Raw genomic sequence first — 57671 nt, forward strand, 5'->3', positions numbered from 1 at the left:
CTTTGTCAGAGTAATTAATTTTTTTTGCTTGTACTGTATTTTGCACTAGTGGTGTAGTTTCATATGCTTGGTGTTTTCCGTATTCGTATCCAGCAAATGCAGATAGTCCGATTACTAATGAACCACAGGCACCAGTAATAATCATTTTTTTCTTGTTCATATCTATTTTCTCCTTAATAATTCAATTCAAAACAATTCCGATTTATTATATCATGATTATTCAATGTTGTAAATAGTTATGTTTACGATTTGTTTAAAAATATCATTTGTTAAATTTGTATATACTTAGGTGTGTATATACTTAGTTATTTTAAAAATGTAATAATTTTATGATATTTAGAATGCGAAATTATATTTTTAAATTAAAAGCTATGTTATAATGAATAATAATATAGTTAGAAAGGAGAAAAAGTTATGACACAATTTGATTTTAAAAAGTTGGTTGATGCTGAGTATTTATTAAATAATAGAACAAATAATAATATTGTTGTGATAGATGCACGTGGGGGAATGCTTGAAGAGGGTTCTTTAATGTATGATAAAGCAATAGTTGTTGATTGGACTGATATAAGTTTACTTGGAGAATTTGGTGGAGAAGAACTTGGGAAATTATTATCTAAAGAGAATTATCAACAAATTTTTTCTAAAGTAGGAATTACTGATGAATCTGAAGTACTAGTATATGGTTTTACTATGCCTGAACAAGGATTTGGAGATGAAGCAAGAGTTCTATATACATTTAGTTATGCAGGATTTGATAATGTTAAGTTCATTGATGGCGGTTTTAAACAAGTTGAGAAACTAGGGTTTAATAAGAAATATGTACCAACTACTGACAGAATTGATGTTAGCGATGTAGTTCGTAGCGAAGCAACTCAAAATAAAAAAGCTATTTATACAGACGAATTATTATCAAAAATAGGTAATACAGATATTCAAATTATAGATACTAGATTAGAAGTTGAATATAATGGTCGTGTAATTTATGGAGAGAATAAAGCAGGTCATATTCCTGGTGCAATTTCTCTACCGTTTAATTCGTTAGTTGATAGTAATGGATTTTTAAAATCTAGATCAGTATTAGAAAAATATGTAACTGGCAAAGGACTAGATAAAAATAAACTACAGGTTACTTATTGTACTACTGGAGTTCGTGCTTCGTACGTTGCGGTAATATTAGAAGAGTTAGGTTTTACAGTGCGAAACTATGAACCATCATTTGCAAGATACGCTAATGTTGGTGAAGTAGTATTAGATTAAAATAATAAGGAGTATTTATATAGAAAATGACTGATATGACGGGATATCTATTTTGGGGATTTTTAATAGTTTATGGAGTGGTAATGTTTTTATTATCACCAAAGAAGGTAACAGAAGCTGGATTCTTTAGAGGTGATGGCAACAGAGGTGAAAAACCTACTGAGATGATGCTTATGTTAAGTATTTTTATAAGTTGGATCTTTGCTAAATCTGTAACTAACGCTGCAAATTTAGGAGCCCAATATGGCTTTGTTGGTGGATTAGCTTATGCAACATATTGGCTTTGTATTCCTATTTGTGGTTTAGCAATTTATAGATTAAGAACAAAGTACCAAGCAAAAGGATTAGTAAGTTTCTTAACTTCTAATTATGGAAAAGCAGCTTCTGTTGCATTTTCAGCTGCGATACTTATTCGTTTATTTAATGAAGTATGGAGTAATACTTCTGTTGTAGGTGGATATTATGGAAAAGCAGGTAGTAAAGAGTTTATTATCTCTGCAATTCTATTTACTGCTATTACTTTAGGGTATACTGTACTAGGTGGGTTAAGAAGTTCAATCGTAACCGATGTTATCCAAGCCGTTATTTTTATATTTTTTGTTGGTTGGGTAGTTACTTTAATTTTACCGCAACATAACATTAGTGATTTTGTAACATCAGGAAATTGGGCGATGAACGCAGGTGTAGATATGTTACTTGTAACAATTCTACAATTATTTAGTTATCCATTCCACGATCCAGTACTTACAGATAGAGGATTTATAGCTAGTGAAAAGACTATGCTACGTGCATTTTTCGTATCTGGTATACTAGGATTCTTCTCTATTCTAATCTTTAGTTTTATTGGAATTCATGCGAAATTAATTGGAATGGAAGTAAGTAGCAACGTTCCAGCAGCTTTAGGTAAAACTTTAGGTGTCGTAGGGTATTTTGCTATGATAGTAGTAATGGTGTCGGCAGCAGGTTCTACACTTGACTCTACATTTGCAAGTTTAGGGAAGTTAACTGCTAAGGATTTACCAGAAATGTCTAATAGAGGATTAAAAAATCCTAAGAAAGTAGCTATTTTATTTATGATCGCATTTGCTATTATAGGTAATCTTCCAATGATTATGGGAACAGATATTCTTAAAGCTACAACGATTAGTGGAACAATGGTAATTGGACTAGCTCCGATTTTCTTACTACACGGTTTTGTTAAACCAACAAAATTAGGATTCCACTTGAGTTTTTGGATTGGAATTATTTTAGGAATACTATTAACTATTAATTTAATTCCTACAAGTTGGGCTATTGGTACAGGTAAGAATGCATTACTACTAGGAGTTAATTTATACGGATTAATTTTATGTATTATTGGTTATGTAGTACCAGGAATGTTCGCAAAAAACAAATAAATATAATATAATAAAAGTAAAGATGGTAAGTCTTTACTTTTATTTTTAATTTGGAGAGAGTTGTATGGAAAAAGGTAGAAATTGTTCATTAGAGTATATTCTTAGGAAGGATTGGACAAAGAAAAGTAAAAAATTAGAAGAGGAAGTAATCTATATAGTTGGAGGATTATATGGAAATAGATATGCTTTAGAAATTATCAATAAGATGGCACATGATGAAAATGCGAAGATAGTTTTTAATGGTGATATGCATTGGTTTGATATTGAAAAGGAAGATTTTTTAAAGATTGAAGAGTTATCTAAAGATAGTATAAAACTTTTAGGAAATGTTGAATTTGAATTATTAAATAATACATTATCTTTAGGGTGTGGATGCAATTATCCTGAGGACGTTAGTGATGGGGTAGTAGAACGATCAAACATTATTCACAATATGATGAAAGAAAATATTAAAGGTGATCAAATACTTAATGATATAAAAGAACGTTCAAAAACCTTAGTTTTAGATTTTTTTGGTAAAAAGATTGCAATTACTCATGGCGATGAGAAAAGTATGTCGGGTTGGGAATGTTCAAATGATAATTTAAAATTAGAATCTAGAAAGAAAGAGTTAGATAGTTGGTTTGAAGAAAACAATATTGATATACTAGCAACAACACACACATGCTTACCAGCAGTCTATGATAATGGTAGAAATATTGTTATTAATAATGGGGCAGCTGGAATGGCGAATGTTGAGGGACAAACATATGGCTTAATTACTAGAATAGCTAAAAGTAGCAATAAAAAAGCGATATATTCAGAATTTAGAAATGGACTATATGTTGAATTGGTTAAAGTTAATTTTGATATTGAGAAATTTAAGTTATGGTTTGAAGAAATATGGCCAGATGATTCTCCAGCGAGTATTTCTTATAAAAGTCGTATAATTAATGGAACGTCACTAGAAATAGAAGATATTAATGTATAGGAGGAAAAATGATTAGAAAAGCAACGAAAGAAGATAACAAAGTAGTAGAAGGATTATTTGATTTTATTAAATCATTAGAGATAGATATCTTAAAAGATTATTCAGAAGAGAAGGTTTTAAAGATTTTAGAATATGTATTCTCATCTGAATATGATAGATTTAGTTATAAAAATTGTACAGTATATGAAACTGACGGTGTGATTAAAGGATTTTCTTTTACATATCATTATGATGAAGTCAATAAAATGAAGGATTTTTGGTATGGGGAAGCTGTAAGTAATTTTGATCTAAAGAAAGATTCTATAATTTTTGATTATGATGAAGTACTGATTGGAGAATTCTATTTAGACACATTATTTGTATTTTCTGATGCCAGAGGAGAAGGTATTGGCAATAAACTATTAACAGAATTTGTTAATAGTGAAGAAGCTAAGTTAAGTTTGAATGTTGCACAATCAAATAATAGAGCGAGAAAGTTATACGAAAGTTATGGATTTAAAAAAGAAGGTGAAATTTTTATAGGACATGAAAATTATAATCATTTAATAAAAAGAAAATAAGTTGCTCAAATCGTATTTTCAGAAAATTTATTTTAATTTTAAAAATATAAATTACCAAATTATTAAAATATGTGATATAATTGAGAATATGTATAAATATAAGGAGAAAAAATATGGTTGAATTACTAAGAAAAGATCAAAAAGTTGAAAATACTTGGGACTTAGAATCAATGTTTAAGACAAATGATGATTTTTGGAACCAATTTAAAGAAGTAGAAAAACTTATTCCAGAAATAAAAAACTATAGAGGAAAAGTTAAAGAAGGCGCAAAAGGACTATTAGAAGTATTTAAAGCCGAAGAAGATATGTCTTTAAAAATGGAGCAATTAACTATTTATGCTTTTCTAAGAAAAGATCAGGATAGTACTGATGCTGAATACGGTGAATTATATGCTAAAACAATGAATTTAAGTTCTAAGTTTTATGCGGAATGGTCATTTTTAAAACCGGAACTACTTTCTATTGAAGAAGATGTATTATTGGGATATGTAGAAGAACTAGATGAACTGAAAGTTTATAAGTTTGAGTTAGAAAAACTAAATAAAAAACGTCCTCACACATTAGATGCAGAACAAGAAAAGATTATTGCGATGGCTGGTGAGGCACTAAATGCAAGTGATGAAACTTTTTCAGCGTTAAATAATGCTGATGTTGAATTTGAACAAGTAGAAGATAAAGATGGAAATAAACATACTCTAACTCATGGAACGTATGGTACTTATATGGAGAGCACAGATAGAGTACTTAGAAAAAATACATTTCATGCCTTATATGATTATTTCAAAAAACATAATAATACGTTAGCATCTACATTAGGTGGAAATTTAAAACGAAAAAAATATTATGCAGATGTGTATAAGTATTCATCAACAAGAAATAATGCATTATCTAATAACTTAATTCCAGAAGAAGTCTATGATAATTTAGTATCAGTAGTAAATGAAAAAATTCCTGCACTACAAAAATATTATAGTCTACATAAAAGAGCAAAAGGATTTGAAGATTTTAGATTATACGATAGATCAGTATCAATGGTAAAAGGCGAACCATTAAAATTTACATTTGAAGAGGCTCGTGATATTGTGCTTGAAGCGGTAAAACCAATGGGTGAAGAATATGTGAATGATATGAGAAAAGCATTCACGGAACGTTGGATTGATGTTTATCCTAATAAAGGGAAACGATCTGGTGCGTATTCATGGGGTGGTTATACTACAAAACCATTTGTTCTATTAAATTTTGATGGGACATTGAATGATGTATATACTTTGATTCATGAACTTGGTCACTCTATGCACTCTTACTATACTAGAAAACATCAGCCATATGTATATGGAGATTATTCAATCTTTGTTGCAGAGGTAGCATCGACTTGTAACGAAGCATTATTAACTGAGTACCTTTATAATAAATTCGAAAAAGAAGGTAACAAAAATGGTATGTTGCGTGTTCTAAATGAAGCGTTAAGTGGTTTTGTAGCAACAGTATATCGCCAAACTCAATTTGCAGAATTTGAGCATAAAATTAACCAACATCTTCAAAGTGGGGGAGCAATTACAGCTGATTATTTAAATACTGAGTACTTTAACTTGGTTAAGAAATACTACGGGGATGTCTTCACTTATGATGAAGATATAAAATATGAATGGTCTAGAGTACCGCACTTCTATTACAATTATTATGTTTATCAATATGCAACAGGATATTCAGCTGCCCAAGCTTTATCTAAATTAATCTTAGAAGATAGTAAAAATGCTAAAATTTATATTGATGAATTTCTTTCAAAAGGATGCTCTAATTATCCAATAGAAGTTCTAAAGAATGCTGGAGTAGATATGTCTAAACCGGCTGCTATAGAATTAGCACTTCAAGGTTTCGAAGAAAAAATAGAAAAATTTGAAAAATTATATTTTTAATAATTATTTAATAATTATATAGAAACTCAAAAATCGGATTTAAATAAATCATGATTTTTGAGTTTCTTTTTTCAATATTGCTAAAACTAACTCTATTCTATTATTAATCCTAATAGGAAATGAACTGTTACCAAGACCTTGAGAAACAATTAAAGTTGAATTTTTTAGAACATAGTTTCCATTAGTATATTTTGGGAAGAAACCTTGACTAGGAGAGAAAATGCCACCTATAAATGGAATTCTCCATTGACCACCATGAGCATGACCTGAAAAAATAAGATCATATTTTATATCTGCGTAAATTGGAAATTTCTCAGGTCTATGTGATAAAAGTATATTAAAGTGATTTGGAGAGTAAAGTTCTTCTAGAGTTTTTATGAAGTTTGCTCTATGATTTAGCTTATCTTCATTTTTAAAGAAATTATAATCCTCAACTCCAACCAAATTAATACTTTCATTATTTTTTGTGATTAATAGATTGCTATTGTGCATATACGTAATATTAAGTTTTTTCATTCTATTTATAAGCTGCTCGTATTCTTTAGGAAGCCTTAATTCATGATTTCCAGAGACGAAATAACATGGAGCTATTATTGCTAATTGACTTAGAATGTTATAAGCAATATCCATGTCGTTATTATAGCTATCTAAAATATCTCCCGTAATAACAATCATATCCGGATTAAAATCCTTAATTTTTTTTATGAATGATAGATCACTATATCCAATCCTATCACAATGAACATCACTGACTTGTGCGATTTTAAAATTGTCAAAATTCTGAGGTAGTTTATCAAACTTAAGAGTAGTTTTTCTTACTTTTAAGTTTTTACTTTGTCTTATTATTGAACTAGCTGCAATAATCGGAGCTAGCGCTAAAATTTTTCGATTCATTACATCTCACCTTTAAAATATTTTAGTAATAAACATAATAGTATTTTAAAATATTATACCATAAAGCTTAAAGTATGTTAAAATATATAATGATAATTAATGCGAAATTAGAGGATAAATATATGATAAAAATTGAGAAGATTGATAAAATAGCCGCTTCTAGAAAGCATTCTTATTCAGCCCCGCAATGGCAAGCAATAGCCATTACCGGTGCTGATGTTCTTGTTGCGGCAGCTGCTGGAAGTGGTAAAACTGAAGTGCTTTCTGAGAGAATTGCAAGGAAGGTAGCTTCTAATAGATGGGATATAGATCGTTTACTAGTACTGACATTCACGACAGCTGCGGCAAAGAATATGATTGTAAGAATTGAGAATAAAATCAGTGAACGATTACTATCTACTAATAAGGAAGAAGACTTAATCTATTTAAGAAAACAAAGAATGTTAATGAATGATGCTTATATTAGTACTATTGATAGCTTTTGTTTAAATGTATTAAAGAAATTTTATTATCTTGTTGAAGAAAAGATTGATAATGAAATTAAATATTTATCACCTAATTTTAGTATTCTTTCGAATAGTAGAGGATTATTAAATGAAACAGTAGGAAATGTTCTTGAACAATTAGTACAGGAAGACTCTAATACGACTGACCTATTATTTACAGTATTTGGCTCTAAACAGAATATTAGCTCTTATATTATTGATTTATACTATAAATTATTAAATATTCCAAATTTCCAAAATTATCTAGATGAAGATTTTACAAAACTAAACGATTTAGTAACTAACAATTTTGAAATTGAAGATAATAGTATAATAGATAAGTTTAATAAAGTTAGTGAGTTAACACAAAAAGAAAGTATAGATATTGCGATAGATTTCTGCAAGTATGTACAACAGTATTTAATAGATAGTAAGAAGGAAAGCTCACTAGATATATTGTCTCTTGTAAATTTAGATGAAACAAAAAAAGAAAAGCTTGCAAGGTATGTAGATGAAGTTTCTATAAAGAGTAATCAAGAACAACTTGAAGAGATAAAAGAGCTTATAAGTAAGCTTAATACACAGTTTGAGATTGAAGATAATATTTATGATACTGGGCTATTAAGTGGAGTCCATGAGGTTCTTGTTGATTATTTAAATTATTTTAAAGTTTTAGAAAAAATGAATTTATTGGCTAAGTCGATTACAAGTTTATTGAAGAAACTGCACAATGATTTCATTAAAATAAAACGTGAGAATAACTTTTTAGACTTTTCTGATTTAAATCATCTTGCTATAAAGGCTTTAACTAGAGAAGAGAATGGGGAAATTGTTCCTAGTGAAGCGGCTCAGTATTATAAAAATTATTTCTTAGAAATATATGTTGATGAGTATCAAGATAATAATAACCTTCAAGAGTATATCTTAAATCTTATTAAAGGAGAAGGAGTGCATTTCTTTAGGGTAGGTGATGTGAAACAAGCAATCTACGGCTTTAGAGGATCAAATCCTGATTTATTCGAACAGAAATATAATAGTTATAGAAAACTAGAAATTGATAATTATTCAGAAAAACAAGAATATTCTTTTGAAGATGAATCTGAAGGAATCTGTATAGTTTTAAAAGAAAACTTTAGAAGTGATGTTAATATATTAAAATCTAGTAATTATATTTTTAATAGACTTATGGGGAATAAAAATGCTGGGGTAAGTTATGGAGAAGATAGTGCATTATATTATCCAAAAGCAAAAGAAAAGAATAGTTCTGAAATTATTCCAACTAGGTTAATTAATGGTAAGATGAATTATTTTACAGGTGAACTTTTAGAAGATAAAAAATCTTATAGAGAACAATCTATAGAAAATATTGCCTACGAAATATTATTAGGTATAAAAAATGGTAAAAAGTATAGTGACTATGCTATTTTAGTTAGAAATAGTACAAAAATGTCTAGTTTTAAAGAAGTTTTTGCTAAATACAATATACCGTTATTCTTTAAAGAAAAGGTTGGATTTACTGAATCTAATGCATTTAATATTTTGTATAATATACTTAGATTTTTAGATAATACGAATAGAGATGCTAGTTTACTTGCAATTTTACATACTGAGGTATTTGATTACAGTAATGATGAATTATTAAAATTATCCATAACAAAAGGAAAAAATCTTTTTGAAAAATTACAAAATAGTGAAAAGGAAAAAGATTATAATACTGTAAATTTATTAAAAAAATGGTTGAATTTTAGTTTGAACAATTCACTTCCAAATCTATTAGAATGTATAGCTATTGATACAGATTTTAAAAATTATTTAGTAACAATTGATACAAATGATGAAGAATTGGATTATTATGAAAACTTTATAGATATCGTTAATGATTATCAAAATATAGATAATAAATTAAGTGGCTTGGCAAATCAATTAAAAATTATAAAAAATGATGAGGTATTTGAAACAAAAAAACGCACACCAAATGATAGTGTAACTTTATCTACAATTCATATTTCAAAAGGATTAGAATATAAGATAGTTTTTGTGGCCGATTTAGATACTTCATTTAGTAAAAGAGGTTATACAGGTGAAGTATTATTCACAGAAATCTTTGGTTTAACTATCAATGCAGAAGAGTTAGGTCAAAAGTTTGGATTAACTTCTAGTAATATAGAAAAATTAGATCAGTTGTATAAATTTAATAGTATTTTAATAAAATTGCGTGAAAGAGAAGAAGAAGTACGTAATTTATATGTAGCGTTAACTCGTGCTGAAAATTCGCTACACCTTGTAAGTCCAAATGGAATACAATTAAATAACGAGAATGCTAAAGATAAACCGTTATACCAAGCTCTAATAGAGGACGATAATTTTGAGAAAATCTTAAGTAATCTACTGAGTGATTATGGAGAAGAGTTTATTTTTGAAAATGAAAAGGATGCTTTGTTTAAAGATTACGAAAGTGAGCCTCTTGTAAAAGATGTAGAAGATAGTTCGGGATTTGATTTGCAAGAATTTTATAAGCAATTTGAAAGTATGCAACAGGATGAATCAAGCAAACAAAGTGATAATCACACGATCGAAGTAGAAAATAAAGTATTTCCTGCTAAAACATCATATAGTGCCTTGAAAAAAATTAATACTAAAGATTACGAGTGGAATCATAAAAAAGAAAAACGAGGATACTTAGAATTAACCACATTAAAAAAATCAACATCTACTAGTAAGGCGATCTTAAGGGGGAATATCATTCATAAACTTTTTGAAAAGATAGTTAATGATACTAGAGCAGGAGTAGAGATTTCGGATGTAGTGAGTTACATCGATAGCTTAAAGAAAACAGATAATTTACTACAGAATATAAAAGAACATAGAATACTATCTCAAGAAGAATTTGATAATATAAATAATAAAGATGATATAGAAAAGATTACTAATTTTATTAATAGTGAGTTAATAAAAGTAGTAGCTAAAAGTGAATTTTGCCAAACGGAGATAGCATTCACAACTGCTAAGAAGGCAAAAGAATTATATGATGATAGTGAAAGTGATATAGATGTTATACTGCAAGGGGTTGTCGATTTATTTATTAAAATTTCTGATGAGGAAGCAATTATCGTAGATTATAAAACGGATCACGTAACTAGTAGGAATGGAGAAGAAATTTTACGAGATAGACACAGGGAACAACTTAGAATTTATAAAGAAGCGGTAGCGGAATATTATAAATTAAATAATATTAGAACTTTTGTATATTCTTATGTTCTTTCAAGTTTAATTGAAATAGAGTAACTTAAAACAATAGTACAATTATGAAATTTTATCACGTTGTTAGTAGAGTCTAATTGTGGTATAATAAAAAATGATTTATTAAACTATGGAGGTGAAATTGTGAAATATATAGTTTGTAATAGTGAAACAGCTGTTTTAAATAGAATGTATGATGAATTTGAAAAAAATTTAGAAGATGGTGCAGTTATCTGCTTACCAGAAAATATTATTAATACTCAATTTACAAATAGAATGATAGATGATAATAAAATGGGGAAATATCGTTATAAACATGTAATAATGTTAGGTCAACGTGAGTTTGCTGATATTGATATTGAAGAAAAATTTGGACTATATAGATATGCTAGATATGAGCTATTTAAGAAATTAGATGTCGAAACTAAGAATATCTATTATCCTCAAACATTGAATAGCAATGATTGTGAAGAGGACTTAAATACGTATAAAGAAGTATTATCTGACAATCCGATAGATGTTGCAGTAGTTTTCCTAGGATCTGATGGAGGAATACTTGACTATCGTTTTGCAGATGAAGTAAACAAAAATCTTCACATTGTGGAATTTTCGAATGAGGAAAAATCACAACTTCAGGATGCTGGAATGGAAATTGATGGCAATAAATTAATTAGTATTGGTTATGAAAATCTAATGGCAGCTAGAAATTTATTTGTAGTTGTATTAGGAAGTGATAAGAGAAAATATATTGAGGAATTATTCGAAAATGAAGATTCTGATAAAAAAACTATTTTATCGATATTAAATGACCATAAGAATTTATTTATTTTTACTGATAAAGAAGCTAGTTATAAGTCTGAAGAAGAGGTAAATAGACTTATTAAACAAAGACAAAAAAGATTAGAAATTAAAGAACGTGAAGAAAAATTACAAAATGAGGAGAAAAAAAAGGATAGGTAACAAGTATGAATGATTATCAGAAAATTATAGATTATGATTTTAGTGATACAGTTCTTGATGATAAGCTTGTTGTAAAATTCAAATTGAAGAAAACTTTTACTGAAGCTCAATTTATCAGTCTTTTCACTCCAAAAAAAGGTGAGAGATTTATTATAAGAACCCCTGATACTAAATCTTCTATAATTGGAATAGGTTATGAAGCAACATGGTTATTAGACTCTAATGATTTTTTAACAAGTTTTGATAATAGTAGTGTTCTATCTGGGTTTGAAGAGTTAAGAGCACAGGTAAGTGTTTTAGAGATAGATGAACATGATTGTGAATACTTTGGTATTTACGGTGGAATTTCTGACGGTAATAATAAAAATAGCCAAGAGTGGGTAGACTTTAGTGATACTTCTTTTGTTGTACCAGGTATACTCGCAGTTTTTAAAGGTGATGATGTTTATATTACATTGTTCTTTAATATGAAAGAGGAAAAAGAGTTTTCTGAGTTATGGGCGGAGAGAATTTCATTTTTAAACAAACTTGATGATGAAAATGAAATATCTAGTGAGCCACAGATTAATGTCGTTAGAGAAATTTATCCAGAGCTTTGGCAAGAAAATATTAGGAAAGCTCTTCTTCAAATAGAAAAAGAAGAATTAAAACGAATAGTTTTATCAAGAAAAAATTTAATATTATTAGAAAATAATACTTCATTAGGGGCAATAACTAAATATCTTTTGAGCAAAAATAGATATTTTATTGCGTTTGAATCGAAGAAAAGTTTATTTATAACAACTAATCCACTTATTTCCTTAGATTATACTGAAAATGATTTGAAAGCACATCTTTATTTGAAGAAAGAAAATTTATTTAATAATGATTATTCAATTATGTTTGATGAAAAAGAAATAATTCAAGAATATAAAGAGGATTTTGAAACACATTATGAGACTGAGTTTAATGTATATGATGATAAAACACTAATGGGGAAAAAATTAGATGTATTCTCTGTTTTAAATTCTAAAGTTGAGGATTCTCAAAAGGCGATAAAAGCTCTTAGTCTTTTATATCCTATGCCAATAATAAAAGGATATCCAGAAAGTGTAGCGAAGAAGTTTTTTGATGAAAATTATAATGTGGGTTATGGTTTTTGGTATTCTCCTTTCGGGTATATTACTAGTGATTTAGATGCTAAGTTCTATACATGCGGTAATATGATGGTAGCTCAAAATAATATGATTACATTATTTACAAGTATATTATTATCAAAAGATGAGAAATACGATGAGGTAATAGAAAAATCTAATAAGATAGTGAGTTCTAGCCTAAAACTATTTGATCATTAGGAGAGTAATTATGGGACAAAGTACGATGAAAAAAGGTATAGTCTTTACTTTACTTGGGGCTACATGTTGGGGATTATCAGGAGTATTAGGGGAATATTTACTAAATATATCAAAAATAGACCCTGTTTGGATAATAGCCAATAGATTATTTTTCTCTGGAATCGTAATGGTAGCTATGTTATTCCTTAAAGATAAAAATAACTTAGTAAGAGTATTTTCAGATAAGAAAGATATTTTAAAACTACTAAATTTCTCATTTTTTGGTCTGTTAATCTGTCAGGGGACATTTTTCTTAACAATTAAGTATACTAATGCTGGCATGGCAACGGTTATACAGTATATTGGTCCAGTAATAATAATGTTATATTATTGTGTCATAGGTAGAAGATGGCCCCTTCCAAGAGAAGTTATTGCAATAGTAGTTTCACTATTTGGAACGGTGTTAATAGCAACCCATTTTGATTTTAGTAAACTGAATATTTCTACATTAGGATTATTCTGGGGAGTACTTTCTGCATTTGGTCTTGCTAGTTATAATATTTTTTCAATAAGTTTAACTACAAAATACGGTGTAATGCCTATAATGGCTTGGGGATTATTATTTTCTGGTATCATAGTATACTTCTTAACAGGTAGTTATTATATTCCGGATAATTTTAAATTGATTGATTTAATATGTATGTCAGGAGTAATTTTAGTTGGTACAATTTTATCATTTTCTACATATCTAGAAGGTGTTAGGTTAATCGGTGCAGTCACGGGAAGTATTATCGGATGCTTTGAACCGATTGCTGCCATAATGTTCTCGTTTCTGTTGCTAGGGACAACATTTGGAACGATAGATTTAATTGGTGCAGGTTTTATCCTATCAGCGGTAATTGTACTAAGTAAGAGATAAATAAAAAATAAGAGTTTAAGATATTTGATGAACCGAACGGGGGTAACTTTTAAAATCGATTTTGAAAATAATGATTTTAAGTTACTCTCGTTTAAAGTTGTATGTTTAGATAAAAAATTATGATAATAATATACCTAAGGACAGTTTCAATTAGATAATTTTTTGTTTAAATATTTTAAGAGGATTTCGGTATCTGCAGAGAAAGGATAAAAATGAGTAACGTAAAATTTGATGAAATGTATAAAAGCATGAATACTAAAGAACTTACTGCTTTAGCAAAAGAACTTAGTGTTCCAAGGTATTATACATTAAATAAAAAAGAATTAGTTTTAGCAATATTAGAAAAACAATCTTTAAGTGAAGAACATTATTATGCTTCTGGAATTTTAGATGATATTCATCCAGAAAATGGTTTTGGCTTTTTAAGAACGGTTGATTATAAAAAAGGTGAGACGGATATTTATATTTCTGCTTCTCAAATTCGCCGTTTCGAGTTAAAAAAAGGTGACGAAGTCTTTGGGAAGGTTCGTAAACCTCGTGAAGGTGAAAGATTTGCAGGTATTCTTCAAGTTGATAAAGTTAATGATGTTGATGCAGAAGTTGCAAAAGGTAGAGCGCATTTCCAAGCTTTAACACCGATTTATCCGAATCAAAAAATTGTTTTAGAGACTACTAAGGAAAAACTTTCTACAAGATTTGTTGATTTGGTAGCACCGATTGGATTTGGTCAACGTGGATTAATAGTAGCGCCACCTAAAGTTGGGAAAACAACATTGTTAAAAGATATAGCAAATTCCATCAGAAAAAATTATCCTGATAAGAAGTTAATTATTCTTTTAATTGATGAAAGACCTGAGGAGGTTACTGATATGGAAAGATCAGTAAAAGGAGCGGATGTTGTAAGCTCAACATTTGATGAGACTTCTGAAAATCATATTAAAGTAGCTGAATTGGTAATTGAGCACGCTAAACGTCGTGTAGAACTTGGTCAAGATGTAATTATACTTATGGATAGTATAACGAGACTGGCACGTGCATATAATATTGTAGAACCAAGTAGTGGAAAAGTTTTAAGTGGAGGAGTAGATCCATCGAGCCTTCACAAGCCAAAAGCATTCTTTGGAGCAGCGAGAAATGTTGAAGGTGGAGGGAGTTTAACTATAATCGCAACTGCCTTGATTAATACTGGTTCGAGAATGGATGATCTAATATTCGAAGAGTTTAAAGGAACTGGGAATATGGAAATTGTCTTATCACCGGAATTAGCTTCAAGAAGAGTTTATCCAGCTATTGATTTCTTGAAGAGTTCTACAAGAAAAGAAGATTTAATACTAACAGAAGATGAAGTGAAAATCTTATGGCAAACACGTAGGAAGCTTGAAGATGTTAGTGAACCAACTATCGGTGTATTGAATCATCTTAGAAAACATGAAAGTAATGAGGACTACATTGCTGAAATGAAAAAATTCATAAGAGATTAATGTATAAAACTACATGATTATTAGACAGGGTATGTTCTCTATGGTATAATCATTAGAACATATTTATTTTAGGAGGATTACATTGGAAACAATTAAATTTTTAATTGATTTTGTATTGCATATTGACAAGCATCTTGGTGAATTAATGATTCAACACGGTCCATGGTGGATGTATGGGATAATTTTCTTAATTATCTTTATCGAAACTGGTGTTGTATTCATGCCGTTTTTACCAGGTGACTCATTATTATTTGCTAGTGGAGCATTATGGGCAGCAACAGGGAATAACATCTTTTTATTATTATTCTTATGTATAAGTGCTGCAGTAATCGGTGATAATTGTAACTATTTTATTGGAAGAAACTTCTCTGATTATTTAAAGAGTAAGGTGTGGTTTAAAAAATTTGTGTCTGATGAGAACATAAAGGATGCTGAGAACTTTGTAGCAAAACATGGAGGGAAATCTATTTTCTTAGCGAGATTTTTCCCGATTATCCGTACGATTGTTCCATTTATCGTAGGAGCTGGTAAAATGAAATACTCTAAATTTAGAGTGATAGATTTCTTTGGAGGACTTTGTTGGTGTACATTATTTATATCAATAGGGTACTTCTTCGGAAATATTTCATTTGTTAAGAAAAACTTCTCAGTAGTAGTAATTGGTATTGTTTTAATTAGTTTAATTCCTTTAATTATTGGGGCAATTAAATCTAGAAAAAAAGCATAAAATAATAGGGTGTATGATAATTAGTGTGGATGAGAAAAATCCATACTAATTATTTTTTTATTAATTAAGAAAGTAGTTACAAAAGAAATATTTGTACATTTTGTTATACAAAAAAGTAAGGGAGTGACTCAAAAATCGTGATTTCGGAGAAATCGATTTTGTCGAGTCACCCCCGCACAGTTTATTAGATATCTAAAAAGCTTTTCTAAAGCGCATTTAGATATCAATAAACCACTGCGTCTATGAGTTTTCATATACATTTTGTTAAAATTTAGGACTTTTGAGTCAGCCCCTTGCCAGTATGAAGATAACTAAATATAAAAAATAAAACAATCTATCAAATTTGATAGGGAGATAAATTCAAAGTTAAATTAATTATATAAGGGACTTGAATTAAAAAATGTATTTATAATGAATATAGATGAGAATTATCCTTATTTGTATAAAGCAAACTATAAAAAGTTAGATAAAAATGTATTGTTAGAAATAAATGTAGAAGAAGAAAGACGATTGCTTTATGTAGCAATGACAAGAGCAGAAGAAAGATTGTATATATAGGGCATAAGGATAGTAAGTTTATAAAAGAATTAAAAGAAATAGAAAGTATTTTGACAGAGTGTAAAGAGTGATGTTTTAACAAATATTTTAAAAAATTAAATAAAAGACTTGTATTTTTTATTTTTTTATCTTACAATAAATCTAATAATTTATTTCTAATATCAAAAAAAATGTTAAAATTTCTAAAAAATAACAGAAAGAAGGTTCTATTATTATGAAAAAGAAATTATTTTTTGTTTTATTATCAGGTAGTATGTTTTTAAATTTTAATATAGCTGATGCAAAAGGAAGTACAGAAGTTACTACTTATTCCCAGTATACTACTATTGCGAATGATGGTGGTGGTTCACCATTGGAACCAACTATTAATTGGTAATTATTAGGAATTTTATATGTTTAATTATTCTCCTAAAGAAGAAGAAATTTTAATTGATTTATATAATTTGATATTAGATAAAGAGGTTGGAATAAAAGAGAGAGAATTGTATAAGAAAGCTATTTTGTTAATTGAAAAAGAAAATGAATATTATGAAGCAGTTTTATTTCAATTAGCACCTGCTTTAGCTTATTTAGCACGACAAAAAAGTATTTCTAGTAATGGTGGTATTTTTATGACTAAAATTAGTAGATTTACTAATAATTCTATAGGATTTTATTTATTTGATTCTATATTAAAAAAATAATTTGTAAAATCAAAGAAAACAGTGTAAAATATGTATATAAAGCAATTAGTTAGTATGTTGCATAGAGTAAAGACCTAAGGACTCCATTCATTAGGTTTTTTAGAGTCTCCAAAATTTAGGACTGATGAGAAGGGTCATGAGCTTAAAGCTCATGATTCCTTTTTTTATGCAGAAAAGTTGCTAGTGTAAGTTTATAAAGATATAATTAAAGGATACATAGTAATTTGGAGGAAAACATGAAATTAGGAATTATTGGTTCTGGAATGATAGTGAAAGATTTCTTATCTTTTGCTCATGAACTTCCAGAAATTAAATTAGAAGCTATAGCAGCTAGAAATATTGAAAATTTAAAAGAATTACAAAACAAATATAATATTAAAGAAATATATACTGATATTGATCTTTGTCTTGAAAATAAAGAAGTAGATACAATTTATGTTGCAGTTCCAAATAATTTACATTATACAGTTGCTAAGAAGGCTCTAGAAGCTGGTAAAAATGTTATTTGTGAGAAACCTTTTACATTAAAGTATGACGAAGCTGTAGAATTGTTTAAAATAGCTGAAGACAAAGGATTAATTTTAATTGAAGCAATAACAAATCAATATCAAAAAAATTATCTTGATATAAAAGATAATATTGATAACATAGGAGAAATACGACTTGTTGAGTGTAATTTTTCTCAACTTTCTTCAAGATACGAAGCATTTAAAAATGGAGTAATAGCTCCAGTTTTTGATAAGAGCAAAGGTGGAGGAGTACTTGGTGATTTAAATATCTATAATATTCATTTTGTCGTTGGATTGTTTGGTAAACCTGGTAAAGTACATTATGTACCTAATATAGTGAATGATGTTGATACTTCTGGTATTCTTTTATTAGAATATGATAGCTTTAAAGTAGTATGTATAGCAGCTAAAGATACGTTTAATAATAGTTATGTAAATATTCAAGGTGATCAAGGTATAATTAAAGTTATTGGTCCTACCAATGAAGTTCCTAATTACAGTATTAAAACAAAAGATAACTTTATAGATGAAAATAAAAATATTCATTCACACAGAATGTTTGCTGAGTTTAAAAAGTTCGTTGAAGTTATAAATAATAAAGATTTTAAATTCATGAATAATCAAAAAGAACATACTTTAAATGTTATGTATATTTATGAAAAAGCGAAAAAATTTATAGAAAATTAAAAAGGAGAAAATCACATGAAAAAATTTTTTAGTAAACCATTTGGAACAGAGGAACAACCTATAGAGGAAGGAAGATACAGACTATTTTGGACTGCGGTGTGTCCGTATGCACATAGAGCAGTTATAGCAAGAGAGATACTAGGATTAGATGATGCGATTAGTTTAGGAACATTGGATTATCGTCGTGGAGAAGAAGGATGGCAATTTAGCTTAGATAAAGATGGTCTAGATCCAGTTTTAAAACAATCAAAAATTAAAGATGTGTACTTAAATAGTGATTCAGATTATGAAGGACCATATTCAGTACCAGTGCTTGTTGATGTAACTACAGGAAAAGTAGTTAGAAAAGAATCTGCTGAGTTACTTCATGAATTTGCGACAGTATTTAGTAAACTACATAAGAAAGACGGAATAGATTTATATCCTGAACATCTTGCGGGTCAAATCGATGAGTGGAATGAAAAATTAGCTGTAGCTTTAAATGATGGTGTATATGGAATGGGATTTGCTGAAAGTCAAGAAAAATATGATGAGGCATTCGAAAGATTCTTTAATATGATGGATGTAGTAGAGGATCGTTTATCAAATCAAAGATACTTTTATGGTAATACAATAACAGAAACAGATATTCGTTTCTATACTACTATGATTCGCTTTGATGTCGTTTATTATGGATTATATTCTGCGAATAAAAAGAGAATTGAGGAATATCCTAACATTTTCAACTACTTAAAAGATTTATATCAAACACCAGGATTCGGATCTACAACAGACTTTGAAGCAATTAAGGTTGGGTATTACGTATCAGCAGGTAAAACTATTGTACCAAAAGGACCAGAAGTAGATAAGTGGAATCAAAGTCACGATAGAGCTAGATTCGAATAAAAGTTTTATGAAAATAATTGATGTAGAAGAATATAACTTCAAAAAAGAAAAACTTTTACAGTATGGATTTAAGGAAGAAGCGGAAAAACTAATATATAGAAAAGAAATTTTAGACAGTAGTTTTTTAATAGAAATAGTATTTGTTAATAGTCAACTTTTGATAGAAGTTTATGATTTAGAATTTGATGAGATTTATTCGTTGTATAGTGTAGATAGTGCTGTAGGTGAAACGGTACAAAATATCAGAGAACATGTAGAGAAACTACTAAGTTCAATATTAGGATTAGCTGATGAATCAGGAAAAATAAGTTCAGAAATCATCGACTATTGTAATAATAAATACGGTGAAAATCATGTTAGTCCTTTTAAAAAATATCCCGATATATTGGCGTTTGTAAATGAAAAAAATAAATGGTATGCCTTGTTTCTGGATGTAGACTATAGTAAATTGAATAAAAATACCGATATTACAACTAAAGTGAAAATTTTAAATGTAAAATATCCTACGGATAACATTTTAGATATTATCGATAATAAAAATATTTTCCCAGCATACCATATGAATAAAAAGCATTGGATTAGTATAGTGTTAGATAAAAATATCAAATTGGAGACAATAAAAGAATTAATTGATATAAGCTATTCTTTAGTTAAATAAAAAAACAGGAACAACTAAAAATCAATTTGTAAAAATTATGATTTAGAGTTGTTCCTTTTTCTATTTATTGTATGCAATTATCAAGAATATTATTTGGAAAATGATAGAAATAATAAAGAAAAATCCAATATAAATCCCTAACGCACCAGCTATGATATACAATATAATATTTATAATTATTAAATAATTTTTCGTGAATTTTATTAATGAGATAACAATATTAAAAATAACAGCTATTAAGAGCATAAAGTAGTGAGGTATTAGAAATGCAAGTAGCAAACCTAAACCAGCACTAGCACTAGGACTGTCAGAATTATTAATTTTTGATATTATATAAGCAAAGTATATTACTGTTAGTACAATGTAAAATATTGACGAAAGTAGTGATAATCTTATAGCGAGTTTTCTTGTTATCTAAAGCCATCCTTCTTCAGTAGATTTTTTTACAGCTTCTGTTCTGTTTTTACAGTTTAATTTAGTTAGGATGTTAGAAATGTAGTTTCTGATAGTTCCTTCCGATAAAAACAGTTCATTAGCAATCTCTTTATTTGGTAATCCTTCTTTAATTTTTAAAAGAATAATTTTTTCTTGATTTGTTAATGGATTGTGACTATTAAAGATGTTCTCCATTAGTTCTGGCGAGTATTCTTTGTGTCCTGCTAAGACGTTATTAATAGTTTTCATAAGCTCATCGATTGAACGATCTTTTAAGACGTAGGCATCTACGTTATTTTTTATAGCACGTTCGAAATACCCCATTCGTTTAAATGTTGTCACAATAATAACTTTGCAATGTATATTATTACTACGAATGTATTCTAGTACGTCTAGTCCTGTTGCTTCAGGCATTTCTACATCAAGTATGGCTACATCTATATCATTAGTAGAAATTAAATTTATTGCTTCTTTTCCATCTTTAGCTTGAAGTACACTCTCAACGCTATCTTCCATTGATAATAATGTTGACATTGCATCTCGTAACATACTTTGATCTTCAGCGATAAGTAATTTCATATTGTCCTCCTGTTGTTATTTATTGATTGTTACTTCGATAGTTGTGGGAGATTTTTTTGATATTATGTTTATTACTCCATTAACTAGTTTAATTCTTTCTCTTATAGATGAAAGTTCCGTTCCGTTAATATTTTCAAAACCATTACCGTTATCAGAGATAATAACAGTGTAGTTGTTATTAGATTCATTTATTTCAATATTGCATTTATTAGCATTACTATGTTTAATGACATTATTCGTTAATTCTTTTAGTACCATTGTAATAGTCCATTCAACAAGCTGAGATGGTAGCGTAGTTATATTATTCTCGATACCTAATGAAATATCAGCCATTGTCATAATATCAGAAATGACTTTTAATTCTTCATTAATACTTCTATATTTAAGCTTATTAATTATAGATCGCGTTTCTGTCATAGAAGAACTACTGATTTCACTGATTTCTTTAAGTTCTTTTCTGGCTGCTTCAATATTATTTTTTTCTAAATATTTTTCAGCTAGTTCTGCTTTTAATTTTAGCATAACAAAGGTATGGCCGATACTATCATGTAAGTCGCGTCCGATTCTATTTCTTTCATTCTCAGCAAGAAGCAGATTAATATGTTCATTGTGTTTTAAACGTTCATTCTTTAATTTAGATCTTTCATAAGCATATTTTTGGAAAAAATAAGTTATAACACACATAGAAGAAAAAATAAATAGGATTATTCTATCTCCAATATTTATTTTTGGATTAGCAATTATATACAATGTTAGACAATTTATAGTTATGAAAAAACTAATTGTCCTATAAGTAAAATATTTATCTTGAAAATGCCAAACGAGCAAATTACTCAGATAAAAACTAAATAGAATATTAGTTGGATGTAAAACAATGGTCATGTAACTGATATAAGCAATTAAATAAAACCATTCTGTAAAAACAAGAATTTTATTTTTTGTATATAACATTCCTATATATGAAGCAATGGCGAGAATAGTTAAGGGTAATATATATTTAGGATAACTTCCATCGATAACATATACAAATGCGAATATAAAAAATACCAATGATAAATAAAATCCATAATTTCCCTTTAATAAATTTAGTAATTTTTTATACATTTCAGCCTCCTTATTCTTTAATAATACCACAATAATATAAGAGTGTGAATAATTTATCCTCACTCTTATATTATTATTATTATTATTTTGATTCTCTTCTGTTTTTTATTACCAATGTAGCAATTATACATACAATTGAGTAGGCTAGAAGTATAGCTAGAGCTTTATAAGAGAAAATATCTTCTTTAATATATTTATTAACGAACTCTAATAGATAGTAGGTTGGTGTCAGTTTAGATATATTTTGTAACCATTCTGGGAAAAGATAAACAGGCCACCAAAGTCCTCCTAACATAGCAAGTCCTAGGTATAATATATTAGCAAGTAACGAAAGTTTTTCTTCTGATTTAATAAGGGATAGAAGTAATCCCATACCTAAAAATGTAATACTACCGATAAGCATAAGAACAGCTGACATAAACCATTCACGAGCTGTCATATTAACGCCCCTAAAGATATGACCAACAGCGAACACAACAACTATTGATATAATAAATGTAATTATTAGACGAATAAAACGAGCAAGGTAATATTCAGATATTTTTACTGGGGAATTATTTAATATGTGTAGATAGTTATTTTTCTCATCTTCTTTTATAGAAATAGGAAGAGAAAATAAAGCGAAGCTTATACTACTAAATGCAGTCATTGAAATAAGCATATCTTTTACTACACGTACCTTTGTTTCGGGATTATCGAATTGCTGCATTCCAGAAAATAGTATAAAGAAGATAACTGGAAAACCTAATCCCATAATAAAATTAGTTAAGTTTCTTTTTATGAATATAAATTCTATTTTTAGTAAGTTAGCAAGATTTTTCATTATTTATCTCCTTGTTTATCTTTTGTAGTTACAAAAATACTATCTAATAATGTTCTGTTTTGAATTTCAATTTCTTTAAATGTGCAACCAGCTTGTTGTAAGATATACCATACTTCATCTGGTTTTTTTGTTAAGAAATTAATATTATCTGTTTTTATTTCTAAATTATTTATAATATCATTATCTTTCAATAAATCTAGATATTTTATAGGTAGTGTGAAGTATTTTTCTATTTCTTCAGCACGCATAGCATGTGGAGTAGTATCGCGAACTAGTTTTCCTTTATTTAGAACTAAGATTCTATCTGCGGTATGTTCCACTTCTTCAATATAATGTGAAGAATAAATAATAGTTAGACCTTTATTTTTTAAGTTATTCACAATTTCCCAAAATCTGATACGTGTTGATGTATCCATTCCAGCTGTTGGTTCATCTAAGAAAATTAATTTTGGTCGGCCTATTAATGTAATAATAAAAGATAATAATCTTTTTTGCCCTCCAGATAATTTTGAAGCGAAATTATCTTTTTGAGAATTATCAAATCGTAGTAGTGCATCGATTTCTTCATTTGTTAATGGATTCTTATACAATTTCTGTATAAAATCGAGTAGTTCTTTTACTTTTAGTTTTTCAGGAACAACATTTTCCTGAGGAAGTATGTTAAGAAATTCTTTTAGTTTTTGGTTGCCTGGATTTAGAGAATTAATTTTTATTGAACCTGAGTTGATAAATTTATTTCCTAATAGACAGTTCATTAGGGTAGTCTTACCAGCTCCATTTGGTCCGATTAAAGCAATACATTCACCAGAATTCACTTCAAAAGAAATATCATTTAAGATGTTTTTCCCTTTAATTGTTTTTGTTATATTTTTTACTTTTATAATATTATTTAATGACATTTAGATCACCTCTCCTTTGATAATTAAATTATATCAAAGTAGGAGAGTGTCTTTTAGTAGGTAATGTCATAAAGTAATATGACAAATGTCATAAAAAAATAGACTTAAGGGATTGATCCAAAAGTCCTAAATTTTAACAAAGTGTATATGATAACTCATAGACGCAGTGGTTTATTGATATCTAAATTCGCTTTATAAAAGCTTTTTAGATATCTAATAAACTGTGCGGGGATGACTCGACAAAATCGATTTCTTCGAAATCACGATTTTTGAGTCACTCCCTTTAAGTCGGTGTATATAGTTATTTCATGTCTTTTATTTCAATAATAGTTGAATCAGTATTGTTGAGAATAAATTTAACTACTGACTTTGCTACTTTTTCAACTGGAAGAGGATAAATATTTTTGAAAAATGGTATACCTAATTTTGAAAAAAATTTAATCGGTAATATATTGAAATAAGAGGTAAGTCTATCTTTACCATACATAAGACCTGGACGTACTATTAGATAATCTAGTTTTGAATCTTTTACTAATATTTCTCCAGCAAGTTTGCTTTCAAAATATTGTTTGAAGCCACCGTTTGCAGAAAAGTAGACGAGTTTATTGATGTTGTACTTTTGACATAATTTAATTGTCTGTGCTACACTTTCTGTGTTTAGCTTTGAATATAGATTTTTATTTTTAATTGTTCCGATTAAATGAATGGTAATATCGTAGCTTTCTTTAATCATTATATTGTCAAGGTCAAAAATATCTCCCTGTATCCATGTTGCTTCATTTTTAGAAATAGAGTGATTTTGGGTTCTAGATAAGTAACTAACTTTTACTTTGTTTTCTGTGAATTCTTTAATTAATGCTTGTCCTACAAAGCCATTACCGCCGATTAGTAGTATGTTCATATGTACCTCTTATTGAATAATTATTTGTTTTAAATATTAACATAACTTGATTCTCAAGTAAATTTATTTAAACTAATGAATAAAAGATGATATAATAATATCAATTTAAAAAGGAGTGTGATTGAATGAAAGTAGGTTTAGTATTAGAAGGTGGAGCAATGAGAGGGCTATTTACAGCCGGTGTCCTTGATGTGTTCTTAGAAAATAATATAGATGTTACAGATATCGTTGGAGTTTCTGCAGGAACACTATTTGGAGTGAATTATGTTTCTAAGCAACCTAAAAGAGCACTTCGTTACAATGTTAATTATATAAATGATAAAAGATATATGAGTTTAAAAAGTTGGATAAAAACTGGAAACTTGATTAATAAGGATTTTACATACTATAAAGTTCCTTTTCAACTTGACGTATTTGATAATAAAACGTTTAAAGAATCAAAGACTAGTTTTTATGCGACAGTAACTAATATTGAAAATGGGGAAGTGGAGTTTATAAAGATAACTGACCCTTATAAACAGATGGAAACTTTAAGAGCCACTTCTGCATTACCATTTATTTCAGAAATAATAGAAGTAGGTGGAAAAAAGTATCTAGATGGAGGAATAGCAAATAGTATCCCGATAGACTTCTTTGAAAAACAAAATTACGATAAAATAATTGTTATATTAACAAGACCTATCACATATAGAAAGAAAAAATCAACAAGTATACAATTTAAGTTGTTTTACAAGAAGTATCCGCATCTAATTGAAAAGTTAGAGAATAGATATAAGAATTATAATGAGACGGTTGAAAGGATACTTGAGTTAGAAAGGCAAGGGAAAGTATTTGTCATAAGGCCAAGTGAAGATATTAATGTAAAGAGACTTGAGAAAGATATCGAAAAACTAAACCACATGTATAATTTAGGGATAAAAGATGGAAAACATATTATAGAAAATTTAAAAGAATATATAAATTATAAAGGAGAACAATAAAATGAGTGAAGAAATTAAAATTAATCCAGAAGAATTCGAAAAAAAATCAAAAGATGAATTAAAAAAAGAATTATCTGATTTAGAATATGCAGTTACTATGGAAAGTGCAACAGAGAGTCCATATACTGGACAGTATTGGGATAGTTTTGAAGAAGGTATATATGTAGATATAACAACAGGTGAACCACTATTTTCTTCGAAAGATAAATTCAAATCTCATTGTGGATGGCCGAGTTTTTCTAAACCAATAGAAAGGGAAGTTACTAAATATTACAAAGATAATTCACATTATGTGGAAAGAATAGAAGTAAGGAGTAGGGTAGGAGACGCACACTTAGGCCATGTATTTCCTGATGGTCCTACTGAGTTGGGTGGACTTAGATACTGTATTAATAGTGCATCTATAAGATTTATTAAGAAAGAAGATTTAGAAAAAGAAGGATATGCAGACTTATTAAGTTTATTCAAATAGTATTTTTAGAATAGGTAATTGATAGAAAATATCGATTACCTATTTATTTTATCGTAAAATAATACTGTTTTTTGATATATTCATAATGATAACAGCTACATAATTTTTACTCAGTTAAATAACAGTAATATAATGGATAAAAAATATCCTTGAATCAAGAAACATTAAATTATTGCGTTTTCATTGCTGTTACTGTAAACTTTTCATTTTTAAAATTTTAATTTTCATAAAATTTTTAAATAAATTATCAAGAATGAAAACACCTGTACTAATACTGTAGTTCACAAAATATACACAAATAGAGTGTAAAAATTATTGTTTTAATTATGAGTTCTTTGTAAACTATGAGTGTAACAAATAATTAATAATTTTATATAATATAAAAAATAAAAATTAAGGAGTGACTTAATATGACAACAGTTGCAGAAAAAAAAGCATTCGTTGGTGGAAAATGGCAAACAGAGGTAGATTTAGTAGACTTTATTACATCTAACTACACTGAGTATAGAGGGGACTCATCTTTCCTTGCTGGACCAACTGAAGCAACTACTAAATTAGTAGAAAAATTCAATGATTTAATGCGCCAAGAGCGTTTAGCTGGTGGAACATTAGACATGGATACTAGTATTCCTTCAACTATCCTTTCTCACGGACCTGGATATATTGAAAAAGATTTAGAACAAGTTGTTGGGTTGCAAACTGATAAACCACTTAAACGTGCGTTAATGACATTCGGTGGTATTAACATGGCTGTTAACAGCTGTAAAGCATATGGATACGAAGTAGACGAAGAAGTTATTAAAATCTTCACTGACTATCGTAAAACTCACAACCAAGGTGTATTCGATGCATATACTCCAGAGATGCGTTTAGTAAGAAAATCTGGTGTTATTACAGGACTTCCAGATGCTTATGGACGCGGGCGTATTATCGGGGACTACCGTCGTGTTGCTTTATACGGAGTAGATCAACTTATCGCTTGGAAAAAAGATGATTTAGCTAAAATCGGTGCTGACGGAGTTATGACTGAACACGTTATCCGTGACCGTGAAGAAGTTAGCGAACAAATTCGTGCTTTAGGTGAATTAAAAGAAATGGCTAAAATCTACGGATTTGATATTTCTGAACCAGCTACAAACGCTAAAGAAGCAGTACAATGGTTATACTTCGGTTACTTAGCAGCTATCAAACAACAAAACGGTGCTGCGATGTCTATCGGTAACATTGCTACTTTCTTAGATATCTATATCGAAAGAGATTTACAAGATGGAACAATTAACGAGTCTCAAGCTCAAGAATTAATTGACCACTTAGTATTAAAATTACGTTGCGTTAAATTCGCTCGTACTCCAGACTACAACCAATTATTCTCAGGAGACCCAATCTGGGCAACATTAATCGTAGGGGAAATGTTAGATGCTGAAAGATCATTAGTAACTAAAACTGACTTCCGTTTCATCCATACATTAGATAACATGGGTAACTCTCCAGAGCCAAACTTAACAATTCTTTGGTCAACTAAATTACCAACAGGATTCAAAGAATACTGCTCTGAATCTTCAATTAACCACAGTGCTATCCAATATGAAAGTGATGAATTACTTGCAGACTTCTTAGGAACTTGTGATAAATCTATCGCATGTTGTGTATCTGGTATGACTACTGGTAAAGATATGCAATTCTTCGGAGCTCGTGCTAACTTAGCTAAAGCATTACTTTACACAATCAATGGTGGACGTGATGAGTTATCTGGTCAGCAAGTTGGACCGAAAACTGAATCTCTACGTGGTGTATTAAACTACGATGAAGTTTGGGCTAAATTTGATGTGTTTATGGAATGGTTATGTAAACTATACATCAATACATTAAACGTAATTCACTACATGCACGATAAATACTCTTACGAAAGCTTAGAAATGGCATTACACGATACTAAAGTTAGAAGATTCATGGCTACAGGTATCGCTGGATTCTCAGTAGCAGTAGACAGTTTATCAGCAATTAAATACGCTAAAGTTACTCCAATTGAAGATGAAAATGGATTAGCTGTAGACTACAAAGTTGAAGGTGAATTCCCAACATTCGGTAACAACGATGACCGTGCAGACGAAATCGCTGTTGAATTACTAAAAACATTCATGACTAAACTTAAAAAACACCCAACTTACCGTGCAGATGAAACTACAACTTCTATCTTAACTATTACATCAAACGTAGTATACGGTAAGAAAACTGGTAACACTCCAGACGGACGTCGTGCAGGAGAACCATTCTCTCCAGGTGCTAACCCAATGAACGGACGTGACCAAAGTGGAGCTCTAGCTTGCTTAAGCTCAGTAGCTAAATTACCATATGAATACAGCCGTGACGGAATCAGCTTAACTGCTGCATTCACACCAAGCTCATTAGGTAAAACTAAACAAGATCAAATTAAAAACTTAACAGCAATGATGGATGGATACTTCAAAAAAGGTGGTTATCACTTAAATACTAACGTATTCAATAAAGAAACATTACTTAAAGTTATTGAATCTCCAGAAGATTATCCAAACTTCACAATTCGTGTATCAGGATACGCAGTACGTTTAATCAGCTTAACTCCAGAGCAACAACGTGATGTATTAAGCCGTACAATGCACCAATTCATGTAATTAAGCAAATAATTAAAAGAAGGTGGAGGCGAAAGGCCTCCACTTTTTAGATTAATATAATTATATTTTCAGAATACGATATTAATAACTATAGAATAGCAAAAGGAGGAAATTGCATATGGAAATGGAAAAAGTAGAAGGAATAGCTATAGAAGAAAAAAAAGAATTGACAGCGAATGTACATTCAGTTGAATCATTTGGTAATGTCGATGGACCAGGGATTAGATATGTAGTATTCTTTCAAGGTTGCATGCTGAGATGCAAATATTGCCATAATCCAGATACATGGAAAATGCATAATCCAGATGCTAAAGTTATGACAGTAGATCAATTAACGAAAGAAATAGTGAAGTATCGTGAATTTTTTGAAGCAAGTGATGGTGGAGGAGTTACAGTAAGTGGTGGAGAATCGCTACTGCAAATTGATTTCATTCTAGAGCTTTTTAGAAAATTAAAGGAATTAGGAATCAATACTTGCGTTGATACTTGTGGTGGTTTTTATGTTAATGCACCAAGTATGAATAAAAAAGTACTAGAATTAATCTCATTAACTGATTTATTCTTAGTCGATATAAAACATATAGACGATGAGCAACACTTGCGTTTAACAAAACGAACAAATAAAAATATTATTCAATTTACTAACTTTTTAAGTGATAATGGTGCAAAAATGTGGATAAGACATGTACTTGTACCGAAATGGACTGATGATGATTATTATCTACAAAAACTTCGTGAGTATATCGATACATTAAATGGTGTAGAGCGTGTTGAAGTCCTACCTTATCATGATATGGCGAAATTCAAATATAAAGAATTAGGAATAGAATATGAATTGAATGATATTAATCCGCCGACAAAAGATCGTATAAAAAATGCTATCGAAATCTTAGGTGCAAGATATGATATAAGTTAAATAATTAAAAGTGGGTAATTAGAAGTCGTATCGTTTAGAAATGACTTTTGAATTACTCATTTTTTATAAAAAATATGACTATAAGTACGAGTTCTTATAGTCATATTTGTATTGCTGTTATTATTGAGCTGCAGCAGTACCTTCTAGCATAGATTTAATATATGCTTCAACATCACTGTTGCTTGATTTTACATTGTACTCTTCAAATAATTTTTTAAGAGCTTTACTAACGATTGTAGTATCTTTCTTAACAGCTTCTTCAGCAGCTTTTTCAGCTAATGCTGGTTTTAATTCATCGAATGATGAATCTTTTTCATCTAATACTTTAATGATGTGGTATCCAAATGAAGTTTTTACAACATCAGAAGTTTTGTCTTTACTTAATGCATAAGCTGCATCTTTAAATTCTTTAACAAATGAGTTATCTTCTTTAGAAGACCAACCTAAATCTCCACCGTTTGAAGCATTTGCAGTATCATTTGAGTTTTCTTTTGCTAGAGTTGCGAAATCCCCACCATCTTTAAGTTTTTTAAGAACGTCTTCTGCTTTTTTCTTAGCTTCTTCGTCACTTAATCCGTTTGGATTTGATTCACTTTTAACACTTACAAGTATGTGTGCTAGGTGATATTGGTGTTTATTTTTTTCGTAGCTTTCTTTAAGTTTATCATCATTTGTACCAGCGTAATCGTTGATTAATAATGTTTGAGCAGCTTTAACTTTTAATCCATCTTTATATTTATCAAGTGTAAATCCTTGCTGTTTTAAAAGTTGTTCGAATTTATCTTTACCACCGTATTGTTCTTGAGCTTTTTGAAGTTGCTCATCGATTGATTTTTGATCGATTTTATTTTTATATTTGTCTAAAAGTACTTTTTGAATCATCATACTTGTAGCTGTTTTAGAAAGTTGGCTAGCACCAATGCTTTCTACGATATCTTTTTCAGTTACGTCTCCTGCTTTACTAGAGATATATTTTGTTCCCCCAGTAGAGCACCCTGCTAAACCTATAACAGAAATACTTAATGCTATAGGTAAAATAGCTTTTTTAAACTTTTTCATTAAAATTTGTCCTCCTATGTATTATACATATGTATTAATATATCATATTTTTTAATATAAAACAACTAAAGAATCGGTGATATCAGTCTTGCGAACGCTTCTTTAATTTTTATTAGTAAACTTCTTTGTTGATACTTAGAAAATGATATCAGGGTAGATTTTTCTATATCATTTAAGAATATGTTTCTAAACTCTTTTGTGGTTTTATCGTCATACATAAATGCATTTAGTTCAAAGTTAAGTTTGAAACTTCTATAATCGAAGTTTGCACTACCTAGACTAGATACTTCATCGTCGATAATAATCATTTTAGTATGAATAAATCCATTTTCGTAGATATAAGTTTTCGCACCTAATTCTGCAAGCTCACCAATAAATGAGTATGTAGCCCAATAAACGAAAATGTGGTCAGGTTTATTAGGTACCATAATTCTAACATCAATTCCAGATAATATTGCCATCTTTAATGCATCCATAACACTCTCATCGGGAATGAAGTAGGGTGATTGGATATAGATATATTTTTTTGCTTTTGAAATCATATATAGATAACTATATTTAATTTTTTGAAGCTTATTATCAGGACCACTAGAAACTAACTGAATAGGTAGATAGTTATCCACTGCTGTAGCAACGTGCTCAGCTGTTAATTTAAGTTGATCGGTTTTTTTAGTTGTCTGTGAATTCCAATCATCTATAAAACGATATTCTAAAGCACCTACCGCTTCTCCTTCGATTCTAAGGTGAGTATCTCGCCAATAACCAAATTTCTTATCTAAGCCTAAGTATTCATCACCAACATTGAATCCACCCGTATAACCGATATTACCATCGATTGTAACTATTTTGCGGTGGTTTCTATAGTTCATACGGAAATTAATAAGTGGAAACTTAGATTTGAAGAATCTTTTTATTTTAGCATTGTTTTTAGTTAGTTGCCTCAATGAAGAAATACTCAGTTTTCTTGAACCAATATCATCATAAAGAATGTATACATCGACACCTTCTAAAAGTTTTTGTTCTAAGAGACTGAAAAGCTGTTTTCCAATACCATCCTTCTTTAAAATATAATACTGTATATGTATATAACTTTTGGCATTTCTTATGTCCTCAAAAAGTAATCTAAATTTTTCTTTTCCATCTGTAATAATTTTTATTTTATTGTTTTTAGACAAGAACGATTTATCAGTTTCAAAATTTAGTTCGATTAAATTCCTATGTTTATGAATTACATGTTCATTTATTGTAATTTCATAAGGGACAGTTCTTTTTAATAAGTTTTGTTGATATCTTACTTTTTCATCGTCTGAACAAGGGAAGATTTTCTCTCTATATATAGGTCTACCGAATATTAAGTATAAAATAAAACCTAGATAGGGTATTAAAAATAATACTAAAATCCAAGCCCAAGATGATGTTGTTGTCTGATATTCTAAAAATACTATTGAGAATGCCAATAAAGTATTAATAATTAAGAAAATTGTTAGCACAATATCAAAATTTATATCATTAAAAATAGACGTTATATAATAAAAAATACTAGAAATATTAATATTTGATAATTGTAAATTTATATGATTCATAATATAACACTCCTAACTTAATAGTACCTTAAAACATAATAAATGTCTATTAATAATATTTACATAATTGGTAGACTTTCTGAAACGTTTAGAATTAAATTAGCACTAAAATAAAAAATAGATTATTTTTGGTCATATATTAAACTCTAAACGCATAAAATAATTTATTAATTTTTGTGTTATGAGTTGAATTTTTATGAATTTATATTATAATGGAATAGAGAACAAAAAAGGAGAATGTTATGCCTAATAATATTTTAGAAGAATTAAAAACAAAATTTGAAGATTTTGCAAGCGAGTTAGAAAATATTGAACCTGAAAAAGTTGATTTAACTCAAATTGACAGATTAATTGCATTAGTAGAAGAATTAGATAACGAAATTAAAACTATAAAATAATAGTAGAATTGGATAAGCTGAAGTGGGAGTGTTTTGCTTTTACTCAGCTTATCTTTATGAATGAGGACACGATGAAAAATAAAAACAAAAAAAGATTAAACGTCTTACTTACAATAAAAAAAATTGGTATTAATGGTGAGGGGATAGGATATTATAAAAAGAAAATTACTTTTGTAAAAGGTGCTTTACCTGATGAGGTGATTGTTTGTGAAATAGTTGAGGAAACGCCAAAATACATTATTGGGAAACTTGTTAAAGTAAAAGAACCAAGTCCACACAGAGTTGAAATTAAACGAGAGTATGCTGAAAGTGGAGCATACGGTTTAGCTCATGTTAGCTATGAAAAACAATTAGAATATAAACGCACAATTTTATTAGATGCATTTGATAAGTATTATAGACTACCAAAACCTGATAAATTAGTTTTAAAAACATTAGCGAGTCCCGTAACAGAGGGGTATCGTAATAAAAACCAATTTCCACTAGCTGTTAGAAATGGACGAGTTATTGCTGGTCTATATAAAGAAGGTTCTAATGATTTAGTTGAAATTAATGAAGATTTAGCATTACATGAGAATGGTAATAAAATAACAAACTTAGCTAAGAAATTACTAGGAAAATATAAAGTAGAGATTTCTACAAACAAAAAGAATTACGGTGTTAAATATATTGCTACAAGAACTTCATTCTATAATGGAGATGTTCAAGTAACATTTGTAGCGAATACTGATAAGATTAAAAATATGGATAAGGTCGTTAATGAACTTAAACGTGAAAGAATTGTTAAAAGTATCATACTAAATATCACTAATGATAAAGATCACCTGGTAATGGGAACAGAAAGTGTTACATTATATGGTTCAGACTATATTATTGAAAAAATAGGGGATATAAAATATGAACTTTCAGCTAAATCTTTCTTCCAATTAAATCCGCCGGCAACTAAAAAACTTTATGATAAAGTAGTAGAATTCGCTGCACTGAAAGAAACAGATGTTGTATTAGATGCGTTTTGTGGAGTTGGAACAATTGGACAATATGTTAGCCGTAACTGTAAAGAAGTATATGGTGTAGATATTATTCCAGCTGCGATTGAAGATGCTAATGACAATGTGAAACTAAACAACTTAACAAACTGTACTTATGTTGCAGGAGATGCTAATAAAATAGTTCCACGTTGGAAGAAAAAAGGAATCAACTTCGATGTTGCAATAGTAGACCCACCACGTGTAGGTCTTGGACCGCTAGCTAAGAACTTATTAGCTGTTGATGCTAAGAAGATTGTCTATGTAAGTTGTAATCCATCTACATTAGCACGTGACTTAAAAGTTTTAACAAGAAAATATAAAATTAGACGTATTCAACCAGTAGACATGTTCCCAGGAACAGCAGCGGTTGAAGCAGTAGTAGAATTAGTTAGAAAATAATTTCTAGGGGAAATTAAAATGGATAGTTTTGAACAATTGAAACAAGAAATAATGGCTGATAGTGATAATAAGAAATATACTGATGAAGGAATAGAACCGTTATTTTCTACGCCAAGCACAGCTAAAATATTAATCATAGGTCAAGCTCCTGGTATTAAAGCTCAAGAAAGTAAGATTTTCTTCAATGATAAAAGTGGGGTTAAACTTCGTGAGTGGATGGGAATAGATGATGAAATATTTTATAAATCTGGTTTAATAGGTGTAGTTCCAATGGATTTCTATTATCCAGGTAAAGGTAAGAGTGGGGATTTACCACCTCGAAAAAACTTTGCCCAAAAATGGCATTCAAAAGTTTTAGAACTCATGCCTAATCTAGAGCTTATTGTTCTCGTGGGAAAATATGCACAAGATTATTACTTGGGAAATGATAAAAAACAGAATCTAACGGAAACTGTATATAATTATAAACAGTACTTGCCACGCTATTTTCCAATTGTTCACCCTTCACCATTGAATTTCCGTTGGCATAATAAAAATCCATGGTTTATTGAAGAAGTAGTGCCAGAATTACAAAAAAGGGTGAAGGAAATACTAGAAAGACAACTTTGAAAAGAGTTGTTTTTTTAGTTACTGCAGAATTTTAGTTACCAAATATGTAACATTTGGGGAAATATTTAATGATATTAGTACAAAATAATACAATTTTGTAATCTTTCTAAATGAATACTTCTTTTTATTATATAATAATCTTAAAAAATACTATTATTATTATCTAGGAGAAAATGTATGGAGAAAAAACAATATTATTCTATAAGAAAGCATAAAAAAGGTGCGGTGTCAGTATTACTTTTCACAGCTTTATTTGCAGTTGTGGGTGCTGGTAGTGAAGTTAGTGCTGCTGATAGTAATACTTCAGCTGCAGATATAAGCGGTGGAGCAACAAATCCACATGTCAGTCACAAGGAAAAAGAAGATGAACAGCCATTAATAAGTGATAAAACAAAAAAAATAGTAACAGATAAAGCTTATAATGAGTCAGGAAAATTATTAAAAAACTTATGGAATGAGAATAAGGATAAGGTTAAGGATGATGATAAGAAAAATCTATTGGCTAGAAAAGTAGGTGGTTCTGCTTTAAAAGCAGGGGCTGGAGCAGCGATAACTGTAGCTACTGAGGCAGTAAAGGAGAAAATAATATCTGATTCAGATTCTAGTTCAGAAAAGTTTGTAAAAGGTGTTGCAGTAGACCTTGAAAGAGATATGGCTATAAAGGCGATTACTGAAGGAAAAAAAATTAATAAGGATATGGTTATAGCTAATGTCATTAATAATAGTTCTAAGGTATTAAAGGATGAAGTCTGGAAGCATTTTGATAAAATAGGTAATGTTGAGGGAAGAAAAATATTTTTGACTGAAAAAGAGATAAATAATATTCCTAAGTATAAAAAACAATTCGAAGGATTAGATATTTTAAGGAATGGAATAAATTCAGGTTTAGAAATAGGAAAAGGATTAGGAGCACTTAATCCAGTTACTGCAAGTGCACAGAAAGCTTATGCTGATATTAATGTATCTTTAGGAAAAACTGCGATTACAGCTATTGATCGCGGATTTGACTACATGTTTGATATGGTTAATAAATCAAGAATTGAAGCTCAAAATAATAATAGGGATTTAATAATTGATGATCAAGAAAAATCTAAGTTAGAAATAGAAAATGAAAAAGTATTTTCTAAGAAACCAATAAAAGCTTGGGAGCATGGCTCTAAGGAAGGTCTAGTTTTTGAAATTGAAAAAGAACTGGGTGATTTTAAAGAAGCTCAAGTTAATGGAGTTCCATTAGATTCATCTAATTATAATCTAAGTAAGGGAAGTACAATTGTAAATCTTAAACCAGAATACCTTGATAAATTACATGAAGGTAGATATACTTTGGGTGCAATCTTTAAGAAAAATGGTGGAGATGACTATGTAACTACTACTTTTGATATCAAGAGAAAAGGTGATACTAATAAAATATCTGAAAAAGATGGAATATATATAGTACAAGATTTAAAAGATTTAACAGAAAACAACAAAACTGATATTACAGATACAGAAGTTAAAAATGAAGTGAGTCTAGTTATTGATACTTCTTTAAGTATGATTAATGTCTTAGATCAAGTAAAAGAGATGGCTAAGAAAACTGTAGAGAGTATACTGAAAAATTCAAATACAAAGATTAATCTTGTTGGTTTTTCAGGTGGTGCGGGTCTTGTTGTAGAATCGACTAATGATAAACAAAAGTTATTTGAGGGTATTGATAGCTTAATTCCATTTATTGGTACTAATTTCTATTCTGCGTTAGAAGTGGCTAATGAGAGTTTTATAACTAATGCACCAAATAAATCAATAATATTCATGACAGATGGAATTCCAGGTGCTGGTAAACAAGAAGATGATGACAACTTATTTAATGAGAAAGAACATGGAGAATCAGCACGATATGCTAATGCAGCAGTACATTTGAAAGAAAGCTTTAAAGGTAAGTACGATATATATCCAATTGGTTTCATAAATTTTGGAGAAGAATATAAAAAAGAAAAAGAATTCGTCAAGCGTCTTCTAGAGAAGTTAGCGACTAAAAAAGTATATATGTCAGATAATATAGATGAATTAAATAAAGTGTTTGAGAATGTATCGAAAGATGTGATTAAAAAATTTGATTTCGAATTAGGACATAAATTAATTGCTAAAACTCCAGAAAAATTAGTATATAAACTTACTGAAACAGTACTTAATCCTAATGAAAGTGATTTAACAAAAATTCAGACAGAGTTAAAATTATTGAATCAAGGTAAGGTTATTGCTCCAACTTCAGTTCAAACAATAGATGTAATATCTAAACAAGGTAGAGCTGTATTTGAGTGGTTAATTGAACTTAACAGAAAAGACTTTAAAGAAACTGATAAACTTAATTTTGAAGTTATTACTAGTACTTCTGAGAAATTAAAAGCAGCTAAGAAAGCATATTTTAATATAGATAATAAAGTCACTAAGTATGAAGTAGACAGAAGTAAGATAGAAGAAATTATTAAAGATGAGATTGAAAAAGGCAAAGTTAACGTTAGGGAAATTTTATTAAAAGAATTAGAGAATGTAGTAAAATCTGAACCTACTGAAAGTAAAAAAGGTGAGTCATTAATTCAACCAGAAAATCCAAAATATGAGATTCCAACTGATAAGAATATTGAAGAACATAAAGTGGGTACAATAGCTAAAGAAAATACACATAAAGAGAATCTGCCACCTAAAGAAAATACAGTAACTTTTAAATCTAATGAAAAAGAAAATGTGAAAGCACCTGTATTATTAGATTCAAAAGAAAATAAAGTTATTGCAAAAGAAACTAAAACATTACCTAATACAGGTACACCATCACAGTCTACTACAATAATCGGATTAATTAGTGCAGCAGTTGCATTAAGATTAAGAAAAAAAGCTGAATAATACGTAAAAAGAGAACTCGGCGTAGTTCTCTTTTTATATATCTATTATTTCAAATCTAGTTTGCTCACCGTAATATATAAGCAGTGAAGCTAGTATTGATTTCAATTGTTCTAAATTATCTGTTTTTAAGTTAATTTCTGCCTTACCAGAGATTACATTAAAAGCAGCACCGCTTTTTACAGAGATTATCTCTATATTTTTATATTTTGCAGTTTTTCTAACAAATTCACCAGTGATAACTGTTGTATCTATGGCTTCATGAGGTTCAGCTCCGTGTCCACCTTTACCAAAAATATTAACTAAATATGTATGCATATCTATTGTTCCTCCTTAAGATTTTTTATTACATTAGCGGAATCAAATGCTAGTGTTAGGAATATTGAAGCTGTTTGTTTCATAACTTCTTCTTCAAAATCAAAATTTGGATGATGGTGTGGATACTTAGCGAATGTAGAATTACCGGCACCAATTAGGAAAAAAGCACCAGGTACTTCTTCAACGTAATAAGCAAAATCTTCACCGATCATTAACGGTTCAATTTCCACTTGTTTAATTTCAGGAAGAATCTTAGAAGTTGCTTTTTGTATTTCTACTGTTCCTTTATTATGATTAATAAGAGGTGGATAGCCACCGTAATATATAAACTCTATATTAGTTTCAGAATACTCATTTTCTAGAGCTTTGCATAGGTTTTGAAGTTTAGCCAGTACCATTTTATGAAGTTCTTTATTGAAATGTCTAATAGTTCCAGTGATACTTGCTTCTTTAACAGAACTTTCAAGTTTTCCCAAAGTGATAACTAGTGTTTCTCTTGGCTTAGAAAATCGTGAAACTATTTGTTGAGTCATACTAACAAATTCAGCAGCAATAATATTTGCATTTTCCTTAGTGTTGATTATTACTTCGAATCTATCGGCAGCCGCACACAGCTCACTATAACTATATCCTAATGTTCCGAGTGGAAGTGGTGTCCAAAGATGAGCTCCAAATATTGCATCAACACCTTGTAAGCAACCAGCATCTATCATAGGTTTTGCTCCACCTGGAGCTTGTTCTTCACCGTATTGGAAAACTGCAACAACATCGTGTGGAAGATTTTCTTGATGATCCATTAGAACCTTACACGTTGCAAGTAATGCTGTAGTGTGTCCATCATGTCCACAAGCATGCATTGCATTAGGAATAGTAGATTTGTAAGGAGTATCCTTTGCATCATTAATAGGTAGAGCGTCAAAGTCTGCTCGAAAAGCGATTGTTTTTGAAGAATCTTGTCCTTTAATTCTTGCAACTACACCATTTAACCCGACGTTTGTTTTAATATCAGTAATACCAATTTTTTCTAAATATTCTTTAATGAATCTCGCTGTATTTATTTCATTAAATGAAACTTCAGGATGCATATGCATATATCGACGAAGTTCAATCATTTCTGGATAAAATTTTTCAAGTTCATTTTGTATAATTTGTTCAATCATAAAAACCTCCAGATTACTTTTTTTAATTATAAATACAATTATAGCATAAATATTTTAATAAATAGAGAATTATTAAAGAAAATGTTTTCAATTGTTTTTTATTTTTGATATAATATGGGTAAATAGACACTAGTAAAACTCAATTCGGGGGTGGGAGCATGGATACATTAGATTAATAGAGAGATTTTGTTAAAAAGGAGTTAATGTATGCAAATATTAAACATTAAAAATATAGAGTTTGAAAAACAAGGGAAGATATTATTTAAATTAGACAAATTGAGTATAAATACTGGTGATGTTATTGGTTTAATAGGGAAAAATGGTTCAGGGAAGACAACCCTGTTAAAATATATTGATGATTTAGTTAAAGACAAGAATAATACTTCATCAGAGTTTTTAGAATTTGGAGAAAATTCTCTTCTTAAAAAAAGTGGAGGAGAAGTTGTTGTAAACAAGATTAGAGGTAGTTTATTGTCGAATGTGGAGCTATATTTACTAGATGAACCATCGACTTACTTAGATTATAATAATGCTAATAAAATAGCTAATCTTATAAAAAGAACTCCAGCGACTTTTTGTATAGCAAGTCATGATAGAAATTTTCTAAATAATGTTTGTACTAAGTTATGGATAATTGAAAATAATACTGTGAGAGAATTTAATGGGAATTATCATGAGTACAAGTTTCAAGAAGAAATTGAAACTACTGAGTATGAAGCTGAACTACAAAAGTACAATAAAGAGACTAAGAAGATAAAGAAAAGCATCCAAGAGATGAAGGAGGAACAGGGGAAAAAATCTGGGAAGCCAAAGAATATGAGTGGATCAGATTATAGAATTATAAGTGTAAAAAATAAAATTTCAAAAAACGAAAAGAGATTACAGAAAAAAATATCAAGACAAGAAGATAAGTTGCAGGCTAATATTAAACCTAAGCCGTTAAAAGATAAGTATGATATTGAATTCTTAGAGATATTTAAGGAAACTCATAACAAGAGTTTTTGTATTGATGCGAAAAGCTGTGAAATAGATGATAAAATTCTTTGGAAATCACCTGGTTTTACTTTTGCTAGTGGAGATAAGATTTTAATTAAAGGAAAAAATGGTTCTGGGAAAACTACTTTTCTAAAATATGTAAAAAAGTCTATTCCTTGTTCTTTGCAAGTAGCGTATTTTGAACAAAATAACTTCGATATTTTTAAAGAAGAAAAAACATTGTTTGAATTTGTGAAAGAATCTACTACACTAGATGATATAGAACTTAGAAATATACTAGCTTTACTAAATTTTAGAGGTGATGATATCAATAAGAAGACTTCAGTTTTAAGTAAAGGGGAGAAAGTTAAACTTTATTTCGTAAGTTTACTTTTTAGAAAAACAGATGTACTGTTATTAGATGAGATAACTAACTTCTTAGATGTTGTTGCGATAGAAGCGATAGAGAAGATATTAAAGAAATATCCTGGTATACTAATTATGGTAAGTCATGATATGGAATTTATCGATAATGTTGCAACTAAGGTTATTAACATCACGAATAAAGAAGTTTTAAAATTTGAGTAAATTAGAAGTTAATAATACATTTAGGAGAAAAAATTATGATAAAAATTGTTATAGCTGCATTCTTAATATTAGGTTTTGTCTCGGCTGCAGTTGCAAGTGCAAGATGGAAAGAAAAGGATAAGGATGAATAAATTTAGTAAATAAGCCGTTGATTAGTTACTAATTAGAATAGTTATTGACAGGACTAATTCAAAAGTACAAAGCAAAGGACATAAATAATCGCCTAAGTCCTTAACAATCGCCTAAAAGTATGCTATAATTAGGCGAAATAAAAAGGAGATAGGCGAATGAGAATATTTAATTATGAAAATTTAGAAAGTAATAAGTGGGATAGTGAGATCATAAATCTTCTTTCACAAATTCATGAACATAGGGGAAAACAAGAACTTTTTTTGACACGTAAACCTGCTGTTTTAGATAAATTAGTAGAGATTGCTAAAATTCAAAGTGTAGAGGATTCTAATAGAATAGAAGGAATTGTTACTACAGCAGTTAGAATAAAAGAGTTGGTGAATCAAAAAACAACTCCTAGAAATAGGGATGAGGAAGAAATTCTTGGGTATAGAGATGTATTAAATATAATTCATGAAAGTTATGAGTATATTCCAATTAACAGTAATTATATTTTGCAACTTCATAGACATTTATATAAGTATAGTGAAAAAGGAATCGGTGGTCGATACAAAAACACACAAAATTCTATTATAGAAAAAGATATAAATGGTAATGTTATTGAAAAGTTTAAGCCTTTATCCCCATATGAAACTCCAGGTGCAATTGAGCAAATCTGCGATGAATTGAACAGGGCTTTTGATAAGAATGAAGTAAATTCATTACTTTTAATTCCAATTTTTATCCATGATTTTCTTTGTATTCATCCTTTCAATGATGGAAATGGAAGGATGAGTCGTTTATTAACAACTCTTTTACTTTATAGACAAGGATATGTAATTGGGAAATATATTAGTTTAGAAAGTAAGATAGAAAAAAGTAAAGACAGTTATTATGTTGCTTTAGAAAAAAGTGGGATAGGTTGGCATGAAAACAGAGAAGATTCTGTACCATTTATAAAATATATTCTCAGAACGATATTAGCTGCGTATATTGATTTTGAAGAGAGAGTTGATTATGTAGATGAAAAGGTTCCTACAATTGAGCTTGTGAGAAATGCAGTTGATAGTAAATTAGGTAAATTTACTAAAAGCGATATGATGGAATTAGTTCCAAGTGTAGGTAAAGCTACAATTGAAAATATGCTTAAGCAATTGACTGAGGAAGGATACATTGAAAGACATGGTAGAGGAAGAGCAACTTTCTATGTGAAGAAGTAATAACTCCTTAAAATAGTGATAACTTGAGGGAAAATACTAAAATTAAAGGATGAGGATTTGCCTAAGCGGTTAAAAAAGCAAAGAATATAAGTAATCACCTAAATTTCTAATAATCACCTAAAAGTACGCTATAATTAGGTGAAACATAAAGAATTTAATTCAAAACTTTAAAATAAAAAAAATTTATAATAGAACGTATAAATACGCTTATTGATGTCAACTATCTTTTATAAAGGCTTTTAAGATTCATAACAGATTTTGCTGGCGTGACTCTAAAAATTGTTTTCTCCGAAATTACGATTTTTGAGTCACTCCTTATTTTTATTTGAACTGGAATTTACTATAGGAATTTACAGGGATATTTGTTAGCTCTAATAATCCATTATGCATTTGACAAATCTCTTATTATGGTATATAATATTGATAATTTGAATAACACATCTTTAATGTGATCCAGAGAGGTCAGCAAAGATTTATTAATTGGAAAACCAAGTTTATTTATGCTGTCCTGCTCAATAGAGTAGGCTATTTTTTTGAGGTGAAGTATGAAAAAACGAATTCTTTTCGACGAAACAATGATTTCAAGAATGATTACTAGAATTGCTAATGAAATTATCGAACAAAATAAATTAGATGATATAGTTTTAGTAGGTATTCAAACTAGAGGGATTCATATCGCCAAAAGATTGAAACAAAAAATCAAAGAAATTGAAAATACTAATATTCCAGTAGAAACACTTGATATAAAATTTTATCGTGATGATTTAGAAAAAATAAGTGAAGAACCTGAAATAAAAGTTTCACGTTTTAAACTTGATTTGACAAACAAAGTTGTAATTATTGTAGATGATGTTCTTTATACAGGAAGAACCGTAAGAGCAGCGATAGATGCTATTATGGATGCTAGCCGTCCAAAAGCAATTCGTCTTGCGATTCTTGTAGACAGAGGACATAGAGAGCTGCCAATTAGAGCAGATCATATTGGAAAAAATATTCCTACTTCAAGAAAAGAAAATGTAAAAGTTCATTTAAATGAAGTAGATGATGTTGAAGAAATATTATTAATTTAAATATAAAATCTTTTTAAGGTAGTCCAGAGAGGCTAACAAGGGATTGAATTTAAAGTTTATACTTTATTTGAGTATAGCTATATTTAGGTATAACTATGCCCAGATAATAACTTGAATTTAATAGTTGATGAACAGTCATACCTTGTAGCCAGCTGGATACAAGGTATTTTTTTATACAAAATGGAGGAAGTACTATGAGAAATATAGTAAAAATGTCGGATTTAACAAATGAAGAAGTTTATCAACTGATAGAAAGAGCTTTAGAGTTGAAAAATGGTAAGCAAGTAGAGCCAAGAGAAGACTTATATGTAGCGAACTTATTCTTTGAAAACTCAACTAGAACGAAACATAGTTTTGAGGTAGCTGAGCACAAACATAGATTAAATGTTATAAACTTCGAGGCTGCAACATCATCAGTAAATAAAGGCGAAACATTATACGATACTTGTAAAACGTTAGAAATGTTAGGGTGCAACATGTTGGTTATTAGACATGGCCAAGACGCGTACTACAATGAACTGACTAACTTAAATATTCCGATTTTAAGCGGAGGAGATGGTAGTGGAGAACACCCAAGTCAATGTTTGCTTGATTTAATGACAATGTACGAGAAGTTCGGAACGTTTGAAAATCTTAATGTAATCATTGCAGGAGATATTAAAAATTCTCGAGTAGCAAGAAGTAATTACAATATGCTCACGAGATTAGGAGCAAGAGTAAGATTTGTTTGTCCAGATATTTTCAAAGACGAGACACTTGGAGAAGTAGTAGACTTTGATAAAGTAGTTGGAGAAGTTGATGTTTGTATGTTGCTAAGAGTTCAACATGAAAGACATGATTCTAAGATGGGACTAAGTAAAGATGAATACCATAATAACTTTGGATTAACTAAAGAGCGCTATGAAAGATTAAAAGAATCTGCAATAGTGATGCATCCAGCACCTGTTAATAGAGATATGGAAATAGCTTCGAAACTAGTGGAAGCACCTAAATCAGTAATCTTTGAACAGATGAAAAACGGAATGTTCATGAGACAGGCAATGATAGAAAAAATAATTAAAGATAATAACTTATAAAGAGGAGAAGCATATGTTACTTTTAAAAAACGGTAAAATTTTAGAAAATGGTGTATTGGTAGAAAGAGATATTTTAGTTGAAGATAAAAAAATCGTAAAAATCTCTGAGAACATCGAAGAAAGTGGAGCTAAGGTACTAGACTTAGAAGGGAAATTTATTTCACCAGGATTTATAGATGTTCACGTACACTGGAGAGAACCAGGATTTGAATACAAAGAAAACATTTATCATGCTTCAAGAGCAGCAGCTCGTGGTGGATTTACTACAGCAATGCCAATGCCAAATTTAAATCCAGTACCAGATAACTATGAGAACCTAAAATTACAACTAGATATTATCGAACGTGATTCAGTAATTAGAGCTATACCATTTGGAGCTATAACAAAAGGTGAAGAAGGAAAAGAATATGCTGATTTTGAAGAATTAGCTGAGCATGTGTTTGCCTTTAGTGATGACGGTAGAGGAGTACAGGATGCTAACATGATGTATGAATCAATGATGGTTGCTGCTAAATTAAATAAAGCAATCGTAGCTCACTGTGAAGATAACTCATTAATCCGCGGTGGATGTATGCACTGTGGACGTAGAAGTCGTGAATTAGACTTGCCAGGAATTCCTTCTGTATGTGAAAGTGTTCAGATTGCACGTGATGTTCTTTTAGCCGAAGCAGCAGGATGTCATTATCACGTTTGTCACGTATCTACTAAAGAATCAGTTAGGGTAGTAAGAGAAGCGAAGGCAGCAGGAATTAAAGTAACTTGTGAAGTGTGTCCTCACCACCTAATAAGTGATGAAATGGATATCCCAGAAGATAACGGAATGTGGAAGATGAATCCACCGCTAAGAGCACGTGAAGATAGAAATGCACTTATCGCAGGTTTATTAGATGGAACAATTGATGTAATAGCAACAGACCACGCTCCACATGCTACTCATGAGAAAGACTTATCGATGAGAAAAGCTGCATTTGGAATTGTTGGAAGTGAAACAGCATTCAGCCAACTTTATACGAAGTTTGTAAAAACAGGAGTATTCTCACTAGACTTACTAGTTAAATTGATGACTGAAAAAGTCGCAGATACTTTCGATTTACCATATGGACGTTTAGAAGAAGGTGGTTTTGCAGATTTAGTAGTAATTGACTTAGAAAAATCACTGAAAATTGATCCAGAAAAATTCTTATCTAAAGGTAGAAATACACCGTACGTAGGAGAAGAAATTTATGGAATACCAGTATTAACACTATGTGAAGGTCAAGTTGCATACAAAGATAGTGAAGTATTTGAAGTTTAAAAAATAAAAAACTTAGAAAGAGAGAACAAAGATGTACAGTTACGATAGACAACTAATTTTAGAAGATGGAACAGTATATAAAGGATATGGATTCGGTGCTAACAAAGCACTAGCAGGAGAGGTAGTATTTAACACAGGTATGACGGGTTATCAAGAAACACTTTCTGATCCATCATACAATGGACAAATAGTAACATTCACTTATCCATTAATCGGAAACTACGGAATCAACAGAGATGACTTTGAAACAATTAATCCTAGTATTAAAGGACTTATCGTTAGGGAAGTTTGTAAAAAACCTTCTAACTTTAGAACAGAATACAGTTTAGATGAGGTATTAAAAGAGCTTAACATTCCAGGGATTTCAGGAATTGATACACGTAGTTTAACAAGAAAAATAAGAGAACACGGTACAATCAAAGGAATAATTACTGACCTTTGCATGGATCCGGAAGAACAATTAGAAAATCTTAGAAAAACTGACTTACCAACGAACCAAATTGAACAAGTTTCAACTCAAAAAGCTTTCTTATCTTCAGGAAATGGATATAGAGTAGTACTAGTAGACTTCGGTATGAAATCAGGAATACTTAGAGAATTAAATGAACGTAATTGTGATATCGTTGTAGTTCCTCATAATGTAACAGCTGCAGAAATTTTCAGACTTAATCCAGATGGAATTATGTTAAGTAATGGACCTGGAGATCCAGAAGATGTACCAGAAACAATTGAGATGCTTAAAGAAGTTATGCCGAAAATACCAGTTTTTGGAATTTGTATGGGACACCAACTTATTGCATTAGCATCAGGAGCGAAAACATACAAACTTAAATTTGGTCACCGTGGAGCTAACCACCCAGTTAAAAACTTAATAACTGGAAAAGTTGATATTACTTCACAAAACCATGGTTTCAGTGTTGATATCGAATCATTAAAAGATACAGATTTAGAGCTTACACACTTATCAGTAAATGATAAAACATGTGAAGGGGTACGTCACAAAAAATACCCAGTATTTTCAGTACAATATCACCCAGAAGCATCACCAGGACCACACGATCCTAACTACTTATTCGATCAGTTTATAGATTATATGAGAGAATTTAAAGAAAACAAATAGGAAATAACCTGAGAAATTATAGAGTATCGATGCAAAATTAAGGAGAATAAAAATGCCAAAACGTAATGATATAAAAACAATACTAGTAATAGGATCTGGACCAATTACAATAGGTCAAGCAGCAGAGTTTGACTATGCTGGGACTCAAGCGTGTCTGTCTTTAAGAGAAGAAGGGTATGAAGTTATCTTAGTTAACTCTAACCCAGCGACAATAATGACTGATAAAGAAATTGCAGATAAAGTTTATATGGAACCCTTAACTCTTGAGTTTGTAAGTAAAATTATCAGAAAAGAAAGACCTGATGCATTACTTCCAACATTAGGAGGACAAGTGGGGCTTAACCTTGCGGTAGAGCTGCACAAAAGTGGAATCTTAGATAAATACGGAGTTGAATTACTAGGAACGAAATTAAGTTCAATCGAACAAGCAGAGGATAGAGAATTATTCCGTAACTTAATGAATGAACTAAACGAACCAGTTCCAGAATCAGCAATTATTACAAATTTAGACGAAGCTAGGGATTTCGTTGCTGAAATAGGTTATCCAGTAATCGTTCGTCCTGCCTTCACTATGGGAGGAACAGGTGGTGGTATCTGTTACGATGAGAAAGATTTAGAAGAAATCGTAAGTAGTGGATTACACTATTCACCAGTTACTCAATGTTTATTAGAAAAATCTATCGCAGGATTTAAAGAAATTGAATACGAAGTAATGCGTGACTCTAATGATACAGCGATTGTTGTATGTAACATGGAAAACATTGACCCTGTTGGGATTCACACGGGAGACTCAGTAGTAGTAGCACCTTCTCAAACATTAACAGATAGAGAATATCACATGCTACGTAATGTATCATTAAAAATTATTAGAGCTTTAAAAATTGAAGGTGGATGTAACGTACAACTTGCACTTGATCCAAATTCATTCAAATACTATATTATCGAAGTTAACCCAAGGGTATCACGTTCATCAGCTTTAGCATCAAAAGCTACAGGATATCCGATTGCGAAAATTGCAGCGAAAATTGCTGTAGGATTAACTCTTGATGAAATTATAAACCCAGTTACACAAAACTCATATGCTTGTTTCGAACCAACGCTTGACTATGTAGTAAGTAAAATTCCACGTTTCCCATTTGATAAATTTGAAAATGCAGATAGAAAACTAGGAACGCAAATGAAAGCCACTGGTGAAGTAATGGCGATGGGTAGAACTTATGAAGAAAGTTTACTAAAAGCTATCCGTTCATTAGAATATGGAGTACACCATCTAGGACTACCTAATGGAGATGATTTCACATTAGAAGAAATTATTGACAAGATTAAACAAGCTGGAGATGAAAGATTATTCTTTATTGGAGAAGCTTTAAGACGCGGACAAAGCACAAAAGATATTCACGATATTACAAAAATTGACATGTTCTTCCTAGAGAAAATGCAAAATATCATTGATATCGAACATGAGTTAAAAGACAATGTTGGAAATGTAGATTTACTAGAATATGCTAAAAAATATGGATTCTCGGATAAGGTAATTGCCCACAGATGGGGAATGACAGAAGATGATATCTATAACCTTCGTCAAGAAAATAAAATAACTCCAGTATTCAAAATGGTTGATACATGTGCAGCTGAGTTCGTTTCAGAAACACCATACTTCTACTCAAGTTATGAACAAGAGGAAGAATCAATCGTTAGCGATAAGAAAAAAATTGTTGTACTAGGATCTGGTCCTATTAGAATCGGACAAGGTGTAGAGTTCGACTATGCTACGGTTCATGCAGTAATGGCGATTAAAGATGCAGGTTATGAGGCAATCATTGTTAATAACAACCCAGAAACAGTTTCTACAGACTTTACAATCTCTGATAAACTGTACTTCGAACCATTAACTGAAGAAGATGTGATGGCGATAATTAATCATGAAAATCCATTAGGAGTTGTAGTGCAATTCGGTGGACAAACAGCGATTAACCTAGCAGCTAAATTAGAAAAACATGGTGTGAAAATTCTAGGTACTGCTTTAGAAGAAATCGATAACGCAGAAGATAGAGATAAATTTGAAGAATTATTACATAAACTAGACATTCCACAACCACTTGGAAAAACTGCATTTGATGTAGAAACAGCAGTTAAAAATGCAGAAGAAATTGGATACCCTGTATTAGTAAGACCATCATACGTACTAGGTGGACGAGCTATGGAAATAGTATATGAGGAATCTGAATTACGTCGTTATATGAAGACAGCTGTAAAACTTACACCAGAACACCCAGTATTAACTGACAGATATTTAGTAGGTCGTGAGATAGAAGTAGATGCTATCAGTGATGGAGAAACAGTAATTATTCCAGGTATTATGGAGCATATCGAAAGAGCAGGGGTTCACTCAGGTGACTCAATAGCAGTATATCCACCTCAAACACTGACAGAAGGTGAAAAAGCTAAGTTAATAGAATATACAATTAAATTAGCAAAAGGATTAAATATAGTTGGATTATTAAATATTCAATATGTAATAAGTAAAGGTGAAGTATTCGTACTAGAAGTTAATCCACGAAGCTCAAGAACTGTACCATTCTTAAGTAAAATCACAGGAGTTCCAATGGCGAAACTTGCTGCTGGAGCTATCATTGGAGAAACTCTAAAATCTAAAGGATATGAAACAGGATTATTACCAGAAGCACAGAATGTGTACACTAAAGTACCGGTATTTAGTTTCCAAAAACTAAAAGATGTCGATACTACTCTTGGACCTGAGATGAAATCAACTGGAGAAGTAATGGGAAGTGATAGAACTCTAGAAAAATCACTTTACAAAGGACTTCTTGCAGCAGGAATCAAGGTAAGTGATCAAGGAAATATCTTATTCACAATTAGTGATGATGATAAAGAAGAAGCATTAAATATAGCAAAACGATTCTTCGACTTAGGATACAACTTATTAGCTACAGAAGGAACAGCTAAGTACCTAGATGAACACGGATTAAGAGTTACTCCAGTAGGAAAAATTAATCAAAGTGATTACAGTGTACTTGATGCTATATATAATGGAGATGTGGATGTAGTAGTAAATACTACTTCAAAAGATAAAGATGTAACAAAAGACGGATTCAAGATTCGCCGTGTAGCGAGTGAACAAGAGGTTGTATGTTTAACATCATTAGATACAGCAGATGCGCTACTAAAAGTACTAGAATCAATCTCATTTGATATATTACCACTATAAAAAAAATGATGAAGAAGGGGAAATTTTTTCCCTTCTTCTTACAGAAGGAGCATTTGGATGGATACTTATTTAGCAACAGTAATCAGTAATGAACAAGTAGCAGATAAAATATTTAGAATCGAACTACAAGGAGATGTAGTTAAAGAAATGAATACACCAGGACAATTCGTAAATATTAAAGTAAGTAACAGCTATGAGTTTTTATTAAGAAGACCAATTTCAATTTGTGAAATTAATAAAGAAAAAAATACATTTGTGATGGTCTACAGAGCAGATGGAGCAGGTACTAAAAAGATCTCAGAATTAGAAGCAGGTAATTTAGTAGACGTATTAGGACCATTAGGAAAAGGATATGATGTTTATACGCTAGAAGAAGGGCAAACTGCATTGCTAGTAGGTGGAGGAATTGGAGTTCCACCATTATATGAATTAGCAAAGCAATTTAGAAAACAAGGGGTAAACACTGTACATATTTTAGGTTTTAATAATGTGAAAGATGTGTTTTATGAAGAAAAATTTGCAGAGCTTGGTACAACTTATGTTGCTACAGCTGATGGAAGTTATGGAGAAAAAGGTTTTGTTACTGATGTTATAAAAAATTATGAAGTTGACTATGATAAGTATTATAGTTGTGGTCCATTTGCTATGTTAAAAGCATTAACTAAGATGGATGAAGAAAAGATGGGCTATATTTCTTTAGAAGAAAGAATGGCTTGTGGAGTAGGTGCATGCTATGCATGTGTTTGTGAAAAAATCGATGGTTCAATCTCACGTGTATGTTATGATGGACCTGTATACGATTCGAAAGAAATAGCATTATAGGAGGAATTTATGAGCGAAAGATTACGAGTAAAATTACCAGGATTAGATTTAAAGAATCCTGTAATGCCTGCATCAGGGTGCTTTGCATTTGGTTTAGAATATGCTAATTTTTATGATTTAAGTAAGCTTGGTGCGATTATGATTAAGGCAGCTACTAAAGAGCCGCGTTTTGGAAATCCTACACCACGCGTTGCTGAAACTTCTAGTGGGATGCTAAATGCCATAGGATTACAAAATCCAGGAGTTCATGAAATAATGGAAACAAAACTTAAAGAATTAGAAAAGTATGATGTTCCTATTATTGCTAATGTGGCAGGAAGTGAAATAGATGATTATGTCTATGTAGCAGAGCATATAAGTAAAGCACCGAATGTTCATGCATTAGAGTTAAATATATCTTGTCCTAATGTAAAACATGGTGGGATTCAATTTGGAACGGATCCAGAAACAGCCAAAAACTTAACTAGAAAAGTTAAAGAAGTATCTAGTGTACCTGTTTATGTGAAACTTTCACCTAATGTTACTAATATTGTAGCCATGGCAAAAGCTGTCGAAGAAGGTGGAGCTGATGGTATTACAATGATAAATACTTTAGTAGGTGTAAGGCTAGATAAAAAGACTGGAAAACCAATTATAGCGAATGTAACTGGAGGATTATCAGGGCCTGCGGTTAAACCTGTAGCTATAAGAATGGTTTATCAGGTGAGCCAAGTTGTAAACATTCCTATTATAGGTATGGGAGGAATTATGGATGAGTGGGATGTGATCGACTTTATCTCAGCTGGAGCGAGTGCGGTAGCAGTAGGTACAGCGAATTTTGCAGATCCATATGCTTGTCCAAAAATTATCGGTAAGTTAGAAGAGGCCCTTGATGAACTAGGTGTAGAACATATACTAGAACTTCGTGGTCGTGCATATAAATAAAAAGGAGAAATATTATGAATAAAGATGTAATAATAGCGTTAGATTTTCCAACTTTGGAAGATACATTAAGTTTTTTAGAAAAGTTTGGTGAAGAAAAATTATTTGTAAAAGTAGGGATGGAATTATACCTACAAAATGGACCTGTTGTTATTGAAAAAATTAAAGAATTAGGACATAAGATATTCTTAGATCTTAAGTTACATGATATTCCTAATACAGTTTATGGTGCGACAAAAGGATTAGCAAAATTCAAAGTTGATATTCTTACAGTACATGCTGCAGGAGGTTATGAAATGCTAAAAGCAGCAAAAAGAGGAATGGTTGAAGGTGGTAGTGTAGATACTAATGTAATAGCGATAACACAATTAACTTCGACATCAGAAGAAGCGATGAAAGAAGAGCAGTTAATATCTGTATCTCTAGAAGAGAGTGTAATTAATTATGCTAAACTAGCTAAAAAAGCAGGACTTGATGGAGTAGTTTCATCAGTTTGGGAAGCAAGATTAATTAGAGAAAACTGTGGAGATGATTTCTTAAAAGTAACTCCAGGAATAAGATTAGAAACAGATGAAGTAGGAGATCAAAAACGTGTAGCGACTCCAGCTGTTGCTAATGAAGAAGGAAGTACACATATCGTGGTTGGACGTTCTATAACTAAATCAGAAAATCCACTTGAAGTTTATAAACTTATTAAAAATCAATTCGTAAAATAATATTAGATATACAGCTAACATAAAGGAGAAGAACATGGCATTAGAAAGAAAAATAGCAAAACACTTATTAGATATTGAAGCAGTGGCATTAAGACCAAATGATTATTTCACTTGGACATCTGGAATTAAATCACCGATTTACTGTGATAACAGAATTACAATGTCATATCCTGCGATTCGTCGTGAAATAGCAGCTGGTATGAGTGAAGTAATTAAAGCTAAATTCCCAGAAGTAGAAGTAGTTGCAGGTACAGCTACAGCAGGTATTCCACATGCTGCATGGGTAAGTGAAGTATTAGATTTACCTATGATTTACGTTAGGGACTCAGCTAAAAAACACGGTAAAACAAATCAAATCGAAGGTAGATTACTAGAAGGACAAAAAGTTGTTATTATTGAAGATTTAATCTCAACTGGATTATCTTCATTAAAAGTAGCCAAAGCTTTAGAAGAAGCTGGGGCAGTAGTCTTAGGAGTAGTAGCAATATTTAGTTATGAACTTAAGAAAGCACAAGATGCCTTTGCAGCAGATAAAGTAGAGTACCATACTTTAACTAACTATAACTACTTAATCGAAGAAGCTGTAGTAAGTGATTATATCAAACAAGAAGATGTAGAAAAACTTCTTGAGTGGAGAAATAATTTATAATAAAAGTTCTTTATCGGATTGAGATTAGTTTCAAGGAAATAAAGTAATATTAAAGATGTAGCTTAGAGGAAAGTTTTAAGATACATCTTTTTATATTATCATTTTTAATTTGATAGCGATTATCAATGGCTTGTGGTATAATTGTATTAATAATATAAGGTAGTGAGGGAATGAGAAATGGATAATATTATTGATGTGAGTATACCAGTTGCACAAGTTGTTGATAAACACCCAGAAGTATTGGATATTTTAGTAGATTTAGGATTTAAACCTTTGGCTAATCCGATTATGAGAAATACTGTAGGTAGAAAGACTTCACTTAGAATGGGTTCGAAGCTAGCAGGAATTAAACTTGAAACAATTATTGCTACATTAGAAGCTAATGGATATGAAGTAGTAGGATTAGACTAATGGCTACAAAGAGAATTGAAGTTTTACGCGACATACTATTACGACTTCATAAAGGTGAATCTGCAGAATCTGTTCAAGATGAATTCAATGAGCATTTTTCTGGAGTATCTGCTATTGAGATCTCTTTAATGGAGCATGAGCTTATGAATTCAGATTCTGGCGTAACTTTTGAAGATGTTATGAAGTTATGTAATGTACATGCTAATTTGTTTAAAGGTGCGATAAAAACTGTAGAAGTTGAAGATAGTGAGCATCCAGGACATCCAGTTCAAGTGTTTAAACAAGAAAATTTAGCTTTAAGAGCTGCAATAATAAGAGTTCGACGAATTCTAGAAAATTATGCTAAGCTCGATGAAGGAGAAACAAAAGAAGCCGTACTAAAAGGATTGCTTCGTCAGTTGCAATTATTAGGACAGTTTGATATTCATTATAAACGAAAAGAAGAACTGATGTTTCCAATAATGGAAAAATATGGACATGATGCACCACCTAAGGTTATGTGGGGTGTTGATGATGAAATAAGAGATTTGTTTAAACTTGCTAAAGAAGAAGCGGAAAAACTACCTAATGCAGAGATAACTGTCGTCAAAGAAAAGTTTGAAGTTTTTGTTAAAGAATTTGAGGAAATGATCTTTAAGGAAGAGTCGATTCTTCTGATGATATTATTAGAAACATTTACTCAAGACGATTGGTTGAGTATAGCTAAGGACAGTGATGCTTACGGTTATGCAATAATTCGACCTCAAGAAGAGTGGATTCCTCATAGAGAAGATTTTGAAACTCAGAATAGTGACAATAGTGAGGTAATGGAAGTAAAAGAAGGGGAATTAACGAAAGTAATTCAAACTCCTGAAGGAGAGTTCACTATTACCTATAAACCAAAAGAAGTTAAAGAAGAAACTTTAAATAGAGATACAGCTCAGAAAATTGGAAATGGGTATCTATCATTAAATCAAATTGATTTGATATTAAATCATCTGCCAATGGAAATTACCTTTGTGAATAAAGAAGAAATCTTCCAATATTATAATAATCATTGTTCAGAAGAAGAGATGATTTTTAAACGTACGCCAGGACAAGTAGGTAGAAATGTAGAACTATGTCATCCACCGAAGTATCTAGAGAAAGTTAAAACTATAATGAAAAACTTGCGAGAAAGAAAAAAAGACAAGTATGAAATGTGGTTTAAATCAGAATCAAAAGGGAAGTTTGTTCATGTCACTTATGCTGGGGTTTATGACGAAAACGGTGAATTTCAAGGAGTATTAGAATATGTTCAGGATATAGCTCCTTATAGAGAAATAGATAGTGATTATTATAGGGGAATAGAATAAAATATAAAAACGTGAGTGACTCAAAATCGATTTTCGAGTCACTCACTCTGTTTATGAATATATTTTATCGAATACATTTTTTCTTAATTTTCTTGTTGCAAAAACTAACAGTATGATTAATACTAAAGAGTATACTATTCCTACTATATGTGCTGATGATGGCAGCATAGCAATTAAGAAGAATGTTACGACATTAAGTAGTACTAATAATAAAATAGCTCCGAAAGCTAAAATAGTTAATAGGACTTGATTTATCGAACTACGATTAGCTAAATCTGTGATAGTGTTCCAGTTTAGATATAATTTTTTATAGTCGCTTGTATAACTATAGAAAGAAAAGACAATACTTGAAATAATATAAGATATTATTGTTACAACTGCTAATAAGATTGGTGTCTTAGTTATAACTAACATCACAATCAGAGCAAGTAATCCAAAACCAAGTTGTAAACAAGTGGCGATTGCTAATTTGATTTTTAGGTATTTTTTGAAATCAAAAGGAAGAGATTTTAAAAAATAGTAATCTTGTTTTTCTAGTGATATTGCTATACTTGTAAAATTCATTGGATTAGAATTAATGTACAATGCTAACGTGAATCCTATAGTCATAGCTACTGGGTAGAATATAGGTGGTAGTGTAATACCTCCGTGCTTTCTAATTTCTATAATTGGGATTACAAATATACCAAGTGTAACTATAAGATTAGTAAATACAGTTGACGAAATTGTACTGTTTAACAATAGTTTTACATTTCTCTTAATTAGTTTAGAAAATAGTGTAGTTGATGTACTATTAGTATTTTCCTTGATTTTTACAGCTTTAGAACTAGATGTGTATGTATTACCAGATATTCTATATAAGTCTTTCATATATTTTCTTATTACAAATATATATGTAGTAAAGAAAGAAATAAGTGCTAAGATAATAGCTACTATTAAGTAAGTATAAGTCTTAGAAATATCTAATACGAGTATATTTAAAAATAAATCTCCTGAATAATCAGAATCAAAACTTTTAAAAGTATGAGCAAAATTAAATATGTATCCTGTGAAGAATATCAACACAATTAATATTGTAGCTGCATTAACTTTCCCTTTATTCTTCTTGAAATTTGGGATATAAGTAATAAATGAAAGTAGTGTCATAATAGAACATATTAAAGTAATCATAAATGCAAAACTATATACTAATACGAAGAAAAATTTTTGAATTGAAAACTCTGCATTTAATCCAATAATCAAGTTTATAACTATTAAAGGAGTAAAATTACTGATAACCTGTGAAAGTAGAGTGAACAATTTACTAAAAAATATTTCAGATCCTGTAACAGGTAAGTGAATAATCGCTAATGTATCATCACTTTCGTAAAACATATTGATAAAATTATTTAAAATCTGAATAAACACTAATAATAAAATAAAGAAAAGTATATTTCGATATCCCGGTCCAGAAAAGTTAAAACCACGAGAAAATATTGAAAATAAAAATAAAATATGTAAGAAATTGAAAAAATTAAGCATTAAAACATTTCTAAAAAGATTATGTCTTATATCGCTCTTTCCACTGAATTTTTTTCTGTATTTTATTCTTTGAGGTGAAAAACTATAAAGAAGATTCGTTAAGAATAATTCTTTAATTACATTGAATCTCATATTTAATCACCACCTAAAATATTTGAATTTGAATTTTTTACTATATTAAGATAAATTTCTTCTAAATTATCTCCCTCAAATTGTTCTTTAAGCTCGTTAAGTGTACCGATAAAAACTAGTTTTCCTTTGCTGAGGATGCCTATTCTATCGCATAGATGTTCAGCGACCTCCAAGACATGGGTAGAGAATAGAACACTATTGCCTTTAGTGGCATGTTCTTTCATTAAGTTTTTCAAGTCAAATGCAGCTTGTGGATCTAATCCTGTCATCGGTTCATCCATAATCCAAAACTTAGGTTCTGATAATAATGCTCCAATAACAAATACTTTTTGTCTCATACCATGAGAGAAGGAACTAATTTCTTGGTGTTCAACTCCTGTCATATTAAATAATTTGCAGTACCTATTAAGAATATCATCTCTTGTTTTATTATCAATTTCATATATGCTAGCGACTAATGACCAATATTCAAAGGCCGATAATGTAAGAAACATATCAGGTGAATCAGGTACATAGCCAATTTGCTTTTTACACGCTAATCTATTATTTTTTAAAAGTAGATTATTGAAATAAATCTCTCCCGAAGTAGGCTCTAATATACTAACTAGGGATTTGATTGTAGTTGACTTACCAGCTCCATTATGCCCAATAAGTCCGAATATTTCCCCATCATTTATAGTAAAACTTAAATCATCAACAGCGCACTTTGTATCAAATTTAACAGTAAGATTTTTAATTTCTATCATAAATTATCCCTCCAATCTGTATCTATAGTTATATTATACTTGTAATCGTTTTAATCAGCAAGAGTATAATTTAATTATTTCTATAATAAATAATAAATTTTAAAGTTGTAAATGAAACGCCTGGAATAGTTTATTAAAAATACTAACGTGATACACCTGGAAGTGTTTATTTATAAGTTGAAAATGATACACCTGGTTAAGTGTGAAAATAGAATGTGATAATAGCAAGTTAAAAAAGATATAAAAAAATTTTAAAAAAGTATTGACAAGAAAAAATAAAAGTGGTATTATTTAGTACGTGAGTGTTACGGCACTCTGTGTAAAGCCACTATGGCTTATAAAAAATTTAAAAACGTGATACACCTGGATAGGTGATTCACAAAGTATCGAGGAAAGGAGGAAATCAGTAAAATGCCAACTATTAACCAATTAGTTCGTAAACC

50 protein-coding genes and 1 pseudogene (1 of these 51 running past the window's edge) are annotated in these 57671 nt (G+C 30.1%); 39 read left to right on the forward strand and 12 right to left on the reverse strand.

Annotation, left to right across the window (positions count from 1 at the left end):
• Nucleotides 1-414: 414 nt before the first annotated feature.
• The 5 genes from HMPREF3186_RS04395 (at nucleotide 415) to pepF (ending at nucleotide 6103) form a co-directional block, all read left to right on the forward strand.
• Nucleotides 415-1260 carry a sulfurtransferase gene (locus HMPREF3186_RS04395; protein WP_060914097.1) on the forward strand — a complete coding sequence of 282 codons (846 nt, stop codon included), beginning with the start codon at nucleotides 415-417 and terminating at the stop codon, nucleotides 1258-1260.
• 26 nt (nucleotides 1261-1286) lie between these two features.
• Nucleotides 1287-2657, forward strand: coding sequence for a sodium:solute symporter family transporter (locus tag HMPREF3186_RS04400; RefSeq protein WP_060914098.1), 1371 nt, complete (start codon nucleotides 1287-1289; stop codon nucleotides 2655-2657).
• 64 nt (nucleotides 2658-2721) lie between these two features.
• Nucleotides 2722-3627 (forward strand): metallophosphoesterase family protein, encoded by a 906-nt coding sequence (locus HMPREF3186_RS04405; protein WP_060914099.1) that lies wholly within the window; start codon nucleotides 2722-2724, stop codon nucleotides 3625-3627.
• Nucleotides 3628-3635: 8 nt separating this feature from the next.
• Complete coding sequence (locus HMPREF3186_RS04410) at nucleotides 3636-4187, forward strand: GNAT family N-acetyltransferase (RefSeq protein WP_060914100.1); 552 nt, start codon at nucleotides 3636-3638, stop codon at nucleotides 4185-4187.
• 113 nt (nucleotides 4188-4300) lie between these two features.
• Nucleotides 4301-6103, forward strand: coding sequence for an oligoendopeptidase F (gene pepF / locus HMPREF3186_RS04415; RefSeq protein WP_060914101.1), 1803 nt, complete (start codon nucleotides 4301-4303; stop codon nucleotides 6101-6103).
• 48 nt (nucleotides 6104-6151) lie between these two features.
• Here pepF and HMPREF3186_RS04420 read toward each other — a convergent pair whose 3' ends face one another.
• Nucleotides 6152-6997 (reverse strand): metallophosphoesterase, encoded by an 846-nt coding sequence (locus tag HMPREF3186_RS04420; protein ID WP_060914102.1) that lies wholly within the window; start codon nucleotides 6995-6997, stop codon nucleotides 6152-6154.
• A gap of 122 nt (nucleotides 6998-7119) precedes the next feature.
• Between HMPREF3186_RS04420 and HMPREF3186_RS04425 the strand changes: the two genes are divergently transcribed.
• From HMPREF3186_RS04425 to HMPREF3186_RS04470, 12 genes and pseudogenes are all read left to right on the forward strand, one after another.
• Nucleotides 7120-10767, forward strand: coding sequence for a UvrD-helicase domain-containing protein (locus HMPREF3186_RS04425; protein ID WP_060914103.1), 3648 nt, complete (start codon nucleotides 7120-7122; stop codon nucleotides 10765-10767).
• A 99-nt stretch (nucleotides 10768-10866) separates the two neighbouring features.
• The gene (locus HMPREF3186_RS04430) at nucleotides 10867-11682 is read left to right on the forward strand and encodes a 6-phosphogluconolactonase (protein WP_060914104.1); all 816 of its coding nucleotides are present in this window, start codon (nucleotides 10867-10869) and stop codon (nucleotides 11680-11682) included.
• Between the two features lie 5 nt (nucleotides 11683-11687).
• Nucleotides 11688-13016: a hypothetical protein gene (locus tag HMPREF3186_RS04435; protein ID WP_060914105.1), complete on the forward strand. Its 1329-nt coding sequence runs from the start codon at nucleotides 11688-11690 to the stop codon at nucleotides 13014-13016.
• A gap of 10 nt (nucleotides 13017-13026) precedes the next feature.
• Nucleotides 13027-13914, forward strand: a complete 888-nt coding sequence (locus tag HMPREF3186_RS04440) for a DMT family transporter (RefSeq protein WP_060914106.1) — start codon at nucleotides 13027-13029, stop codon at nucleotides 13912-13914.
• Nucleotides 13915-14126: 212 nt separating this feature from the next.
• Nucleotides 14127-15395: a transcription termination factor Rho gene (rho, locus tag HMPREF3186_RS04445; protein ID WP_060914107.1), complete on the forward strand. Its 1269-nt coding sequence runs from the start codon at nucleotides 14127-14129 to the stop codon at nucleotides 15393-15395.
• Between the two features lie 82 nt (nucleotides 15396-15477).
• On the forward strand, nucleotides 15478-16122 hold the full coding sequence (locus HMPREF3186_RS04450; RefSeq protein ID WP_060914108.1) for a VTT domain-containing protein: 645 nt from the start codon (nucleotides 15478-15480) through the stop codon (nucleotides 16120-16122).
• A gap of 393 nt (nucleotides 16123-16515) precedes the next feature.
• Nucleotides 16516-16680 (forward strand): annotated as a pseudogene (locus tag HMPREF3186_RS08885) (3'-5' exonuclease); the annotation flags it as partial.
• A 214-nt stretch (nucleotides 16681-16894) separates the two neighbouring features.
• Complete coding sequence (locus HMPREF3186_RS09385) at nucleotides 16895-17056, forward strand: hypothetical protein (protein ID WP_231724161.1); 162 nt, start codon at nucleotides 16895-16897, stop codon at nucleotides 17054-17056.
• A gap of 16 nt (nucleotides 17057-17072) precedes the next feature.
• Nucleotides 17073-17363 carry a bacteriocin immunity family protein gene (locus HMPREF3186_RS04455; protein WP_060914109.1) on the forward strand — a complete coding sequence of 97 codons (291 nt, stop codon included), beginning with the start codon at nucleotides 17073-17075 and terminating at the stop codon, nucleotides 17361-17363.
• Between the two features lie 236 nt (nucleotides 17364-17599).
• Nucleotides 17600-18559, forward strand: a complete 960-nt coding sequence (locus tag HMPREF3186_RS04460) for a Gfo/Idh/MocA family protein (protein WP_060914110.1) — start codon at nucleotides 17600-17602, stop codon at nucleotides 18557-18559.
• A gap of 15 nt (nucleotides 18560-18574) precedes the next feature.
• The gene (locus tag HMPREF3186_RS04465) at nucleotides 18575-19444 is read left to right on the forward strand and encodes a glutathione S-transferase C-terminal domain-containing protein (RefSeq protein WP_060914111.1); all 870 of its coding nucleotides are present in this window, start codon (nucleotides 18575-18577) and stop codon (nucleotides 19442-19444) included.
• A 7-nt stretch (nucleotides 19445-19451) separates the two neighbouring features.
• Nucleotides 19452-20102 (forward strand): MmcQ/YjbR family DNA-binding protein, encoded by a 651-nt coding sequence (locus HMPREF3186_RS04470; protein WP_060914112.1) that lies wholly within the window; start codon nucleotides 19452-19454, stop codon nucleotides 20100-20102.
• Nucleotides 20103-20516: 414 nt separating this feature from the next.
• Here HMPREF3186_RS04470 and HMPREF3186_RS04475 read toward each other — a convergent pair whose 3' ends face one another.
• The 5 genes from HMPREF3186_RS04475 to HMPREF3186_RS04495 form a co-directional block, all read right to left on the reverse strand.
• Nucleotides 20517-21116, reverse strand: a complete 600-nt coding sequence (locus HMPREF3186_RS04475) for a response regulator transcription factor (protein ID WP_060914113.1) — start codon at nucleotides 21114-21116, stop codon at nucleotides 20517-20519.
• A 15-nt stretch (nucleotides 21117-21131) separates the two neighbouring features.
• Entirely contained in the window at nucleotides 21132-22220 is a 1089-nt protein-coding gene (locus HMPREF3186_RS04480; protein ID WP_060914114.1) for a sensor histidine kinase, read from the reverse strand.
• 82 nt (nucleotides 22221-22302) lie between these two features.
• Entirely contained in the window at nucleotides 22303-23043 is a 741-nt protein-coding gene (locus HMPREF3186_RS04485) for an ABC transporter permease (RefSeq protein WP_060914115.1), read from the reverse strand.
• Nucleotides 23043-23942, reverse strand: coding sequence for an ABC transporter ATP-binding protein (locus tag HMPREF3186_RS04490; RefSeq protein WP_060914116.1), 900 nt, complete (start codon nucleotides 23940-23942; stop codon nucleotides 23043-23045). Before HMPREF3186_RS04490 ends, HMPREF3186_RS04485 begins: the two co-directional genes overlap by 1 nt.
• Nucleotides 23943-24243: 301 nt before the next feature.
• Nucleotides 24244-24843: an NAD-dependent epimerase/dehydratase family protein gene (locus tag HMPREF3186_RS04495; RefSeq protein WP_060914117.1), complete on the reverse strand. Its 600-nt coding sequence runs from the start codon at nucleotides 24841-24843 to the stop codon at nucleotides 24244-24246.
• Nucleotides 24844-24968: 125 nt separating this feature from the next.
• Between HMPREF3186_RS04495 and HMPREF3186_RS04500 the strand changes: the two genes are divergently transcribed.
• From HMPREF3186_RS04500 to pflA, 4 genes are all read left to right on the forward strand, one after another.
• Entirely contained in the window at nucleotides 24969-25823 is an 855-nt protein-coding gene (locus HMPREF3186_RS04500; protein WP_060914118.1) for a patatin-like phospholipase family protein, read from the forward strand.
• 1 nt (nucleotide 25824) lies between these two features.
• Nucleotides 25825-26295, forward strand: a complete 471-nt coding sequence (gene msrB / locus HMPREF3186_RS04505; RefSeq protein WP_060914119.1) for a peptide-methionine (R)-S-oxide reductase MsrB — start codon at nucleotides 25825-25827, stop codon at nucleotides 26293-26295.
• Between the two features lie 410 nt (nucleotides 26296-26705).
• The gene (gene pflB / locus HMPREF3186_RS04510; RefSeq protein WP_060914120.1) at nucleotides 26706-28946 is read left to right on the forward strand and encodes a formate C-acetyltransferase; all 2241 of its coding nucleotides are present in this window, start codon (nucleotides 26706-26708) and stop codon (nucleotides 28944-28946) included.
• A gap of 118 nt (nucleotides 28947-29064) precedes the next feature.
• The gene (gene pflA / locus HMPREF3186_RS04515; protein WP_060914121.1) at nucleotides 29065-29862 is read left to right on the forward strand and encodes a pyruvate formate-lyase-activating protein; all 798 of its coding nucleotides are present in this window, start codon (nucleotides 29065-29067) and stop codon (nucleotides 29860-29862) included.
• 120 nt (nucleotides 29863-29982) lie between these two features.
• Here pflA and HMPREF3186_RS04520 read toward each other — a convergent pair whose 3' ends face one another.
• Entirely contained in the window at nucleotides 29983-30921 is a 939-nt protein-coding gene (locus HMPREF3186_RS04520) for a foldase protein PrsA (protein WP_060914122.1), read from the reverse strand.
• Nucleotides 30922-30986: 65 nt separating this feature from the next.
• On the reverse strand, nucleotides 30987-32504 hold the full coding sequence (cls, locus tag HMPREF3186_RS04525) for a cardiolipin synthase (protein ID WP_060914123.1): 1518 nt from the start codon (nucleotides 32502-32504) through the stop codon (nucleotides 30987-30989).
• A 242-nt stretch (nucleotides 32505-32746) separates the two neighbouring features.
• On the opposite strand from cls, the gene HMPREF3186_RS09160 reads away from it, so the two are divergent.
• From HMPREF3186_RS09160 to HMPREF3186_RS09165, 4 genes are all read left to right on the forward strand, one after another.
• The gene (locus HMPREF3186_RS09160; protein ID WP_003144715.1) at nucleotides 32747-32902 is read left to right on the forward strand and encodes an SE1561 family protein; all 156 of its coding nucleotides are present in this window, start codon (nucleotides 32747-32749) and stop codon (nucleotides 32900-32902) included.
• 71 nt (nucleotides 32903-32973) lie between these two features.
• Nucleotides 32974-34329, forward strand: coding sequence for a 23S rRNA (uracil(1939)-C(5))-methyltransferase RlmD (gene rlmD, locus HMPREF3186_RS04535; RefSeq protein WP_060914124.1), 1356 nt, complete (start codon nucleotides 32974-32976; stop codon nucleotides 34327-34329).
• An 18-nt stretch (nucleotides 34330-34347) separates the two neighbouring features.
• Nucleotides 34348-34938 (forward strand): uracil-DNA glycosylase family protein, encoded by a 591-nt coding sequence (locus HMPREF3186_RS04540; protein ID WP_060914125.1) that lies wholly within the window; start codon nucleotides 34348-34350, stop codon nucleotides 34936-34938.
• A 177-nt stretch (nucleotides 34939-35115) separates the two neighbouring features.
• Complete coding sequence (locus HMPREF3186_RS09165) at nucleotides 35116-37818, forward strand: VWA domain-containing protein (protein ID WP_060914126.1); 2703 nt, start codon at nucleotides 35116-35118, stop codon at nucleotides 37816-37818.
• Between the two features lie 33 nt (nucleotides 37819-37851).
• Here the strand turns inward: HMPREF3186_RS09165 and HMPREF3186_RS04550 are convergent, their stop codons facing one another.
• Together HMPREF3186_RS04550 and HMPREF3186_RS04555 are read right to left on the reverse strand one after the other, a co-directional pair.
• Nucleotides 37852-38133 carry a peptidase dimerization domain-containing protein gene (locus HMPREF3186_RS04550; RefSeq protein WP_060914127.1) on the reverse strand — a complete coding sequence of 94 codons (282 nt, stop codon included), beginning with the start codon at nucleotides 38131-38133 and terminating at the stop codon, nucleotides 37852-37854.
• A gap of 2 nt (nucleotides 38134-38135) precedes the next feature.
• Nucleotides 38136-39293 carry a M20 metallopeptidase family protein gene (locus HMPREF3186_RS04555; RefSeq protein ID WP_060914128.1) on the reverse strand — a complete coding sequence of 386 codons (1158 nt, stop codon included), beginning with the start codon at nucleotides 39291-39293 and terminating at the stop codon, nucleotides 38136-38138.
• 207 nt (nucleotides 39294-39500) lie between these two features.
• Between HMPREF3186_RS04555 and HMPREF3186_RS04560 the strand changes: the two genes are divergently transcribed.
• The 13 genes from HMPREF3186_RS04560 (at nucleotide 39501) to HMPREF3186_RS04620 (ending at nucleotide 54829) form a co-directional block, all read left to right on the forward strand.
• Nucleotides 39501-40856 (forward strand): ATP-binding cassette domain-containing protein, encoded by a 1356-nt coding sequence (locus tag HMPREF3186_RS04560; RefSeq protein ID WP_060914129.1) that lies wholly within the window; start codon nucleotides 39501-39503, stop codon nucleotides 40854-40856.
• A 287-nt stretch (nucleotides 40857-41143) separates the two neighbouring features.
• A complete protein-coding gene (locus HMPREF3186_RS04565; protein ID WP_060914130.1) occupies nucleotides 41144-42187 on the forward strand; it encodes a Fic family protein in 1044 nt (347 codons plus the stop codon).
• Nucleotides 42188-42732: 545 nt separating this feature from the next.
• A complete protein-coding gene (pyrR, locus tag HMPREF3186_RS04570) occupies nucleotides 42733-43257 on the forward strand; it encodes a bifunctional pyr operon transcriptional regulator/uracil phosphoribosyltransferase PyrR (RefSeq protein ID WP_004264393.1) in 525 nt (174 codons plus the stop codon).
• Nucleotides 43258-43451: 194 nt separating this feature from the next.
• Nucleotides 43452-44333, forward strand: coding sequence for an aspartate carbamoyltransferase catalytic subunit (locus tag HMPREF3186_RS04575; protein WP_060914131.1), 882 nt, complete (start codon nucleotides 43452-43454; stop codon nucleotides 44331-44333).
• A 13-nt stretch (nucleotides 44334-44346) separates the two neighbouring features.
• A complete protein-coding gene (locus HMPREF3186_RS04580) occupies nucleotides 44347-45627 on the forward strand; it encodes a dihydroorotase (protein ID WP_060914132.1) in 1281 nt (426 codons plus the stop codon).
• A 31-nt stretch (nucleotides 45628-45658) separates the two neighbouring features.
• The gene (gene carA / locus HMPREF3186_RS04585; RefSeq protein WP_003144720.1) at nucleotides 45659-46747 is read left to right on the forward strand and encodes a glutamine-hydrolyzing carbamoyl-phosphate synthase small subunit; all 1089 of its coding nucleotides are present in this window, start codon (nucleotides 45659-45661) and stop codon (nucleotides 46745-46747) included.
• A gap of 52 nt (nucleotides 46748-46799) precedes the next feature.
• Complete coding sequence (gene carB, locus HMPREF3186_RS04590; protein ID WP_060914133.1) at nucleotides 46800-49976, forward strand: carbamoyl-phosphate synthase large subunit; 3177 nt, start codon at nucleotides 46800-46802, stop codon at nucleotides 49974-49976.
• Between the two features lie 57 nt (nucleotides 49977-50033).
• Nucleotides 50034-50798, forward strand: a complete 765-nt coding sequence (locus HMPREF3186_RS04595) for a dihydroorotate dehydrogenase electron transfer subunit (protein ID WP_060914134.1) — start codon at nucleotides 50034-50036, stop codon at nucleotides 50796-50798.
• A 9-nt stretch (nucleotides 50799-50807) separates the two neighbouring features.
• A complete protein-coding gene (locus tag HMPREF3186_RS04600; protein ID WP_060914135.1) occupies nucleotides 50808-51722 on the forward strand; it encodes a dihydroorotate dehydrogenase in 915 nt (304 codons plus the stop codon).
• 14 nt (nucleotides 51723-51736) lie between these two features.
• Nucleotides 51737-52435 (forward strand): orotidine-5'-phosphate decarboxylase, encoded by a 699-nt coding sequence (pyrF, locus tag HMPREF3186_RS04605; protein WP_060914136.1) that lies wholly within the window; start codon nucleotides 51737-51739, stop codon nucleotides 52433-52435.
• A gap of 34 nt (nucleotides 52436-52469) precedes the next feature.
• Nucleotides 52470-53084 carry an orotate phosphoribosyltransferase gene (gene pyrE, locus HMPREF3186_RS04610; RefSeq protein ID WP_004264368.1) on the forward strand — a complete coding sequence of 205 codons (615 nt, stop codon included), beginning with the start codon at nucleotides 52470-52472 and terminating at the stop codon, nucleotides 53082-53084.
• A gap of 177 nt (nucleotides 53085-53261) precedes the next feature.
• The gene (locus HMPREF3186_RS04615) at nucleotides 53262-53495 is read left to right on the forward strand and encodes a DUF1858 domain-containing protein (protein ID WP_003144696.1); all 234 of its coding nucleotides are present in this window, start codon (nucleotides 53262-53264) and stop codon (nucleotides 53493-53495) included.
• Nucleotides 53495-54829 (forward strand): DUF438 domain-containing protein, encoded by a 1335-nt coding sequence (locus HMPREF3186_RS04620; protein ID WP_060914137.1) that lies wholly within the window; start codon nucleotides 53495-53497, stop codon nucleotides 54827-54829. The genes HMPREF3186_RS04615 and HMPREF3186_RS04620 overlap by 1 nt, the downstream gene beginning before the upstream one ends.
• A 51-nt stretch (nucleotides 54830-54880) precedes the next feature.
• Here the strand turns inward: HMPREF3186_RS04620 and HMPREF3186_RS04625 are convergent, their stop codons facing one another.
• A complete protein-coding gene (locus HMPREF3186_RS04625; protein WP_060914138.1) occupies nucleotides 54881-56482 on the reverse strand; it encodes a hypothetical protein in 1602 nt (533 codons plus the stop codon).
• A 2-nt stretch (nucleotides 56483-56484) separates the two neighbouring features.
• Nucleotides 56485-57228: an ABC transporter ATP-binding protein gene (locus HMPREF3186_RS04630; protein WP_060914139.1), complete on the reverse strand. Its 744-nt coding sequence runs from the start codon at nucleotides 57226-57228 to the stop codon at nucleotides 56485-56487.
• Between the two features lie 411 nt (nucleotides 57229-57639).
• Here HMPREF3186_RS04630 and rpsL point away from each other — a divergent pair, with 411 nt between their 5' ends.
• On the forward strand, nucleotides 57640-57671 hold the start of the coding sequence (rpsL, locus tag HMPREF3186_RS04635; RefSeq protein WP_060914140.1) for a 30S ribosomal protein S12. 388 nt of this gene lie beyond the right edge of the window; the window shows 32 of its 420 coding nt (coding positions 1-32); the start codon lies at nucleotides 57640-57642; its stop codon lies off the right edge, out of view.

The organism is Gemella haemolysans (genome assembly GCF_001553035.1).
Lineage (GTDB): Bacteria > Bacillota > Bacilli > Staphylococcales > Gemellaceae > Gemella > Gemella haemolysans_B.

Coding starts and splice junctions, on each gene's coding strand:
- HMPREF3186_RS04395 (WP_060914097.1), top strand. CDS start 415: ATGACACAATTTGATTTTAAAAAGTTGGTTGATGCTGAGTATTTATTA.
- HMPREF3186_RS04400 (WP_060914098.1), top strand. CDS start 1,287: ATGACTGATATGACGGGATATCTATTTTGGGGATTTTTAATAGTTTAT.
- HMPREF3186_RS04405 (WP_060914099.1), top strand. CDS start 2,722: ATGGAAAAAGGTAGAAATTGTTCATTAGAGTATATTCTTAGGAAGGAT.
- HMPREF3186_RS04410 (WP_060914100.1), top strand. CDS start 3,636: ATGATTAGAAAAGCAACGAAAGAAGATAACAAAGTAGTAGAAGGATTA.
- pepF (WP_060914101.1), top strand. CDS start 4,301: ATGGTTGAATTACTAAGAAAAGATCAAAAAGTTGAAAATACTTGGGAC.
- HMPREF3186_RS04420 (WP_060914102.1), bottom strand. CDS start 6,997: ATGAATCGAAAAATTTTAGCGCTAGCTCCGATTATTGCAGCTAGTTCA.
- HMPREF3186_RS04425 (WP_060914103.1), top strand. CDS start 7,120: ATGATAAAAATTGAGAAGATTGATAAAATAGCCGCTTCTAGAAAGCAT.
- HMPREF3186_RS04435 (WP_060914105.1), top strand. CDS start 11,688: ATGAATGATTATCAGAAAATTATAGATTATGATTTTAGTGATACAGTT.
- HMPREF3186_RS04440 (WP_060914106.1), top strand. CDS start 13,027: ATGGGACAAAGTACGATGAAAAAAGGTATAGTCTTTACTTTACTTGGG.
- rho (WP_060914107.1), top strand. CDS start 14,127: ATGAGTAACGTAAAATTTGATGAAATGTATAAAAGCATGAATACTAAA.
- HMPREF3186_RS09385 (WP_231724161.1), top strand. CDS start 16,895: ATGAAAAAGAAATTATTTTTTGTTTTATTATCAGGTAGTATGTTTTTA.
- HMPREF3186_RS04455 (WP_060914109.1), top strand. CDS start 17,073: ATGTTTAATTATTCTCCTAAAGAAGAAGAAATTTTAATTGATTTATAT.
- HMPREF3186_RS04460 (WP_060914110.1), top strand. CDS start 17,600: ATGAAATTAGGAATTATTGGTTCTGGAATGATAGTGAAAGATTTCTTA.
- HMPREF3186_RS04465 (WP_060914111.1), top strand. CDS start 18,575: ATGAAAAAATTTTTTAGTAAACCATTTGGAACAGAGGAACAACCTATA.
- HMPREF3186_RS04470 (WP_060914112.1), top strand. CDS start 19,452: ATGAAAATAATTGATGTAGAAGAATATAACTTCAAAAAAGAAAAACTT.
- HMPREF3186_RS04475 (WP_060914113.1), bottom strand. CDS start 21,116: ATGAAATTACTTATCGCTGAAGATCAAAGTATGTTACGAGATGCAATG.
- HMPREF3186_RS04480 (WP_060914114.1), bottom strand. CDS start 22,220: ATGTATAAAAAATTACTAAATTTATTAAAGGGAAATTATGGATTTTAT.
- HMPREF3186_RS04485 (WP_060914115.1), bottom strand. CDS start 23,043: ATGAAAAATCTTGCTAACTTACTAAAAATAGAATTTATATTCATAAAA.
- HMPREF3186_RS04490 (WP_060914116.1), bottom strand. CDS start 23,942: ATGTCATTAAATAATATTATAAAAGTAAAAAATATAACAAAAACAATT.
- HMPREF3186_RS04495 (WP_060914117.1), bottom strand. CDS start 24,843: ATGAACATACTACTAATCGGCGGTAATGGCTTTGTAGGACAAGCATTA.
- HMPREF3186_RS04500 (WP_060914118.1), top strand. CDS start 24,969: ATGAAAGTAGGTTTAGTATTAGAAGGTGGAGCAATGAGAGGGCTATTT.
- msrB (WP_060914119.1), top strand. CDS start 25,825: ATGAGTGAAGAAATTAAAATTAATCCAGAAGAATTCGAAAAAAAATCA.
- pflB (WP_060914120.1), top strand. CDS start 26,706: ATGACAACAGTTGCAGAAAAAAAAGCATTCGTTGGTGGAAAATGGCAA.
- pflA (WP_060914121.1), top strand. CDS start 29,065: ATGGAAATGGAAAAAGTAGAAGGAATAGCTATAGAAGAAAAAAAAGAA.
- HMPREF3186_RS04520 (WP_060914122.1), bottom strand. CDS start 30,921: ATGAAAAAGTTTAAAAAAGCTATTTTACCTATAGCATTAAGTATTTCT.
- cls (WP_060914123.1), bottom strand. CDS start 32,504: ATGAATCATATAAATTTACAATTATCAAATATTAATATTTCTAGTATT.
- HMPREF3186_RS09160 (WP_003144715.1), top strand. CDS start 32,747: ATGCCTAATAATATTTTAGAAGAATTAAAAACAAAATTTGAAGATTTT.
- rlmD (WP_060914124.1), top strand. CDS start 32,974: ATGAAAAATAAAAACAAAAAAAGATTAAACGTCTTACTTACAATAAAA.
- HMPREF3186_RS04540 (WP_060914125.1), top strand. CDS start 34,348: ATGGATAGTTTTGAACAATTGAAACAAGAAATAATGGCTGATAGTGAT.
- HMPREF3186_RS09165 (WP_060914126.1), top strand. CDS start 35,116: ATGGAGAAAAAACAATATTATTCTATAAGAAAGCATAAAAAAGGTGCG.
- HMPREF3186_RS04550 (WP_060914127.1), bottom strand. CDS start 38,133: ATGCATACATATTTAGTTAATATTTTTGGTAAAGGTGGACACGGAGCT.
- HMPREF3186_RS04555 (WP_060914128.1), bottom strand. CDS start 39,293: ATGATTGAACAAATTATACAAAATGAACTTGAAAAATTTTATCCAGAA.
- HMPREF3186_RS04560 (WP_060914129.1), top strand. CDS start 39,501: ATGCAAATATTAAACATTAAAAATATAGAGTTTGAAAAACAAGGGAAG.
- HMPREF3186_RS04565 (WP_060914130.1), top strand. CDS start 41,144: ATGAGAATATTTAATTATGAAAATTTAGAAAGTAATAAGTGGGATAGT.
- pyrR (WP_004264393.1), top strand. CDS start 42,733: ATGAAAAAACGAATTCTTTTCGACGAAACAATGATTTCAAGAATGATT.
- HMPREF3186_RS04575 (WP_060914131.1), top strand. CDS start 43,452: ATGAGAAATATAGTAAAAATGTCGGATTTAACAAATGAAGAAGTTTAT.
- HMPREF3186_RS04580 (WP_060914132.1), top strand. CDS start 44,347: ATGTTACTTTTAAAAAACGGTAAAATTTTAGAAAATGGTGTATTGGTA.
- carA (WP_003144720.1), top strand. CDS start 45,659: ATGTACAGTTACGATAGACAACTAATTTTAGAAGATGGAACAGTATAT.
- carB (WP_060914133.1), top strand. CDS start 46,800: ATGCCAAAACGTAATGATATAAAAACAATACTAGTAATAGGATCTGGA.
- HMPREF3186_RS04595 (WP_060914134.1), top strand. CDS start 50,034: ATGGATACTTATTTAGCAACAGTAATCAGTAATGAACAAGTAGCAGAT.
- HMPREF3186_RS04600 (WP_060914135.1), top strand. CDS start 50,808: ATGAGCGAAAGATTACGAGTAAAATTACCAGGATTAGATTTAAAGAAT.
- pyrF (WP_060914136.1), top strand. CDS start 51,737: ATGAATAAAGATGTAATAATAGCGTTAGATTTTCCAACTTTGGAAGAT.
- pyrE (WP_004264368.1), top strand. CDS start 52,470: ATGGCATTAGAAAGAAAAATAGCAAAACACTTATTAGATATTGAAGCA.
- HMPREF3186_RS04615 (WP_003144696.1), top strand. CDS start 53,262: ATGGATAATATTATTGATGTGAGTATACCAGTTGCACAAGTTGTTGAT.
- HMPREF3186_RS04620 (WP_060914137.1), top strand. CDS start 53,495: ATGGCTACAAAGAGAATTGAAGTTTTACGCGACATACTATTACGACTT.
- HMPREF3186_RS04625 (WP_060914138.1), bottom strand. CDS start 56,482: ATGAGATTCAATGTAATTAAAGAATTATTCTTAACGAATCTTCTTTAT.
- HMPREF3186_RS04630 (WP_060914139.1), bottom strand. CDS start 57,228: ATGATAGAAATTAAAAATCTTACTGTTAAATTTGATACAAAGTGCGCT.